At 57.9% G+C, this 57,480-nt stretch carries 52 protein-coding genes and 4 pseudogenes (2 of these 56 cut by a window edge); 20 read left to right on the top strand and 36 right to left on the bottom strand.

All coding sequences use genetic code 11. From position 1 onward, the window contains the following. Window positions 1-622, bottom strand: the 5' portion of a protein-coding gene (locus AMK05_RS14480; protein ID WP_143535837.1) for a hypothetical protein. Its footprint begins 1,406 nt before the window's first position; the window shows 622 of its 2,028 coding nt (coding positions 1-622); it begins with the start codon at window positions 620-622; the stop codon falls past the left edge of the window. Between the two features lie 3 nt (window positions 623-625). Then, the gene (locus tag AMK05_RS14485) at window positions 626-3,910 is read right to left on the bottom strand and encodes a hypothetical protein (RefSeq protein ID WP_064839497.1); all 3,285 of its coding nucleotides are present in this window, start codon (window positions 3,908-3,910) and stop codon (window positions 626-628) included. Window positions 3,911-4,219: 309 nt separating this feature from the next. On the opposite strand from AMK05_RS14485, the gene AMK05_RS14490 reads away from it, so the two are divergent. Next, entirely contained in the window at window positions 4,220-4,699 is a 480-nt protein-coding gene (locus AMK05_RS14490; RefSeq protein WP_145924764.1) for a hypothetical protein, read from the top strand. 605 nt (window positions 4,700-5,304) lie between these two features. Here the strand turns inward: AMK05_RS14490 and AMK05_RS14495 are convergent. Together AMK05_RS14495 and AMK05_RS14500 are read right to left on the bottom strand one after the other, a co-directional pair. After that, window positions 5,305-5,955, bottom strand: a complete 651-nt coding sequence (locus tag AMK05_RS14495; protein WP_064839501.1) for a hypothetical protein — start codon at window positions 5,953-5,955, stop codon at window positions 5,305-5,307. Continuing rightward, window positions 5,934-6,704 (bottom strand): hypothetical protein, encoded by a 771-nt coding sequence (locus tag AMK05_RS14500; protein WP_064839503.1) that lies wholly within the window; start codon window positions 6,702-6,704, stop codon window positions 5,934-5,936. The genes AMK05_RS14495 and AMK05_RS14500 overlap by 22 nt, the downstream gene beginning before the upstream one ends. Window positions 6,705-7,008: 304 nt before the next feature. Between AMK05_RS14500 and AMK05_RS14505 the strand changes: the two genes are divergently transcribed. Next, the gene (locus AMK05_RS14505; RefSeq protein WP_064839505.1) at window positions 7,009-8,109 is read left to right on the top strand and encodes a flagellin; all 1,101 of its coding nucleotides are present in this window, start codon (window positions 7,009-7,011) and stop codon (window positions 8,107-8,109) included. Here AMK05_RS14505 and AMK05_RS14510 read toward each other — a convergent pair. Continuing rightward, window positions 8,106-8,663: a recombinase family protein gene (locus AMK05_RS14510; RefSeq protein ID WP_064839507.1), complete on the bottom strand. Its 558-nt coding sequence runs from the start codon at window positions 8,661-8,663 to the stop codon at window positions 8,106-8,108. The two genes, AMK05_RS14505 and AMK05_RS14510, sit on opposite strands and share 4 nt — an antisense overlap. A 189-nt stretch (window positions 8,664-8,852) precedes the next feature. Between AMK05_RS14510 and AMK05_RS14515 the strand changes: the two genes are divergently transcribed. Next, complete coding sequence (locus AMK05_RS14515; protein WP_064839509.1) at window positions 8,853-9,482, top strand: winged helix-turn-helix transcriptional regulator; 630 nt, start codon at window positions 8,853-8,855, stop codon at window positions 9,480-9,482. Between the two features lie 196 nt (window positions 9,483-9,678). Further along, window positions 9,679-10,434 (top strand): hypothetical protein, encoded by a 756-nt coding sequence (locus AMK05_RS14520; RefSeq protein ID WP_064839511.1) that lies wholly within the window; start codon window positions 9,679-9,681, stop codon window positions 10,432-10,434. Between the two features lie 144 nt (window positions 10,435-10,578). On the opposite strand, the gene AMK05_RS34575 is transcribed toward AMK05_RS14520, so the two are convergent. Then, the gene (locus AMK05_RS34575) at window positions 10,579-10,674 is read right to left on the bottom strand and encodes a DUF3606 domain-containing protein (protein WP_442966233.1); all 96 of its coding nucleotides are present in this window, start codon (window positions 10,672-10,674) and stop codon (window positions 10,579-10,581) included. Between the two features lie 242 nt (window positions 10,675-10,916). Here AMK05_RS34575 and AMK05_RS14525 point away from each other — a divergent pair, with 242 nt between their 5' ends. Further along, window positions 10,917-11,810: an alanine--tRNA ligase-related protein gene (locus AMK05_RS14525; protein ID WP_082935663.1), complete on the top strand. Its 894-nt coding sequence runs from the start codon at window positions 10,917-10,919 to the stop codon at window positions 11,808-11,810. 91 nt (window positions 11,811-11,901) lie between these two features. Here AMK05_RS14525 and AMK05_RS14530 read toward each other — a convergent pair whose 3' ends face one another. Both AMK05_RS14530 and AMK05_RS14535 read right to left on the bottom strand, forming a co-directional pair. Further along, entirely contained in the window at window positions 11,902-12,999 is a 1,098-nt protein-coding gene (locus AMK05_RS14530) for an alkene reductase (RefSeq protein ID WP_064841386.1), read from the bottom strand. Between the two features lie 34 nt (window positions 13,000-13,033). After that, a complete protein-coding gene (locus tag AMK05_RS14535; protein ID WP_064839516.1) occupies window positions 13,034-13,789 on the bottom strand; it encodes an SDR family oxidoreductase in 756 nt (251 codons plus the stop codon). A 104-nt stretch (window positions 13,790-13,893) separates the two neighbouring features. Between AMK05_RS14535 and AMK05_RS14540 the strand changes: the two genes are divergently transcribed. Then, window positions 13,894-14,853: a LysR family transcriptional regulator gene (locus AMK05_RS14540; protein ID WP_064839518.1), complete on the top strand. Its 960-nt coding sequence runs from the start codon at window positions 13,894-13,896 to the stop codon at window positions 14,851-14,853. A 191-nt stretch (window positions 14,854-15,044) separates the two neighbouring features. Here AMK05_RS14540 and AMK05_RS14545 read toward each other — a convergent pair whose 3' ends face one another. After that, on the bottom strand, window positions 15,045-15,626 hold the full coding sequence (locus AMK05_RS14545) for a competence protein CoiA (protein ID WP_237352108.1): 582 nt from the start codon (window positions 15,624-15,626) through the stop codon (window positions 15,045-15,047). Window positions 15,627-16,494: 868 nt separating this feature from the next. Between AMK05_RS14545 and AMK05_RS14550 the strand changes: the two genes are divergently transcribed. Continuing rightward, entirely contained in the window at window positions 16,495-18,177 is a 1,683-nt protein-coding gene (locus tag AMK05_RS14550; protein ID WP_064839520.1) for an adenylate/guanylate cyclase domain-containing protein, read from the top strand. Between the two features lie 44 nt (window positions 18,178-18,221). Here the strand turns inward: AMK05_RS14550 and AMK05_RS14555 are convergent, their stop codons facing one another. From AMK05_RS14555 to AMK05_RS14575, 5 genes and pseudogenes are all read right to left on the bottom strand, one after another. Next, on the bottom strand, window positions 18,222-18,995 hold the full coding sequence (locus tag AMK05_RS14555) for an SOS response-associated peptidase (protein ID WP_064839522.1): 774 nt from the start codon (window positions 18,993-18,995) through the stop codon (window positions 18,222-18,224). Between the two features lie 217 nt (window positions 18,996-19,212). Further along, window positions 19,213-19,680 (bottom strand): hypothetical protein, encoded by a 468-nt coding sequence (locus AMK05_RS14560; RefSeq protein ID WP_064839524.1) that lies wholly within the window; start codon window positions 19,678-19,680, stop codon window positions 19,213-19,215. Between the two features lie 53 nt (window positions 19,681-19,733). Then, complete coding sequence (locus AMK05_RS14565) at window positions 19,734-20,606, bottom strand: hypothetical protein (protein ID WP_064839526.1); 873 nt, start codon at window positions 20,604-20,606, stop codon at window positions 19,734-19,736. 2 nt (window positions 20,607-20,608) lie between these two features. After that, window positions 20,609-21,390: pseudogene (locus AMK05_RS36215) on the bottom strand (thermonuclease family protein). Window positions 21,391-21,483: 93 nt separating this feature from the next. After that, the gene (locus tag AMK05_RS14575) at window positions 21,484-22,455 is read right to left on the bottom strand and encodes a LysR family transcriptional regulator (protein ID WP_064839528.1); all 972 of its coding nucleotides are present in this window, start codon (window positions 22,453-22,455) and stop codon (window positions 21,484-21,486) included. Between the two features lie 180 nt (window positions 22,456-22,635). Here AMK05_RS14575 and AMK05_RS14580 point away from each other — a divergent pair, with 180 nt between their 5' ends. Beyond that, complete coding sequence (locus AMK05_RS14580; protein ID WP_064841387.1) at window positions 22,636-23,556, top strand: alpha/beta hydrolase; 921 nt, start codon at window positions 22,636-22,638, stop codon at window positions 23,554-23,556. Here the strand turns inward: AMK05_RS14580 and AMK05_RS33360 are convergent. From AMK05_RS33360 to AMK05_RS14595, 5 genes and pseudogenes are all read right to left on the bottom strand, one after another. Beyond that, window positions 23,553-23,786 (bottom strand): transposase domain-containing protein, encoded by a 234-nt coding sequence (locus tag AMK05_RS33360; RefSeq protein WP_082935665.1) that lies wholly within the window; start codon window positions 23,784-23,786, stop codon window positions 23,553-23,555. The two genes, AMK05_RS14580 and AMK05_RS33360, sit on opposite strands and share 4 nt — an antisense overlap. Next, window positions 23,725-23,909 (bottom strand): annotated as a pseudogene (locus AMK05_RS36220) (IS66 family transposase); the annotation flags it as partial. The pseudogene AMK05_RS36220 and the gene AMK05_RS33360, both read right to left, overlap by 62 nt. A 167-nt stretch (window positions 23,910-24,076) precedes the next feature. Beyond that, window positions 24,077-27,340: an error-prone DNA polymerase gene (locus AMK05_RS14585; RefSeq protein ID WP_064839530.1), complete on the bottom strand. Its 3,264-nt coding sequence runs from the start codon at window positions 27,338-27,340 to the stop codon at window positions 24,077-24,079. Next, window positions 27,337-28,851: a Y-family DNA polymerase gene (locus AMK05_RS14590; protein ID WP_064839532.1), complete on the bottom strand. Its 1,515-nt coding sequence runs from the start codon at window positions 28,849-28,851 to the stop codon at window positions 27,337-27,339. The genes AMK05_RS14585 and AMK05_RS14590 overlap by 4 nt, the downstream gene beginning before the upstream one ends. Then, on the bottom strand, window positions 28,772-29,527 hold the full coding sequence (locus tag AMK05_RS14595; protein WP_064839534.1) for an ImuA family protein: 756 nt from the start codon (window positions 29,525-29,527) through the stop codon (window positions 28,772-28,774). The genes AMK05_RS14590 and AMK05_RS14595 overlap by 80 nt, the downstream gene beginning before the upstream one ends. A 288-nt stretch (window positions 29,528-29,815) precedes the next feature. On the opposite strand from AMK05_RS14595, the gene AMK05_RS14600 reads away from it, so the two are divergent. From AMK05_RS14600 to AMK05_RS14630, 7 genes and pseudogenes are all read left to right on the top strand, one after another. Continuing rightward, complete coding sequence (locus tag AMK05_RS14600) at window positions 29,816-30,172, top strand: hypothetical protein (RefSeq protein WP_064835232.1); 357 nt, start codon at window positions 29,816-29,818, stop codon at window positions 30,170-30,172. Window positions 30,173-30,191: 19 nt separating this feature from the next. Next, window positions 30,192-31,292: pseudogene (dinB, locus tag AMK05_RS14605) on the top strand (DNA polymerase IV). Between the two features lie 213 nt (window positions 31,293-31,505). Next, entirely contained in the window at window positions 31,506-32,411 is a 906-nt protein-coding gene (ku, locus tag AMK05_RS14610; RefSeq protein WP_064839536.1) for a non-homologous end joining protein Ku, read from the top strand. 11 nt (window positions 32,412-32,422) lie between these two features. After that, a complete protein-coding gene (gene ku, locus AMK05_RS14615) occupies window positions 32,423-33,235 on the top strand; it encodes a non-homologous end joining protein Ku (protein ID WP_064839538.1) in 813 nt (270 codons plus the stop codon). Between the two features lie 152 nt (window positions 33,236-33,387). After that, the gene (locus AMK05_RS14620; protein ID WP_064839541.1) at window positions 33,388-33,999 is read left to right on the top strand and encodes a L,D-transpeptidase; all 612 of its coding nucleotides are present in this window, start codon (window positions 33,388-33,390) and stop codon (window positions 33,997-33,999) included. 172 nt (window positions 34,000-34,171) lie between these two features. Beyond that, complete coding sequence (locus AMK05_RS14625; RefSeq protein ID WP_064839543.1) at window positions 34,172-34,414, top strand: hypothetical protein; 243 nt, start codon at window positions 34,172-34,174, stop codon at window positions 34,412-34,414. Between the two features lie 631 nt (window positions 34,415-35,045). Further along, entirely contained in the window at window positions 35,046-35,306 is a 261-nt protein-coding gene (locus tag AMK05_RS14630) for a BON domain-containing protein (protein ID WP_064839545.1), read from the top strand. A gap of 40 nt (window positions 35,307-35,346) precedes the next feature. Here the strand turns inward: AMK05_RS14630 and AMK05_RS34580 are convergent, their stop codons facing one another. Then, the gene (locus AMK05_RS34580; RefSeq protein ID WP_143535839.1) at window positions 35,347-35,550 is read right to left on the bottom strand and encodes a hypothetical protein; all 204 of its coding nucleotides are present in this window, start codon (window positions 35,548-35,550) and stop codon (window positions 35,347-35,349) included. A 701-nt stretch (window positions 35,551-36,251) separates the two neighbouring features. Here AMK05_RS34580 and AMK05_RS14645 point away from each other — a divergent pair. Next, window positions 36,252-37,190: a sialate O-acetylesterase gene (locus AMK05_RS14645; protein ID WP_064841388.1), complete on the top strand. Its 939-nt coding sequence runs from the start codon at window positions 36,252-36,254 to the stop codon at window positions 37,188-37,190. A 201-nt stretch (window positions 37,191-37,391) separates the two neighbouring features. Here AMK05_RS14645 and AMK05_RS14650 read toward each other — a convergent pair whose 3' ends face one another. Further along, on the bottom strand, window positions 37,392-38,108 hold the full coding sequence (locus tag AMK05_RS14650) for an SOS response-associated peptidase (protein ID WP_064839552.1): 717 nt from the start codon (window positions 38,106-38,108) through the stop codon (window positions 37,392-37,394). Between the two features lie 237 nt (window positions 38,109-38,345). Between AMK05_RS14650 and AMK05_RS14655 the strand changes: the two genes are divergently transcribed. From AMK05_RS14655 to AMK05_RS14665, 3 genes are all read left to right on the top strand, one after another. Then, on the top strand, window positions 38,346-38,612 hold the full coding sequence (locus AMK05_RS14655; protein WP_064839554.1) for a BON domain-containing protein: 267 nt from the start codon (window positions 38,346-38,348) through the stop codon (window positions 38,610-38,612). Window positions 38,613-38,754: 142 nt separating this feature from the next. Beyond that, a complete protein-coding gene (locus tag AMK05_RS14660; RefSeq protein ID WP_064839556.1) occupies window positions 38,755-39,054 on the top strand; it encodes a DUF1236 domain-containing protein in 300 nt (99 codons plus the stop codon). 99 nt (window positions 39,055-39,153) lie between these two features. After that, entirely contained in the window at window positions 39,154-40,032 is an 879-nt protein-coding gene (locus AMK05_RS14665; RefSeq protein ID WP_064839558.1) for a DUF1236 domain-containing protein, read from the top strand. Between the two features lie 483 nt (window positions 40,033-40,515). Here AMK05_RS14665 and AMK05_RS14670 read toward each other — a convergent pair. From AMK05_RS14670 to AMK05_RS14725, 13 genes and pseudogenes are all read right to left on the bottom strand, one after another. Beyond that, window positions 40,516-41,359: pseudogene (locus tag AMK05_RS14670) on the bottom strand (isocitrate lyase/PEP mutase family protein). Window positions 41,360-41,520: 161 nt separating this feature from the next. Continuing rightward, window positions 41,521-42,105, bottom strand: coding sequence for a DUF4304 domain-containing protein (locus AMK05_RS14675; protein ID WP_064839559.1), 585 nt, complete (start codon window positions 42,103-42,105; stop codon window positions 41,521-41,523). A gap of 391 nt (window positions 42,106-42,496) precedes the next feature. Beyond that, a complete protein-coding gene (locus AMK05_RS14680) occupies window positions 42,497-43,552 on the bottom strand; it encodes a hypothetical protein (RefSeq protein ID WP_145924766.1) in 1,056 nt (351 codons plus the stop codon). Then, entirely contained in the window at window positions 43,549-45,612 is a 2,064-nt protein-coding gene (locus AMK05_RS14685) for an ORC-CDC6 family AAA ATPase (protein WP_145924767.1), read from the bottom strand. The genes AMK05_RS14680 and AMK05_RS14685 overlap by 4 nt, the downstream gene beginning before the upstream one ends. Window position 45,613: 1 nt before the next feature. After that, entirely contained in the window at window positions 45,614-46,945 is a 1,332-nt protein-coding gene (locus tag AMK05_RS14690) for a metallophosphoesterase family protein (RefSeq protein WP_190237323.1), read from the bottom strand. A gap of 260 nt (window positions 46,946-47,205) precedes the next feature. Beyond that, entirely contained in the window at window positions 47,206-48,615 is a 1,410-nt protein-coding gene (locus AMK05_RS14695) for an anti-phage deoxyguanosine triphosphatase (RefSeq protein ID WP_064841389.1), read from the bottom strand. Between the two features lie 14 nt (window positions 48,616-48,629). Continuing rightward, window positions 48,630-48,785 (bottom strand): hypothetical protein, encoded by a 156-nt coding sequence (locus AMK05_RS35245; protein WP_190237324.1) that lies wholly within the window; start codon window positions 48,783-48,785, stop codon window positions 48,630-48,632. Between the two features lie 91 nt (window positions 48,786-48,876). Beyond that, window positions 48,877-50,289 carry a hypothetical protein gene (locus AMK05_RS14700; protein WP_237352110.1) on the bottom strand — a complete coding sequence of 471 codons (1,413 nt, stop codon included), beginning with the start codon at window positions 50,287-50,289 and terminating at the stop codon, window positions 48,877-48,879. A 225-nt stretch (window positions 50,290-50,514) separates the two neighbouring features. Next, a complete protein-coding gene (locus AMK05_RS14705; protein WP_064839567.1) occupies window positions 50,515-51,240 on the bottom strand; it encodes a restriction endonuclease in 726 nt (241 codons plus the stop codon). After that, window positions 51,240-51,842, bottom strand: coding sequence for a 7-cyano-7-deazaguanine synthase (locus AMK05_RS14710; protein WP_335725710.1), 603 nt, complete (start codon window positions 51,840-51,842; stop codon window positions 51,240-51,242). The genes AMK05_RS14705 and AMK05_RS14710 overlap by 1 nt, the downstream gene beginning before the upstream one ends. After that, window positions 51,830-53,020 (bottom strand): PfkB family carbohydrate kinase, encoded by a 1,191-nt coding sequence (locus AMK05_RS14715; RefSeq protein WP_064839570.1) that lies wholly within the window; start codon window positions 53,018-53,020, stop codon window positions 51,830-51,832. The genes AMK05_RS14710 and AMK05_RS14715 overlap by 13 nt, the downstream gene beginning before the upstream one ends. Beyond that, window positions 53,017-53,412, bottom strand: coding sequence for a hypothetical protein (locus tag AMK05_RS14720; RefSeq protein ID WP_143535841.1), 396 nt, complete (start codon window positions 53,410-53,412; stop codon window positions 53,017-53,019). The genes AMK05_RS14715 and AMK05_RS14720 overlap by 4 nt, the downstream gene beginning before the upstream one ends. A 55-nt stretch (window positions 53,413-53,467) precedes the next feature. Continuing rightward, on the bottom strand, window positions 53,468-54,157 hold the full coding sequence (locus tag AMK05_RS14725; protein WP_064839574.1) for an 8-oxoguanine DNA glycosylase: 690 nt from the start codon (window positions 54,155-54,157) through the stop codon (window positions 53,468-53,470). A 117-nt stretch (window positions 54,158-54,274) separates the two neighbouring features. On the opposite strand from AMK05_RS14725, the gene AMK05_RS14730 reads away from it, so the two are divergent. Beyond that, the gene (locus tag AMK05_RS14730) at window positions 54,275-54,538 is read left to right on the top strand and encodes a helix-turn-helix domain-containing protein (RefSeq protein WP_190237325.1); all 264 of its coding nucleotides are present in this window, start codon (window positions 54,275-54,277) and stop codon (window positions 54,536-54,538) included. 55 nt (window positions 54,539-54,593) lie between these two features. On the opposite strand, the gene AMK05_RS35575 is transcribed toward AMK05_RS14730, so the two are convergent. Beyond that, a complete protein-coding gene (locus AMK05_RS35575) occupies window positions 54,594-56,873 on the bottom strand; it encodes a restriction endonuclease (RefSeq protein WP_237352111.1) in 2,280 nt (759 codons plus the stop codon). Window positions 56,874-57,005: 132 nt separating this feature from the next. Then, window positions 57,006-57,480 carry the 3' portion of a DEAD/DEAH box helicase gene (locus tag AMK05_RS14745; protein WP_064839578.1) on the bottom strand. The gene runs 3,107 nt beyond the window's last position, so the window shows 475 of its 3,582 coding nt (coding positions 3,108-3,582); its start codon lies off the right edge, out of view — the gene reads right to left on this strand; the stop codon is at window positions 57,006-57,008.

Here is a 57,480-nt window from a genome sequence, read left to right on the forward strand (position 1 = left end):
CTTTGGGGACCGCCTCTTCATTTGCCCACCTGCGGGTGTGTTGCAAAAACGTCTGTTTTACAGATTTGTTTCTCCAGCCATCTTTCAAGTTCAGCTCTCTGCAAATCAACCTCAGGCTTGCATGGCCATCTACATCAAGCCAATTAGCCGGCAACTCGGCGAGCTGAGCGTATTCGCTCAACTTCGCGTCCAGATAAGCTGCGAATCCGAGCAGCCCCTCCGCCCCTTCGATGGCCTTCCGCAATACTGCATGGAGGTCCCTGGGCAGTAGACGCGAAAGGTCATAGATCCCGATTCGAGCGACAGCCGACAGAATGTGGAGCATGTTGTCGATCCATTTTTTGTGGCTCAATGGCCCCAGATCGGCAATGTCGGACTGCCGGACCCAAAAGGCGGCTTCCTTCGCGGTGCGGTAAAGGCTGGGCGTGTCTTTCAGCTTGCGATTCGGCGTGAGCATGTAGTCGAAATCGGCGAAGACTGCTTTTCCCGTGGCCCGGTCTACGCCCAAAGGCCATTGGTCCATCGAGTACGGGGTTTCGCCAAGCCATTCGGCCTTTCGTTCCGCGTCGCGCGGCCCGTTGGGCGACAGAATTGAACTCCCGGAACCGGATATCTTGTCCATGAGTCACCATGGCCTGAGAGCGGGAACGGAAGGATCGGCCCAGATTTGTTTCCGGAGGATCGTGGCTTCGTCCCAGATGTCGATGTTTTGCCCGCGCGTCATGAGCTCTTCGATGCTCTCGATCAACTTGAGTCTTGGCAGCCAAACTTCCATCCATCGCTCTGGTCGAGTTCGAGAGAACTCGTCTTCGGCGCTCCTCAGGCCGATCCCCCAGGCTTGCACCAGCGCCGTTTGGACCGGGTCAGCTACGAACATCAATTGTGGACAATTGCGCTCGCAGTCTTGCTGGGTGCACAAGGTGCCGGCCGAACCTGGCCTGCCAAGCCTGTCGCCGCACAGGGTGCCGAAACCCGTACGCCTCATCCTCCCGCTTCGACGGCGCTCGGCCAGAGCTTCGTCGGAAATCCCCAAGGCGTTGGCCAATTCGTTATCGTCATGGACGATGATCGTCTGTGCGTCCGTTAGGTACGACCGTGTCACTTTATCGCGGATAAGAGTCTCCGGAGGTCGGGAATGGTAGTCCCTCCAAGATACGTCCTCGGTGTGTTGACCGAGCGCACGGCTGACGTTGATGATACCCTTGTCCAACAAACCTTGAAGCAGCAAGCGAGAGGTTCGGAACATAGATGGGACGATGTTCATTCCGGCGAGTATCGGTTTCGTCTGACAAATCTCTCGGATGTGGTCGCGTGCAGCCCATTCGGAAAGAGCTCTAATGCGCCCATGGTGGCACATGAGGAAGAGACGATTAGACCACGATGAGGAGCCGCGGAGATGGTGGGTCGCCGCCTTCATCCAGTCGAGCATCTGGATCTCGCGACCGTTCGCCGGAAGGTCGATGTGGATCACTTTGGGCGCGCCACCCTTCCTCTTGACGCCTACAATCTCGGCTATTTGATCGTCTACCGACCGGGTGAAATCGGTCGGAAGCTCGCGACCTACCGCGGTGTTCGGCCCCTTAGAGGCGAGACAAGCCAGCACCGCGGCAGACGAACAATCGACGTGCGGCACGAGGTATGCCTGCAACTGCGACCGGGGGCCATAAAGCTTGGCCAATTGCTTCGCGACGCGCCGGTTCTTCCAGTCAGATGCGATCGATCCGTTGTATTTCTTCATGATAAAAAGGTATCGGGCCAGTCCGGTTTCCGAGAACTCCTCCGGGAGTATAGTATCCAGATGTGGCGAGGCGTGCCCCCTCAAGAATATGTCTTCCAACCGTTCGTCTTCCCCCTCCTGACGTTCGATATTCGCAATCAGCCGCTGTCCGTAATCGAAATGGTCGCGCCACTTGCAAAAGCTCTCCCAGCCTGCCTCGGATGCCGCGTCCAAGCGCTGGCGAAGCACGACTTTTACAGCTTCGTCCGGATCGTTTCTCAGACTTTCATCAGCCTGTACCTGGCGAGCGATAGCCGACACGAACTCCGGTACTTCTTTCGCCCCCAGACCGACGTCGACGCTGAGTACGACGGACTCCAAAAGCTCGATATAGCGTTCGACGGAGTTCGTTGTGACGGGGGCTGCGCTTTTTCCCAACTTCGGCGCTTCGACGACGGTTCGCAATTGGGTCGTCTCTACCCTTGCAAGCTTTTTGAGTGGCCGCACACCGGACGGCATGAGATCGCATGATTTCAGCAACTTGATCAGATGGTTGGCCAAGCCCACGAATGAGTTGGTCATGACACGCGTTTTTTCCGCCACCGACGTTGCGCGCAATGACGCCAGTAGCCTTGTCCAAGCGTATTCGCTGCCTCTCGCTAGCGAGCCATCCGACTGGTACAGGCTATGTGCGATCGGTGACGCAGTCTCGAATACAGAGAGGGCGACGCCATAAACCTCGAACGCCCGCCTGAACGACATTTCGGCTAGCGTCTCAAGGAAAGTCTCGCTTAAAGAAATAGATACGGCTTCCGGAAACCCGAGGGCTGTGATTCGCGCGAATTCGAACGGCGTACCCTCATGGACAAAGTTGCCCGGCTTCGAAAGAAACTCCCCCATTATCCTCTTGTCTGCAGTCTCCAGGATGGTCTTGAGGGCGGTCCTGCCAAGAGAGGATCCGGCGATACCGGCCGCAGCAGCAGCCGCTCTCCTGCTGATTTTGCCGCGAAAGAGCTTTACGCACTCGCCGTTTACGTAGTCCCGCAGGCGGGCCTCTTCTTCCGCGTTCGGCACTTCTCTCTCTGCGGTCCGACGCGAGTTCGGCAACCCTTGAATGCCTTTGGCCTTCTTACCGTACTCGAGGAGCAGTTCTGATATCTCCTTCGACGTTTTGATGTCTCTCAAGCTCACCCCAAACGCGGAGGCGAGCTGCTGTCGGCAAACTTCTCCGTTGACGACCTGGAGCGTCCGGTTGGCAAGGCTTTCCTTCAACCACTCCCGTACCTCCTCCGTCTTCGTGCCGATGGTGCCCCGAAGTTTGCTGAGCTCCACATCGAACTTGGCTAGGATATCCTTCTGAGCCCTCACCGACGAGACTGCGCAGTTCAGCTCGCCCGCGTAGTGTCGCCGAGAAACCTGGTTTTTGTTCTTCATCGAAACGAGCGTACCAGAGTTAAGGTCTCGAAGAAGTCGCTCGGAAAGGCGCGCTCGCAATCGAACCGTCTCCTCCGTCTTTATGCGGTTTTCCTCATAAGAACGGCCCGCATTTGCAAGGTGTTGCCGAACCTTGAGAGGATCGGGCTTGTAACCGTCAACAGAGATGCGGTCCGACCAGCGCTGAAGCGGTGCTTCAAGCTCTGGCATCCTTTTGTGCGTGGGGATGCCGAACGCATTGTAAACCTGCCGCCTACTCGCTTTTCCCCGAAAGACGTCCAGACTGCGCTCGGCGAACCGTTGGGAAAACCACGCCTCGATCTCGTCCGCCCTTTGTGCAAGAGGTGGAGATTGTGCGGGTTGAGACAGATGGCGCTCGAGACTCGTGAACACCAGACCATATCGATCGGACGACCTGCGCGCACTGCGAAACAAACACAGGTATCGGCTGCGAAGGATGCCTCCGTTTGCGTTTCGCGCCAGCTTTCCATCCGCCATATCGCAGTGAAGGAACGCCGCTAGGACAACCCGCTCAGACCAAAAGCGGTCTTGCAGGTTGGATTGGCTTGGATCAATGACCTGGTGATCCTCTAGCAGCTTGCGAAGGTCGCCCGGTTCGAGACCCAATAGACTGGAGTAATGATCCCGGTCCACGACTGGCGCAATCGCAGGGATGCTTCCGTCAAGGTAATTCCGACAGAATCTGGCGACGGCTTTCTCGGCGCGTGATGCGTCTTCGGACCGCGTGTGCGATGTCATTCGAACAAGTCTCCTCAACACGCGCGCTCCATCGCTCCCCCGCCACCTTCAACGGCGACGACGGTCGGTTCGGCTGCGTTTCTTAGGACGTGCGGGCGATCTCAGCCCACGCCGATAGGTGAAACAACTGGAATTGCGGACGGATTCGTGGTACCTGTTCTAACGTTTCGGCTCCATTTCAGGCCGAAGCTCTGCAGCAGGGGCCGATATCGATTAAGCGTTCAAGGACCATAACTGACACCAGGCTATCCGGAATCCGAGCGCATGAAAAGCCCCCTCCCCGAAATATCAGTTAAGGACTGCCCAACGATGGAAACTGAGCTTGCTGTTCCAACCCTGGATATCGATTCGGATGGGCTGGACGAGTTGCACGCTCGCGTAAGTGCAGATATCGCCGCCCTAGAGCATTCGATGGCAGCCTGGGGACAGGCGATCACCCAACGCAGAAAGATGCTCGCGCTTATCGATGAAATGAGGGGGCGGACGAACCCTCACGCTGAGAGCGTCTGGATCGGTACGAACAGGCCGACGCGCCACCGCCGCAAATCCGACGGCGAGGCAAGTGCTAGCGAAAAGGTTAGAAAAGCCGCCATAAGAGTGCTCAAACAAGCACAAAGGCCGCTCGGCAGGACTGAATTGCTTCAGTTCATCACCGCAATGGGTGTCGCGGTGCCTGGTAAAGACCCGGCAAAATTCGTCGGTCGCGTACTTTGGCGAGACAGTCAGTTCGTCAACGAGGGCGATGGATATAAACTTGTCGACCCGTCCATCCCGCTCCCCGAAAACTAGCGTCATCCATCTGCGGGAGTCGAACCCACCTTCGGAAAGAAAGGCGACGCATGGGCGTTCAAGCCCGCGCGTGCGATCATCCCGTCCCCTACGGGGACGGCAGTCGTCGGTGGCCTGCTCTGCTCAGCAATAAAAGACCCCGAGGTACCATTCGTATTTTTAAATGAAGACTCCACTTCTCGCACGGAGATGCCGAATTAAAGGCACCATATTTAATTGGAGTCTTCCTTTTGGCATCTGCAGAGTGCCATTGGGGTCTTTGTTTAGCTGTGGCGAAATCGAACGTTTGTGATACCCCGGTTGACGGGACCGCAACGACGACCGGTGAAATGGCGTTGCGTGAAGTCTTGCTTTACGGGCGACTAAGAGGCCGCGCCCCCCTGGGGAAGCACCGAGCGGCCAATTCGTAGACGCCGATTGTCATGATGATAGGCAGACGAATCCGTCGGTGCCAATGCCTCGGAACACGCCATTCCCGTGTTTTTTGTATTCGCGACCAGCTCAGGTCACATTTTTTGCGCGTCAGCGAGCATCATCAATCGTGCACGAGGTGGGATTATTCACTTCAAAGCGAATTCGGCCAGCGCCTCCTCGATCTCGGTCAGTTAACCGAAATCCATCTCCAGCACGCGCGCAAACGTTGCCTTAGCGGAATCCGTGAAATGGACGACCGCTGCTCGGTCCTGGAGCTTCTCAAGGAGTGTATCGACTTGAAACGAGCGGATTTTCCCATCAGCGACGACTGCGGGGGTTCCGGCCTCTATCTCATCCCTGGTCGGCCACGGATGGTCATACCACACGTGGTTGTACCAATTCGAATTCTTGGGAAACGTCTCTACGCACTTCCATGCCATAAGCGACAAAGCCGACTGTGCATCCGCCACATCTCCGAGGTCGGCAATCGAGGGCTCGATGCTGCCGCCCCAAAATTCCTCATGTCCGCTGTCAGTTCCGAGTTTCACCTCGAGGAGCCAATCGCCTTTCTGGGGATGGTTGGATGCGTCGCCGCCCTTCGTAAACAGGAAGGACGTGTTGTAGATCGGCATGAAATCCCAGGTCCACCGTCCGAATGGCGACGCTCCCCTCCCAGGCGGCATCGCGCACAATAAATTCGCCCATTGATAGAAGGTCCGGTCTGGGAATTGGTCGATGACCAGACTGATCGTGTCGAGCGTTCGTCGTTGATATGCGTAGAGAAGCCGGTAGGCGGCGCGGACGTCCTCAAGCGCTTGTGTCAGATTATTTTCGCCAGGCATTGGTTCCCCTGAAAATCGTATGCGGAAATCTCGTCGATCGCCGACTGGGTGAAGCGTCGCGCCGAATGCAAATCGCGGAGAAGGTCGACGTGGCGGTAGTTGGCGAGCGCGAGCGCGCCTATGACGTCATTCAGCACGCGCCGTTCGCTTGACCTCGCGGAGTTTTCCAGCTGCTGTTGGACAGCATCGGCTATTTCTCCCCAAGTCGCCGCAACAACGTTGAGCGGTGTTCCCGTCGACGTAAGATCAGAGACAATTCTCTCCACGGTAAGGGCCTTATTGGTGCCCAGCCCACCGAGCGCCAGCAGGTAAACACTTGTGGCAGCGTCACCTTCCTCTGTCCTCAATTTTTCGAATGCGGTCCACTGACGTCGCCATTGCTCCGCATATTGCGACGCGCCGGTTCCGAGCTTCGCCTCGACGATGAAGTCGATCCGCACTGTTGGATCGCCGACTTCAAAACGAAGGATAACGTCGGGTTCCACGGTATAGCCGCGATCATCCGCTTCGGCGAAGCGTGGCCAGAAGTCGGCGCTAATGAGTTCCACAACCTTGTAGTCAGGCAGCGTGCTTCCAATCGCACGACGGAGTATCTGCCAAAGAACTGGCCCCTCAAGATATGTCAGTCGACCAAAGGCAGACGCAGTCAGAAGGTCTTCCGAGGCGCGAAAAACCTCGCGCCAACTCGATCCAGGTTCGATGTCAGTTCCAATTGTTCCTGCCTTGCCACTGGTCAGGGCTATCAGCATCCGCAGAACTCCAGCAATTTTACAGTCCGTGACCGCGTGGCCGCGTGGGCGTGGGCGTGGGCGGGCTTCAGTACCACGACCCCCTGAGTCGCGAAACAGAACGCGCTTGGGAGGATGCTTTCGCCGACGGTGAAACGTCTCATACCCATGCTTTGCCGTCATGACCCGACATGATCACTTTAATTGTGTGGTAGGGTAGTTTCCCCTTGCTCTCTTCGGTTCGTCGTTAACCGCCCTCGCCGATTTTCGGTTTTCAGGACTTTGGCATTGGCTCATGACGAGCCCGGCGACGCGACGGGGAACCATGAGCAGCATCATTACCAACAACGGCGCGACAACGGCCCTTGCGACCTTGCGCGCGATCGGTGCGCGGCTTACCGACACCTCGCAGCAGATGTCGTCGGGCTTGAGGGTCAAGACGGCCGCCGACAATGCGGCTTACTGGTCCATCTCCACCTCGATGCGATCGGACGTGAAGGCCATGAATGTCGTCAATGACAGCGTGGGCCTGGCTCAGGGTGTGGTGGATACCGCCTACGCGGGGATGGAAAGTGTACTCGAGAGTTTCGTTGAAATCAGGAACCTCGTGATCACCGCGAGCGACATGCCGCAGCCGGGTATGAAGGACGCGGTCAAGCCGACATTCAGCCTCGATCCGGAATACGCGAAATCCGACGTCTCCAAGATCGATCAACGGATACAGACCCTCCAGGACCAGGCGAAAGCCGCCATGTTGTCCGCTTCGTTCTCGGGTGTGAACCTGCTCTATCACGGCAAGAACGAAGACGAAAAGGCGAGCGCGCAGGTGTTCAACTTCACCATCGGCTACGCCGACGGCAAGGTTCAGACATTGAACGTCAAGGCCATGGACACGCTGCTTCTCAACGACGACTTCGGTAGCTTTCCGACGACCTTTCCGGGAGAGTTCAACCCGGAGCAAACGCTGTTCGACGGCAGCGACACCATCAACGCTCCTGGGTCGTTCACGCCCTTGGGGGTGTATTGGTACAACATCCCGGTTTCCAACCCGACGACGGGCGATCCGGAGGCCTATCCTGTCGAGCCGACCTATGTTCTACAGGCGCTCGAAAACCACGTCGTACGCTTCGGATCGGATAGACAGGGACTCTACAGCAACTTCGTGGCGAACCTGGACCAGAAGATTCAGGCGATCACTTCGAAAATGGCGTATGTCGGCACGGTGCAGAAATCGCTGGAGATGTACGACGAGATCAACAACAAGATGATCGATTCCGCGACCAGCGGCATCGGCCGCCTCGTGGACGCCGACATGGAAACGACGGCAAGCAAGCTGCGCGCGCTGCAAACCCAACAGCAGCTCGCCACGCAGAGCTTGGGGATCGCCAATGCAGCGCCAGGAAACCTGATGCAGTTGTTCAGCTAATCACGCCGTCCTATAAGTCTGGCTAGTGTTCTCGGGTGCACCCGGTATCGTCGGGCAACCTCCTGAGCATCCTCCCCGTCTACGACGACCGCATTATAGGCCAGCGTGCACTCGTCTTCCGTTAGAGAAGGTCGCCGGCCGAGCCGTTGGCCTCGAGCACGCGCGGCTTCAAGCCCCGCCCGGGTTCGCTCCCTTACAAGCGAGCGCTCGAATTCGGCCATGGCAGCCATCAAATGGAATACGAGCCGTCCGCTTGCGGAGCTGGTATCTATGTTTTCTGTCAGACTGAGGAATTCCACTTTTCGTTTCGTAAGGCGTTCGATGATTCCAATCAGGTCTTGAATTGATCGGCCAAGGCGATCGAGTCTCCAGACCACTAGGGTATCGCCCGGCTTCAGTGACCGAAGTGCCGCTGCCAAACCAGGTCTCCTTAATTTTGCTCCCGAGATGCCCTGATCTTCGAAAATCCGGTCGCAAACCTCCCGCAGAGCCGCCATCTGGAGGTCGAGGCGCTGATCGTGTGTTGAGACCCGGGCGTACCCCACCTTTGCCATGTTTTATTCCATCCTCCGCGCCGCTTGACAGAATGCAGCGTTTTCGACGTGCGAGTGCGCGGGGTTGCATGATTTCAATCCGGGAATGGTTGCAATGACTTAGGCAAGTGACAAAACATTTCCCGAGCGATGACAAAAACGCTCGTATCTAGTCGCCGGCGGTAACGAATTACGCTCTGTCCTCCACCGATGAAGCTGGCGACTTTCGGTGATCTCGCCCAGCAGCTCATTGACGTCTGGATTTCCCGCAATGACGTCGAGCATTCTACCGTGCTATCGAACCTGATTAGCGATCGGCTTTCCGCGAATATGGTGCTTGCCATCATCGAAATGACTAACGGCAGCCCTACCGAGTTTGAAGTGAATCTCGTCCGCGACTACAGCGTTCCAACCAGCTACACAGACGTCCCTGAAGTCTTGAAATCGCGACTCCCAATGCTTCCTGCAGGACGTCTTCACCCTTCCATCCTGAAGGCGATCACCGGCCGCCGGCCTTCGCTCATCTCTGAAACCGTCCGCCACGACAACATGCAAACCAACTTCGAGATGCTGGCGCTTCCTCGCAAAGCCGCGAAGCCGAGAGGCGACTGGTGCCTCGTCCTCGGTGTCGTGAATTATATCCTGATGTCTTCGGCAATACCGAAAGACCTCGACGACGTCGATTTGGCCATCCTCCAATTGCTTCGGGAAGGACTGCAGATGCGAGAGATCGGCCACCGGGTTCAGCTCTCTCCACGCACGGTCGAGCATCGTGTGGAGCGTCTCAAGGCGATGACCGGAGCAAAAACGCTCCATGATCTAGTCGCGCGCTCCCTGTAAAAATCGGCATCGTTAAACGGTCGCTAACGCTAACCGCTGTTCTCGAAGTCTCGATTTCTCTGGGAGGGTGGAATCCCCCTCGGAAATTGCCGAAATCACAATTCCGACGCGGCAACTTCCAGTGGCTGCTCCTGTTGGAGAAGCTCATTGTCCGGTCGTTGTCCGGCAATGACCATCCGAGGTATCCGAGGGATTCATGAGAGCCGCTATCCTACATCTCGTCACCGCGCTCACGCTGAGCGCGGCGTCCGCGTCTACTTCGCTGGCAGCCGAACTTGACATCAATGGAATTGCACTTGGGACGAGTGCCGACCAAGTCATCGCGAGATTCCAGGAGGCCCGCCCGGAAGCTCAGTACGAGTTCGTGCGCTGGAAACTCCCGGAAGGCAGCGAATGGGTCGCCAACGGCAGGACCCTGTACAACGACCTCGCAAATCCGGACGATATGGAACACGAGCGTATGCAATTCGCGTTCACGGGCCTCGGGTCTGGCAACAAACTGTTTGCGGCCAGCCGCGAGTTGAAGTTCAGGCCGTCGCAACGACCGACGACTGAGTCGGTCTATGCGGCGGCCGTCCAGAAATTCGGGGAGCCTTCGGTAACCGGGAAGAGCACCACCGGCATCTGGGCAGCATGGAAATTCAGTTCAGCGGACGCAAAGGCCGAAAAACTCGAGTCACCGATGGCCTGCATTGGTACGAGCGATTTCCCCGTAGGCCTTGACGAATTCACCGCAAAGAGAATGAAGCAGTCCGCGAGCATGTGCGGCATCTATATCGACGTTGACGTCCGGGGAGACGAGACGGGCCTAGCGACCGAACTCAACATGAAGATGACGGACCAGTTGCATCTCGAGCAGGATTTCGATGCGGACAATGCCGACGCCCGAAAACGGATCGATGCGGCAAAAGCCAAGAACGTTGGAAATGCGGCACCCCCTCCAAAACTTTAGCTATATCGGAGCGGCAAGAACTGGGCAGGGCTACCAAATGAAATGGTAGCCCTGCCCAAATTATGAAGCAAATCTCCTGGTTTGGAGTGCCACCCCGCAACAGTGAATTACTCGTCGAGGCGGTTTTCAACTTTTTTTCTGCTGTTACCGACGGCCTTTGGCCTCGTAGCGGACTTCGTGATCCTGGCCTGCGGCCACACGGGCGCGGTCCTGGTTGCGGCTACGCGTGCTCTTCGACATTCTATTACCTCCGACTGGTTGCCCTGCTTCTAACCCAGTTGGATTCCACAAAGTTCCGGCGGCACCGTCGGCTCAATTGAATTTCAAATTAAATGCGGGCACGTTGGTGAGAAGCGGCCGTGAGATTGCCCGGAGTTCCCTGCTAGAGCCCGTCTGGGCAACACGAGATGACGGTCGACGCTGCGATCGCCGCCGCGATCGGATGTTGATCTTCGGGATTGTGAGTTAACCCCACGGATCATATATTCGGCACAGGCACACAAAAGCTAAAGGAGGTTGCCTATGACACCGCGGGACGCCTGATCCAGAATTATCGTGACTTCTGCCTTTCCAAAGGCATCGACTACGCATGCATTCAGTCCGTACAGCCGCACGACGACTCCACGCTCTTCTGCAGCGCTGGGATGCAGCAGTACAAGCCCCTCTTCTCCGATCCATCCTGTAAAGGAACCGTCGCGAACAGCCAGGCCTGCCTGCGCATGGGCGACCTCGACGACATCGGCGACGGCACGCATTTCCTGCACTTCACCATGCTCGGATTGTTCTCCTTCCGTCAAATGACGGTCGGTGAAGCAATCGATTTCTGGCTGGATTTTCTTGGGACGCTCGGGCTCATGCCCGACCATGCCACTATCCATCCAGACAAGCTGGGGGAGTGGACGCCTCTGTATCGCGGTCGTGTGCCCATCAAGCCCGATCCTGAATGCACATGGAGCGACGGCAATATCAGCGGATACTGCACGGAGTTCTACAAAGAGGGGATTGAGATCGGCAATATCGTCAATCCGCTGGGGACCTGTATTGACGTGGGGTTCGGGCTCGAGCGGCTCGACATGCTGATCAACGGAACGCCACCGGCTACCGTACTTGATACGCTAGCTTCCACGGCAATGACGGTTATCCGGTCCGGTTACGTCCCGGGCAACAAGGAACAAGGATACGTCCTCCGCAAGCTGCTCAGGCGCATTTACCTGATGGGCGGACAGGTAGAACATCCCTTCTTCATTGAAGAGGTCGAACGGCAGAAACGCCTAGTCCTCAGGTACGAACGTCTTCGCCACCAACACCCTGGAAAGTCGAAGGACTGGTGGTTCGATACCCACGGGATCGACCTCAATCTCCTAAAGGATGCCTAATCAAAATACGTGAGGGCTCAACAGAGCCCTCTCCTTCAAAGCCTTAGGCAACGGCACGACACCCTTTGGCTGCCGTGCTCGTCGAAGCCTCCTATGCAGACTTCGCCACTACTCGGGTGGCAGCGGGATAGTCGATGTAGCCTTCGGGGCCCTGGGTGAACCACGTCGACGCATCGTCCGGGGCGCACGGAATGCCTTCCGCCAGACGGTAAGGCAGGTCGGGGTTAGAAATGAACGGACGTCCGAACGCGACCGCATCACCGATACCCGCACTCAACTCGGCCTGCGCACGAACCATATCGAAGTCGGAGTTCAGGATGAGTGGCCCCTTGAAGGCGCTCCGCAGCTGTGACGCGAGCGGGTCCATGTCGCCGACACCGAACGTGCCGGTCAACGGAGGCTCACGCAGTTCAAGATGGGCGATACCGATGCTCGACAGGGCCTCGGCCGCAGCAATGAACACGGGTAGCGGGTTGCTGTCCTTGACGCCCTGCGTCTCGCCGTTTGGCGACAAACGGACGCCGGTTCGGTCGCCGCCGATGGTATCGACGACCGCTTGGGTGGTCTCGCGCAGGAACCTAACACGGTTTTCGATCGATCCGCCGTAATGGTCGTCCCGGAAGTTCGAGCTGTCGCGCAGGAACTGGTCGATCAGATAACCATTCGCAGCATGCAACTGGACGCCGTCGAACCCCGCTTCCATTGCGTTCTTGGCACCGTCACGGAAGTGCTGGACTATCTCTGCGATCTCGTCGACGCTGAGCGCACGCGCCTCCTCGTATGGCTTCTTGCCGTCGTAGGTGTGGGCTTGGCTTGGCGCGATCGTCGCCGAGGCGGACACAGGCTGGCCGCCGTCGAGGAAGCTCGAGTGAACGACGCGACCCATTTGCCACAGCTGGGCGATGATCCGGCCGCCGTTTTCGTGGACCGCGTCGGTGACTTTTCGCCAGCCAGCGATCTGCTCGGGCAGCCACAGTCCCGTGGCGTACGGCCAGCCAAGCCCGAGCTGGTTGATCCCGATGGCTTCGCTGATGATGAGGCCGGCAGAGGCGCGCTGGGCGTAGTAGTCGACCATAATCGGTGTTGGAATATGACTACGTGTGCCGCGCGCGCGGGTCATTGGAGCCATCAGAATACGGTTGGGAGCCTTGATAGCGCCAAGTTGAATTGGATCAAACAAGCTGGTCATGGGGAATTCCTTGGGAGAAAGTGGAATGCGCGCCTCAAACGAGGCGCGATCCCCCGTCAACATTGAGAACGGCACCGTTCATCCAGCCGTTGGCCATCAGGAAGACGACCGCCGCACCCGCTTCTTCCGCGGTGCCGAGGCGGTGCAGCGGGAGCGCCTGCTTGAGGGAGGCGACGTATGCGTCGCGGCCTTCGCCCAGTGCCTTGGAAAGGATCGGAGTGTCGATCGGGCCGGGAGAAAGAGTGTTCACGCGGCGCGGCGCGAGTTCGAGTGCAAGTCCACGTCCTAAGGCTTCCATCGCGGCGGAAGCCGATGCGAGGATGGCGGTGCCGTAGGCGTTCGGGCGATCTGCAAGAGCGCCGGAAATCAGGGTGATGGATGCGTCTTCGGCAAGCTTGTCGCCGAGAGCGCGGAGCGTGTGGACTGCCGCCCAGATGCGCTCGTCGAAGGCGCGCTTCAAATACGACACATCGGCTTCCAGCACCTTTCCGGCGACGAAAGTGCCCGCAAGCAAAACAAGGTGGTCGACACGGTCGATAGTAGCCACAGCTTCGGCGATCGAAGCCGCGTTGGTTACGTCGGCTGCGCGCCAATCGTCGAGGCCGTTCTCGGAGGCAGCCTGCTGGGCGCGCTGGCGGTCGTTGCCGATAACGGTGACCTTTGCGCCGGCGGCCTTGGCCTGGATGGCAGCGGCGAGGCCGATACCGGATGTGCCCCCGAAAATAAGGACCCTTTTGCCTTCGAGCGAGGAAGTAAAGTTACCCGTGGGAACCGTAACTGTCTGGTTCATTTCGTCTCTCCTTTGTTAGCGGGCTGGTGTCCAGCGCCGATGAGTAAGAATTAAATCCAATCCGCGCGCTTGATAATCGGGCCGTATTTCGTTTTAATAGTTCCATGGTGGAACAAATCGGAATTGACAGGCTGACCGGGATCATCGCTTTCGCCCGCTCGGCCTCCTTAGGAAGCTACACGGCGGCTGCCCGTTCGCTGTCGATCTCGCCCTCAGCGGTAAGCAAAAGCGTCCAACGACTTGAGGAGAACCTCGGGATCAGTCTCTTCAGCCGAACCACGCGATCGCTCACGCTGACTGCCGAGGGTCGTGATCTGCACGAACGCGCGTTGCGCCTGCTCCGCGAGGCCGAAGAAATCGAGCAGGCGGCAGTCGCGGCTCGCGGCGAACCTTCCGGGACGCTCAAGGTGACGGCACCGTTACCGATCGGCGCGAACCTGATCGCTCCCGCCCTGCCCCGTTTCAGGGAGCGTTTTCCGAAAGTCTCGGTGGACCTCCGGCTCGGCGACACGTTCACGGATATCATCGAGGAAGGCATCGACGTCGCGATCCGCGTCGGCGAGCCAGCGGACTCGCGCTTGATCGCCAGAAAGCTTGCTCCGAACCGCGTCTGCGCATTCGCATCGCCGGATTACATCAAACGACGTGGAGTTCCCGCGCGGCCGGAGGACCTTGTCCACCACGACTGCGTCAACTTCCGGCTCCAGAGCACGGGCCAAACGTTGCGCTGGCCGTTCAAGGTCGGGGATCGAGTCCTTGAAATCGTTCCTAACGCCACGATCGTCGTCGACAACAGTGACGCCGTGCGAGCTATTGTTGTTGCGGGCGGTGGTATCGGCATGTCTCCGACGTACATCGCGGCTCCGTACCTCGAGAGCGGCGAGTTGGTGCCCGTTCTCAAGGAATACGCGGTCGACCGCTTCAACATTACCGCCCTCTGGCCAGAGAGCCGCCGAGGAAACCCCACCGTAAAGGCGTTCGTCGCTTTTCTCGGAGAAGTTTTCCCTGCCGAGGCGGCATGGGATCGCATCTTCGCAGCCAGCGAAGCTGCCCCACCGTCGTGAAGTACGTCGATAAGACCATAGTTCATGAACGCGCAATTAGGCTGCAGTTCAAAATCTCGGCCGTCCTGATCGACGTGACATAGGTGGCATTGGTCTACCAAACCCGCGTATGGACGTGCCAGACAGCATGTGGTCCACCACGCTCTGGCGGTCCACGGGCGTCGCGATCACACGCCCGCCGAGAGCGTAGCTCAACCACCAAAGTACTCCTGTCGATGACATCCGGGCCAGTGGAAACTCGGCGTCACCAAAATCGAGGAAAACGGGACGCTTGCCTCCTCTCCAGCGCTCGATGAGCGCTGCGACGCGATCAAATAGCAGCCATGAGCGGGCATCGGTCTCGGCTCCGACCGGCGGAGCATTGAGCAACGCTTCGCGGACGAGAGGTCTCGTTTGAGACGAGTACCATCGACAATCCAGATCATGGAACCGTAGAACGCCTCGCGAGAAGCCCTCTCCTGCGGCGAGATCGTCGAGTGTTGGAATTCGACTACGGTGCCGCTCGCTGTTTTCACATCGGCAATGTGGACCTCGCCGTCCGCAGCCCGATGATGAACCTCCTGCCATTCCGACGGAAACAGGTTCTTCCACGCCCGATGCCATTCCGTCTCGGGTTCCCACCATCGATCACAAGCAGCGGTGCTGACGTGCGCCCAGTGATGCAGCCGCTTGAGACCGCACTTGGCGAGCGTCGGCGATCCGCATCCGGGGCAACTCCCGCGGACGCCGGTCGTCGCTTCTTGGCGGATTCCGTCTACGAATGCGAATTTCATTGTTATCTCCAAACAGCCGTGAGCAACGCCCGAAACGACGCAAGCTCGGTTCACAGGGGAAAATGGCGGGCGGCTTGAGTACCGCTTGGAGGTTCTTCGGGCAGTTTCGACTGCCTCATGTTCTTCTTCGTCTGGTCCGCCTGACGAATAAGCTGAGGCTATTAGCCGACACGCCAGAATCAACTACATCGACGGCGTTATGCACTGATTAGTACCGGTTGCCGCCGTTCTTATGTATAGGGGCTAAATTGTATATTCGCCTTGTTCGAACCGGGGGCGATGATGGGCAGGAAGCTTACAATCATCTTCGCAGCAGGTGTCCCCATTAGGAACAACAGCAAGCTCCGGGAGTTAATGCTTCAGTCGGGCGTAAGTGTAATCGGAGCGCGGCGCTCTCCTCATTCCTCGGGTATCCGAGGTTGCTTCCAGCTTGCGAGCTGTGACGCAGGGTTCGAATCCCTGCCCCGACAACCATGTTCGATACAATCGAAAAAGCCTGCGATTTCTCGTCGGGCTACCTCATCCTGACCTCGACACGGCACCCCTTCGCCGAGGGATGGCCTAATCACCTCGCCATCGAACTGCGCCACGCCATCAGCGCGATGAGTTTCGATCAGTTTGCATCGCCAAGGTCCCACCCCGCCACGCTGTCTGCCACGGTGATGAGGATGTCCGCTCCTTCCAAGGTCAGGGTGATTTCCACGCTCCCTCCATCGTCATTAGGGAGGCATACTTGAAGGCATGCGACGTCCGCTTTCGGAATGGTGATCAGATGCGGCAGCCCGCGGCTAGGAAGACGGAGAACCGGTTCTGTGTTAGCCTGGCTAAACTTTGCGCATGCGATCTGTGGGAACTTCTCGGAGGGCGAATGGCGAGCGTTCCTGTCAAGCGACGGCTGGCTGCGATCATGGCCACGGATGTGGTTGGCTTTGCCCGCCTCATGGAGAGTGACGAAGAGGCGACCCTTGCTCTGATCAAGGCGTTGCAGGCTGAGGTCCTCGCGCCGAACATCGAGCGCAATGGCGGCACGATATTCAAGCTGATTGGCGACGGAACCTTGTCTGTGTTCGATTCCGTCTCAGGAGCGGTCGAATGCGCGATGGCTATCCAACGCGAACTCGTGCGCCGCGAGCCGGAAAGCGCCCGCGCGGTTCTCAGAATCGGGATCAACCTCGCCGACGTGTTGGTTGACGGATCGGATATGTTTGGCGACGGCGTGAACGTCGCTTCCCGGATTGAGGCGCGTGCCGCACCCGGCGGCATCTGTATCAGCGATGGTGTCTACCACCAGATCGTCGCGCGGCTCGGCGACGAGTTCGTGGAGGGCGGCGAAAAACGTCTGAAGAATATCGAGCGGCCCGTTCGCGTCTGGTACTGGCACCCGCGTCATGCGGGAACCGTGAATGCGGAGCCCTCGCGCCTTGTTGAACCACCGTCATTGGACACGGAAAAAGTCCTGGTCAGGGTTGGGGTCATCTTATCACCCCTTCCGCATCAGCAGGAAGTCGTGGGACTGATCACCTCCTGCCTTGAACAGTTTCTTTCCGACAGACATTGGATCGACGTCGCGTCCCTATCGGCGGCTGATATGGGCAGCCGTACCCACGACTACACGGTCAGCATCGGCGTCCATGGGGCTGGTCCGTTCCGATTGAACGTCAGATTCTTGCGCAGCACGGCCACGTCCATCCTCTGGTCAAGGACCTTCGATCTGCCTGCGGATTACGATATCGACGCCATTGAATCAGTAGCGGCGGACATCGTCTCGCTGGTGGTAGACAAGGTGCTTTTCACCGCATCACATACCATTGCGAAGAAGCCGGAGGCTTCCTGGTCGGCATATGAGAATTTTCTCTACGGAAGGATGCTCGACGCGAAACATCTGCTGCCCGAAGCAGAACCCTTCTACCGCAAAGCGACGGAACTCGATCCAGCCCTGATTGACGCGAACGCAGCGTATGCCATCGCATTGGCTTTTCGCTTCTCTATGGAAGGGGTGATCGAGCGGCTGCATCATGCCGACGAAATTTCTCGCACTGCCTTACGGCTGGACAATAATCACGCCTTCTCCCACTATGCGGCGGCGTTGGTTCAACTGACGATGCGAAACTATGACGGAGCGGAATCCCATTACGTCAAAGCACGCGACCTAGCGCCAGGTGACATTGAAATTCGGGCCGATCATGCCGAGTTTCTTCACTATGTCGGCGATCTGGACAAAGCCGCAAACGAAATCGACGAATGCTTCAGGAAGTCGAAGTATCCGCCAGTGTGGTTTTGGACAGTCAGGGGGATTATCCGATTTCAGCAAGGCCGGCCGGATGCAGCCGTTCAGGATTTCGAGAACCTTCCGAACAAGTCGTGGCGGACCCTTTTTTTGCTTGCCGCAGCTCATGCATCGTGTGGTGACGAAGCGCGACGGGAGTCCCGTGAGGTCGAGGCGCGCAGCCTCCAGCCAGCGCTGAGCCCAGAGTTGATCCGAAGAACATTTCCATATCGCGACGAAGATGCGATTGCGAAGCTCCTTGGCGCTTTCGGAACCGCAACGTAGGTGTTAACAGTGCCCAATCAACGGCACCGTCCATCGCGCTCCTATTAAAGCATTCCCAGCTGCAACACCGGCTCCCCCGACGCGGAGACAATGGTCGAACCATATGGCTCCCGCGACGTCACCATGATCTCGTCATTCGCGAGCGGTCGGGCCAGCGCCTTCGCTTCCTCCCATGGTGCACGCATCCAAACATCGGTTTCTTCTTTCGTCAGGAGCAGAACCGGCATCGCCTTCCCGTGGATCGGTTTGACGACGTCGTTGGGATCGGTCGTCAAGAAGGCATAGAGGTCGTCCATCGTCAGGCCATCCTTGACCTTCCGAACGCTTTGCCATTGCGGAACGTGAATACCCGCAAAGAACATCAGTGGCTTGCTTTCATCTCGGGCGAACCAGGCGTTCGGCGTGCTGCCACCCTCTTCCTTGCTGGCGGGGTCCGGCTCCGCGAAACTGGTCACCGGAACGATGCAACGGCTCTGGACACCGAACCATTTTTTCCAATGCGGGAGATTGAGATTTCGGACGTTGGTGGTGCCCTTATCGGGCTCCATCCGGATGAGCATTTCCATGTCGACGGGCTTGCCCTTTTGCCGCAGTTTCTCGGCTCGGGCTTCAGCCGCCTGCTTGATCGCGAAAAACGGCGACGGCAATCCCCACCGCGCATGCACAAGCTGCTTGCGGCCGTCGGCGGTGTTGCGAACGACGGGTCCCATCTGGTCTGGGTTCATTTGATAGGCTGGCATTAGGTTGATCAGGCTCTCGACGTCCTGCGCCCATTTGCTGACCCAATCCTTGTCCTCCATGCGGTAGAGATTGCACATCGAGCAACGTCCTCCCCTTCCTGTTCGGACAGCCTATGCATTCCTGACGAGACGTCAAACGCTGACCCGTGGGCTTACAATGCCAGATCGAATTGCTTGGGGGGCGGCCTTCTCGCCCTCGCCGCCATCCCTCCAGGTGTGCCGAAGCCTCCGCGCAGAATGTCATTGAAGGCATCAAGATTTCGTCTTGAATAGCCCGAAAATGGCGCAAGCGACTTCAAAGCCGACTTCTCCGTCTCATCTCGTGGCGAGCGAGGTCAGCTTCTTTGAAATGCTCATCATTTGGATTGAAGAAGTAGCTGAGGATGTTTTCCAAAACATCGTCCAGCGACGTCAGTTTCTTTGTGAAATCGCCTGGGCCTGGCCCCGGCGTCCATGCCCATACGCAAATGTTCCAGTCGCCTGTCTCTCCCCAAAGCGTCAACGTAGGCATCCATGTCTTGTCATTGCCCTCCTCGTCGAGCCAACAGAGTTCGTCGCCGGGAAGCCTATTGCCGCCGCTGGTTTCCGGCAGAGAGATTGGATAGCCAGACGGATAGCCGGCATGCGTACTTATGAAAAATGGGAAATCTCCGACAAATAGCCCGTTCCTTCGCAGCTTTTCGATAAATTCTGGAGGCAGAAGACGCTCCTTGGGATGCCGCAAGTTCTCGAGGCGCTGTGCCTCAAGGCTGTCCTGCAGCATTTTTTCCCGGTTCCGTTTCGAGTTTCTGCCCATTCCTGTAAGCCCTTTCTTGATCAGTCTGATGCTCGCCAACGAGACAGCAGGGTTCGAAGTCCGTCGACAATGACTTGGTGCTGAGGAATGGCGTCCTTATCGAAGCTCAGCCGCGCGTACATTCGCAAGTCCTTCAAGTCGACATTTCCCTCGCATCTCTGGAATGGGGCATAACATTCGATCACGATGTCCTCACTGGGACCGAATTTATACCAATAGGTCATCTGCAAGCTGCCTGTCGGAACCACGGTATGCCAAAGGCCGTGCTCCTCGACACTACCTGGGGAACGACCGTCGAGCTGCCTCGCTTCCTTCAGCCATTCAATCGATCTTCGCCCGTGCGAACGATCGTCATCGTATCCGACGACCCATAAAGCTTCCACAACCGACTCGTCAGGTCTCGGGTTTGGCCTCGCGCGCTCCTTTGGTCGGTTGGTCGCTCCGCTATAGACGATCTCTCCCTCGGGCATATCGAGGCTGGGTATCCAAAATTGCAGAGAGGCTTGTTTTCGTGGCGGGCAGTTGAAGCTCGTCGGATTCGGGCGACTAGCATAGTAGCCCCACGGGATATCATAAGGCTGCGAGGCAAGGGCGACACGGATTGGATGGCTCAGCTCGACGAGCCTACGCCTTCGCCATATCAACTCGCGTTCAGCAAGCGATCCGCTGGAAAGTCCCTTGCTGCACGCCAGATTGTAGATTTCTTCTCTGGTCTCGTTCATCGGCAGCACGAGGGCTGGAGCCCTGGTGGCCAGCAGCAACATGGGCACGAGGATGATAGCCGCGAGTATAAGAAGGATCGCCCAAAGGGCAAAGGTCAGGACGAGACGGGTAAATGCGTAGGCAGGCGTCAATAAACCATTCAAAACGCGAAAAGGTCCGCCCGAATTCATCGTTATCCCCTGCACCATGGCCGAGGCGTCGGCGGACAGTTCCTTGTGCCGCAGACGAATGGTACCGCAAGGCCCTCACTGATTAGGATGCTCCCGACATCCTTTCCGTCAACCAGCAGCGTCCCACAGGACCGGCCGTGGTTGCACTTGCTGGTGCCCTCGGTGCCAGCCGCGCACGCGCATGCGACTTTGTCAGCTGGGTGCTGCCGCGGGCGACGAGTTCTCGAAGCCGTGCCGACGCCCGCTCGCCCTGTTGGCGCTCGTATTCGCACTTGGGCGAGAACTTCTCCGGCGTGTTGAAGCCCACTAACCTGGTCCCTGCTGCCTCGCCAACGACATGGACCGTGTCTCCGTCAGTCACCGTGAATTCCTGGTTCAGCGGGGTTCTAGCCGTCGCGGGAGCAGACTGAAACTGGCCTTGTCCGAATTCGAATACGTGCTGGGCGATCGCAACAGCGGCGATGAACAGGAACCCAATGACCAGATTTCGGAAACGCCACTTCAACCGTCTGCCCACGCGACCAAAGCGAGGCCGGAACAATTTCATTGGCTGATGGCGAGACCTACTGCGGACGACAGGTCGAGGAGGCAATGCAATCACATTGTTCGGCCGCCCGAGAATTTCGAAAATCTTCCGCCACTGTTTATCGGAAAGGCGAGCCTGTCCGCCTGATCGTTGGAGACGCGCGTGAATGTCGGTAAGGAAGGCTCGCTGCCAAGCTGGCAAATTCTGACGGAGCAGTGCTGCTTCGATGTCGTTTCGCAGGTTTCCAGCCGGGTCCATGGCTCTGTCGCTTTGTAGGGATAGCCACACCTAAGCAGGAAGCTCAGAAGAAATTGTAAATTAACGGTAACCGATGTTCCACTAACACGTAAATCAGGTTGCGCCGGACTCCGATTTCGCCTTTTGTTCGCCAATCTGAGCTTTAGACGACGTGGCTTGAGAGGGATGATAATTGTGCCAATAATCTACAAACGCCCGCAATTTGGGTAGCGCTTGTTTTCGGTCCGGAAAATAGATGAAAAAACCAGGACTCGGGGGCATGAACGTTTCGAGGCAGGTTTCAAGGAGACCCTGGCGGATCAGCGGCTCGACAACAACCTCGATATTGTAGGCTAGACCTACTCCTGCTTGCGCTGCCGAGAGGGAAGTTGCAGGTCCATTCACTGTTAGAGGTCCCTCCACGTCCATCACGAAAGCTCGGGTTCCATTCTCCTCGGTATGCTCTACAAAATCCCAGCGGTAGACCGCGCCTCCAGCCAGCCGAATATTGATGCAGGCATGATGCTCAAGTTCTTCCGGCCGCAGAGGCTGGCCGCGCTCTGCAAAGTAAGCAGGTGACCCCACGACAACCCTCGGAGAAGCTGGGGTGAGCCGTACGGCGACCATATCCTGTGCGATCATCTCCCCGATCCTGATGCCGGCGTCGTAGCCTTCGCCGGCGACATCGACAAAACGGTCCTCAAAGACCAGTTCAAGTTCGATGTCCGGGTAGGCGTCGGCAAATCCCTTGAGCATGGGTTCGACAAGCGTCTGTGCCACGTAAGGGACGCTCAACCGCAACAGCCCTCTGGGGTTATCACTGAGGCGCTGAGCCGCCTCATATGCAGCTTCAACGTATGCGATGCCCGCTGAAGCCTGCTCCAAAAAGAGTTGTCCCGCTTGGGTAAGGCCAACAGAACGAGTTGTGCGCGTGAACAGCGGCGCGCCCACTCGCGCTTCCAATTGCTTGATAGTCCAACTGATCGCAGCAGGTGTCACCCCGAGTTCGAGCGCAGCAGCAGTAAAGCTGCGTCGTTCAGCGACACGGGTGAAAACGACTATTCCATCCAGTAGGTCCGCTCGCATTATCAAATCTACCTTATAAACTCATTTAGTTTTTTGCAGATTATCAAATCGAATTCCACCAAATATCTTCAGAAGCTTAGTGAGGAGATGCCGCCAATGCCCATTACATCGATCACACGCCGGAGCCTCGGTCTCGTTATTGGGGCGACCGCCGTTCTCTTCAGCACAGGAAAAAATACCATGGCACAGACACTGACCGAACGAAGCCAACCAGTGCCGCAGAAACTCAGCTTTGAAAGCGGTGACGGGTTCGTCGTAGCCAATCTTTATCTTCCGGAGGGATATGATCCATCGCGCCGCTATCCAGCCGTCGCGATCGGCGGATCGCTAACCTCGGTGAAGGAGCAGATGGGGGGAAACTATGCTGGCGAGCTTGCCCGGCGCGGCATCATTGCGCTCGCAATTGACTATCGCAATTACGGTGAGAGTAGCGGTGCGATGCGGCAGTTCGAGGACCAAGCTTCAAAGGCAGAGGACTTGTCGGCCGCCTTGCGGTACCTGAAGAAACGTAGCGACGTCGCCGGGACCGGTGTCCTCGGAATTTGCACGTCCGGCGGCACGGCACTTTACACGGCTGCGAAGGACCCCAACGTGGGCGCGTTGGCCGCTGTCGCAGGTTTTTTCTCCGACCCGGAGCTGGTGTCGAAGATGTTCGGCGGCAAAGAGGGTATCGACAGCCGGATCGCGGCAGGTCGAGAGGCGCGTAAGCGCTATGACGATGAAGGGGTAATCCAAACGGTCTTCGCCTATATGCCGAACGACAAAACTGCGGTGAGCTCCGGCCCCAACGAATACTATATGGATCAGTCACGCGGCGGGAGCGTTCGTGCCTGGCGCAACGAGTTTGCGGTTATGGCCTGGGAGCCTTGGCTTGCGTTTGACCCTTTGGCGCAGGCTCCCCATGTTACGGCACCAGCACTCGTCGTTCACTCAGATGGTGCGGCGTTCCCTGATCAGGCTCGCAAAGTGTATGACCTTTTGGCAGGCCCGAAAGAATTACATTGGACAGAGGGAAAACACTACGACTTTTACGACCAAGCTGAGACAGTGCGTCAAGCTGCTGACCGTGTTGCGTCACACTTCCACAGCAAGCTCAGTTAAGGCGACGCCGAGGAGACGGTTGTCCAGGTGAAGCGATGAAGGTTTGGGGTGGCAGAAGCGTTCAAGGGTGTCTTGCCGTTCCACGGCAGGAGCGCTTCAATTTGGCTCTGCTTGTGTCCGTTGATGATGGCGGTGAGCGTATTGGTCAGGTAAGCCTGCGGATCAACAGCCGCGCAGTTCGGCCTCGATCCGATACAGGTCTCCGATCCGTTTGATGCCGTACTCGGCAATAGGTGCTGTTCCGTTACGGGTGATCTCCACCAGCTTGCGGCGAGCGTGTGCCCAACAATAGGCAAGCCGAATGTCCGGGCCAATCCGATCTGGTGCATCAGCCTGTTGTATCCGGCATAGCCCCTTGACCTTGTCGGGCCATTGGCCGATGAGCCTCACGTCCGCTCCGCTGCGTCGTGAGAACCTCCAATGTAGTATCCATGGAGAAACTCGTTGTCGCTCGTCCATGGAAACTCGATCACAGATCAGGCGACAGCGGGCAATGTGGGAACAGAACACCGGTTACGTTCTAATGAAAATTCCGGCTTTTCACCTTCAGCTGATCGATGTGGAGGTCAGGAATGAAGATATCCCGCGACTTCATTCCTTGCCCCGCCGGCTCCCGCGAATCCGGCCTGCCTGGGGTGCCATGGCCGAATTCGTCACCCCTTCCCGTCGGCAATCGGAATTCCAGATCGCGATCGGCAAGACCCGTTAGGCTTCCCGACAGATCAAACAGCTGCTGGGCAACCAGGTGAACGACATCGCCTTCGCGTTGGATGCGGCCGTTGATCGCCATCATGGAAGCCCCGAGTGCAATACGCCTCGACCGCTCGAACAGCTTCGGCCAGATGACTACGTTGGCGACGCCGGTCTCGTCCTCAATCGTCATGAAGATCACGCCCTTCGCGGAGCCGGGCCGTTGGCGAACCAGCACCAGTCCGGCTGCCATGCGCCATCGGCCATCGCGAGCCGACATTGCCTCCGCACAGGTAACGACACGACGCTCGACCAATTTCCTGCGCAGGAAGCTGACAGGATGCTCCCGCAAGGTCAGCCCGGTATGCCCATAGTCGAGGACGACATTGTGCCCTAGCGTCATCTGCCGAAGTTCGACCGCCGGCTCCTGCTGCTCGGTAATCGTTCTCGCCTCGCGTTCGGCCGCGGCCGCAAAGAGAGGCAGCGGCTCGTCACGGAGCGCCTTGATCGCCCAAAGCGCATCACGACGTTCCAGCCCGAGAGATGGCAGGAAGGCATCCGCTTCGGCAAGCTTCACCAGCGACGCGGCCGGCACACCGGACCGTCGCCACATATCGTCGACGTTGTCGAAGGGCTGATCGGCACGGGCGGCAACAATGCGGGCGGCATCCGCGGTGGCGAGGCCCCGCACCATTCGCATGCCAAGGCGGACGGCATGTCGATCCGAGCCGTCGATGGTCTCGAGCGTGCAGTCCCATCGTGACTGGTTGATGCAGACCGGCCGAACCTCGACACCGTGCTCCCGCCCATCCCGAACGATTTGGGCCGGCGCATAGAAGCCCATCGGCTGGGAGTTCAAAAGCGCCGCGCAGAAGACGTCAGGAAAGTGGCATTTGATATAGCTCGACGCATAGGCGATCAACGCAAAGCTTGCCGCGTGGCTCTCGGGAAAGCCGTAGCTACCGAAGCCTTCCAGCTGGCCGAATGTCCGTTTCGCAAATTCTGGCGAATAACCGTTGCGGATCATGCCGGAGACGAGCTTGTCCTCGAATTTGCTGACGCCCCCGGTGAACTTGAAGGTCGCCATTGCCCGACGCAACTGGTCCGCCTCCCCGCCTGAGAACCCGGCGCAGACCATCGCCACTTTCATCGCCGATTCCTGGAATAGCGGCACGCCCAGCGTCTTGTGGAGGACCGCCTCCAGCTCGGGCGTCGGGTATTCGACCTTCTCCTTGCCTTCCCGGCGGCGAAGGTAGGGATGCACCATGTCACCCTGGATTGGTCCCGGCCGCACGATGGCCACCTGGATGACGAGATCGTAAAAGGTCCTTGGTTTCATGCGGGGCAGCATGCTCATCTGCGCCCGACTCTCGATCTGGAACGTGCCCAGCGTGTCGGCCTTGCGGATCATGGCGTAGGTGGCCTGGTCCTCCTGAGGAATGGTCGCGAGATCGAGATTGATCCCCTTCTCCTCGCGTAGGAACGCAAAGCTCTTGGCCATGCAGGTGAGCATGCCGAGCGCCAACACGTCGACCTTCATGAATTTCAGCGCTTCGACGTCGTCCTTGTCCCATTCGATCACCTGACGATCCACCATGGATGCGGGTTCGATCGGAACCAGGTCGTCCAGACGATCATGCGTCAGGACGAAACCGCCGGGATGCTGCCCGAGATGGCGAGGCGCTCCCATCAGCTGCTGGGCAAGCTGAAGCGTCAGAGCGAGCCGCCGGTCTTCCGGATTGAGGTTGAGGTCTCTGACCTGCTTCTCGTCAACCGCTTCCGACCAGGCCCAACCGCCCGACGACAGTGCCTTGATCAGGTCCTCCGGCAGGCCGAGCGCCTTGCCGACATCCCGGATCGCACCCTTTGTCCGGTATCGGGTGACCGTCGCGCAGAGCGCCGCCTTGTGATGCCCATAGGTCTTGTAAATCCACTGGATGACCTCCTCGCGGCGCTCGTGCTCGAAATCCACATCGATGTCGGGTGGTTCGTCGCGTTCCTGCGAAACGAAGCGCTCGAACAGGAGGTCGTTGGTATCCGGATCGATGGAGGTGATGCCGAGCACGAAACAGACGGCCGAGTTAGCGGCAGAACCACGCCCCTGACAGAGGATGTCCTGAGATCGAGCGAACCGGACGATGGAGAAAACCGTCAAAAAATAGGGGGCATAGCGCATGGTTTCGATCAGCGCGAGTTCATGGCGGATGATCTTTTCCACGTGGGAAGGCAGCCCTTCTGGATAGCGGTTGGGCACGCATTCCCAGACATAATGCTCCAGCGACTGCTGGGCAGTCATTTCTGGGACGATGGCTTCCTCCGGATACTGGTAGGTCAACTCTTCCATGCTGAAGCGACAGCGCTCGACGATCTCCATCGTCCGGGCGAGCGCTTCCGGATAGCGACCGAACAGACGCTCCATCTCTCCCGGCGGCTTGAGGAACCTGTCGGCGTGCCGCTCACGCTCGAAGCCCACGTCGTCGATTGTGCTTCCCGTGCGGATACAGGTCACCACGTCCTGGAGCTGACGGCGGTTGGGCTCGTGAAACAGGACGTCATTAGTGACGACGGTCTTCACCCGGTATCGAGCTGCCATGTTCGAGATTTCGTGTAGCCGCATCTGGTCGTTCGGTCGCCGGCGCAGGCAGAGCGAAACATAGGCGCGGTCGCCGAAAACCTCAGCCATCTTTCGAAGCTGGATCGCGCAGGTCTCGTCGGGCAGGTCGGGCACGAGGACGCCGATAAGGCCGTCGGAATAGATGGCGACGTCGTCGAGAGTGAGGATGCAGTTGGCTTTGCCGCCTCTGCCTTTGCCGAGCGTCAGCAGCCGGGTTAGCCTCGAATAGGCGGCCCGGTCCGTAGGGTAGACCAGGATCGACATGCCGTCCGCCAAATCGAGCCGGCAGCCGACGACCAGCCGTAGGCCTGTGGCACGAGACGCCTCGAGCGCCCGCACGGTGCCAGCGAGCGAATTGCGGTCGACTATGCCAAGCGCCTCGATTCCCAGTTCCTTTGCCGTCGCAAACAGCTCTTCCGCCGAGGATGCACCTCTGAGGAAGCTGAAATGGGTCGTGACATGGAGTTCGGCGTATCTCATGCGAAGATTCCATGGATGAACCAGCGATGCGAGCCGGTATCGAGATCGACGCCGTCGCCGGAGCGGTAAATCCAGTAGCGCTCGCCGCTCTCGTCCTCGACTGTGAAATAGTCGCGGACGGCAGCCCATTCCGACGTTCGTTGCCACCACTCTCCGAAGATGCGCTCCGGTCCGTCCGCCCGCTTCACACGCCGCCGTTTGCCGCGCCACGTAAACCAGACGGGCGGATGATCAGGTAGCAGAGCCATGACTTCGATTAGTTCAGGACGGTCCATCAGGCGGACCGGACGTGGCCAGGTCATCGGCCAGTTTTGTCCAATTTCGGCGGCCACGGGCGATACGCGTTGGATCGATCGCTCCGGGACATCGCTGGCGACCGGTGCCACGCGATAGATGCGATAGGTTCCTCGGTTGCCCAGGACATCGACGAAAGCACCGACATCGACCGCGGCATCTTCTACCAGGCTGGAAGCGATTTGCTTGTCCTCGAGTGGCTCGACCATGGTTGCGGCGAGACTGAGTTTCTCGATGCCGAACCCGGGATCGATCTTCTCGATGCGATCACGCAGCAGCTTGGTCAGCCAGCCAACGTCGCGCACGGGCTTTGCTGTCCCTGCCCGTAGTGCCTGGATCGTATTGTCGACGCGGTGGACGATCAGGTCGGCGCGGCGGACACCCAGTCCTTTTGCCTGGAGTTCCAGACAGAGCTTCGTCACGAGCCGCGCGATGTATTTTCCGATGGTCTCTGCTGCGCCAATCGGCTCGGCGAAAGCACGGTGGACTTCGATGATCTCGGGACCACGGATCGGATCAATCGGCTCGGCAATACGGCCCATCATCTGGTCGACACGACGGCCGATCTCAGGACCAAAGCGAAGGGCCAACGGCGCACGCGGTGTCGCGGCCAGCTCGCCAACGGTTTGGAAGCCGAGAGTGCGCAGACTGATCACGGTCTCGGAACTGAGCCGCAGCGACGAGAGCGGAAGCCGCGCAACTGCGTCAGCAGTCCTCCCTGCGGAAATGACCTTGGTCTCGGCCATCATGGACCGCGCCAAACCGTATGCAGCTCCCCAGGTATCGGCGACGACCGCACGAGCCGGCAGACCCCGTGCACGAAACCGGTTCACGAGACCGGACAGCATCAGCTCCTCGCCGCCCTGGAGATGATCGGCTCCTTCAGTGTCCATCACGATGCCATCCGGCGGATCGGCTGCCACGACCGGCGAATATTGAGACAGCGCCCAGAGCGTCAGCCGTTCGAGCGCCGCACGATCTGCGGCGGGATCGGCATGGACCATATGAAGACCATGGACCAATGCCTGGGCCTTCGCAGCGGCCATGCCAACGTGCAAGCCATGCCTGCCGGCGTTTGCGTCGACAGCGGATAGCCATCGTTTCGAGCCGCTCCTGGCGACAACGACCAGCGGACCGTCACCCGGGATGGACGGATCGGCGCGTCTGATCCGATCTGTCGCCAGCGTCGGAAAGAAGACTGATACGACCCTTGGCATCGCATGCACCTATTTCGAAATCTGCGCTTTCACCTGCCTTGACCCTGATCAGCTCGGCCAACCATCGGGCTCGCCCAACGCCCGGAACTGGAAGTGGCTCGGAGGGCAGAACCGATATCCTCCATCGCGTTGCCGCTGCCGTCGGATGTCCGAAATCCCCCGCCTCGGTCTGCCGTCGCCATCGTCGGATGATCAGACCGATAGTGCCGGAACCCTCCGCCGCCAGCTGGAGACGGCGCGAAATCACCATCGGCAAACGCACAGTTTCGGCGACGACCGCGCCTAGTCCCCGGAACCGCAAGGCCTCTTCGAAGGCTTCAAGGACATATTCCTCTTTGATCGCTTCGACATAGATGACGCGATCAGGGTGGAGACCGACCTGGGCCAATGCGGGAGCGAACAGGTCCGGCCGAGCCAGGCACCAGACGACCATGCCCTTCGTCCGGGCCGCGATCCCAGCAACAAAGAGCGCGGCCGCGGCCCCGTCAACGGCCCCTGCTCCGCCTCCGGCGAACTCATGGACAGCGCCATGGGCCAACCCGCCGCCCGGAAGGCGTTCGTCGATGTCGGCCACACCGAATGGAATGACCGACTTGGATCGCGCGACCGCCCCTTCGAGGTGCTGAATACGACCTCGAAGGTCGGAGATAATTGGGTTCGCGGCGATCTGCGCCATTCGGAGCCTTTACCAAAATCGGGTTTCCATCTCGTTCAAAAGCGAGTACGTTCTCTATTTGTTCCCTATCGGAATGTGAGTCAATGTGCATATGCGGGCGAGCAGCTTTCGAACTGCAACCCAGCGGCATGATCGGAAGCCGAAGATCGAATGGATTCAAACGAGTATGGATGAACTGTCCACAGGCGCTAAAATGTCATCGATAAGAAAAAATTCCTGTCCAAAACTCCCGGCGCTACTCGTTCCTGACGTCTTGTCGATACGGTGCAAAGCACAGGAGAAAAGTAGATGACGGAGAACGTGATCTCATTTGACGAGAGCCAGCAGAGATTGGAGGGCACGCCCTTCGGCGTCACTGCCGACGAACTGCGCATAACCGCCATTGCGGCCAAAATCGAATTCGCGAGAAGCGAACTGCAGACGGTCCAAGCCTATATTGACGTCGTCTACGCGGGAAGGGTCGCTGTGACGGCGGATGACGGCAGCGAGCTACCTGTCGACACGCTTGCGCATCTCGGCAGCATCCTTTCTAACTACGAGCAGTCGTTGTTCGATCAGATCGCGAAGCTTGAATATGAGCAGGAGATGCTGCTCTTCCCGCCAGACGAAGACGAGGACTCGCCGGATGGCGACCGCCTTTCGTAAGCAAATCGCCCCAACAACCATGAGCGACGCGCCACACGACACAGCCAATCGACAGCGCAAGGTTATCCATATCGACATGGATGCATTCTACGCATCCGTCGAGCAACGGGATGATCCCGATCTTCGCGGCAAGCCCGTTGCCGTCGGCGGCTCGGAGGCACGCGGCGTCGTCGCTGCGGCAAGCTACGAGGCTCGCAAATTTGGTGTTCACTCGGCCATGCCATCAATAACGGCCAAGCGGAAGTGTCCCGACTTGATCTTCGTCAGACCGCGTTTCGACGTTTACAAAGCCGTCTCCCACCAAATTCGAGAAATCTTTGCCGAGTACACGCCGTTGATTGAACCTCTCTCGCTCGACGAAGCCTACCTCGACGTTACCGAAAACCTTAAAGGCATGGACATCGCGACCGAGATCGCACTGGAGATACGCGCCAAGATCAAGGCGGCTACCGGACTGAACGCGTCTGCAGGGATTTCCTACAATAAGTTCCTGGCGAAGATGGCGAGCGACCTCAACAAGCCGAACGGCCAAGCGGTCATCACGCCGAAAAAAGGCCCGGGCTTTGTGGAGGTCCTGCCCGTCAAGAAATTCCACGGCGTCGGCCCAGCGAAAGCCGAGAAGATGAACCGGCTTGGCATCGAGACCGGCGCTGACCTCAAAGCGCGCAGCCTCGAATTCCTGATCGACCATTTCGGAAAGTCAGGCCCCTACTTCCATGGTATCGCACGCGGCATTGACGACCGGCAGGTTAAACCCAACCGCGTCAGAAAATCCTTTGGCGCGGAAGATACGTTCAAGGTGGACATTCATTCGTTCGATCCGGCCTGGGAAGGCATCCGGCCGTTGATTGAGAAGGTGTGGACCTATTGCGATGCCAATTAAATCAGCGCCAAAACGGTGACGCTCAAGGTGAAGTACGACAACTTCACTCAGATCACTCGGAGCAAGACGACTGCGATGCCCTGCGGCTCATACGCCGTTTTGGAGGATGCTGTGAACTCGCTGCTGCGGGCGGTTTTTCCAGTCAGCCGAGGCATCAGACTGCTCGGCGTGACATTGTCGTCATTGGAACGCAAGGCTGCGGACCGCGAACCGCCGCAGTTGCTACTGTTCACGTAGCTGTGCTGGCCTTTCCTGTTTCAGGCGCTTGCTTAGCGACAGCCGATATAGGCTGAGTAGGCCGACGATACGCTAATCTACCCGGCTAAGGCGTCCCCGATTCAGAGCCTCAACATCAGGTCGTAAGCCATTGAAAAATGATTCGTTTCGAGTCGGAACGAATCACCGTCGCACGACTTTGAGTCGCGAATCACTGATTCGGAGCGTCGCGTCATGGCGTCAGGACACCGTGCCCAGTGGAAGGGCTTTCTGAAAGTTGGAGAAGTCAGCTGCGGGGTGGCCCTCTACACGGCTGCCTCCACGGCTGAACGCATCACCTTCAACACCGTCAACAAAGCAACGGGCAACCGGGTGAACCGCATTTTCGTCGACGGCGAGACCGAAGAGCCGGTCCCGAAAGAGGAGCAGACCAAGGGTTTCGAGGTCGACGACGGTCGTTACATCATGATCGATCCAGAAGAGATCGCCGCAGCGATCCCCCAGAGCGACAAGACGCTGGAGATTGAGGCGTTTGTCCCCTGCTCCGAGATAGACGACGTCTATTTTGACAAGCCTTACTACCTGACCCCGAGCGACCGTGCCGGATCGGACGCGTTCACGCTTCTCCGGGATGGAATGAAAAAAGCGAAGGTCGCCGCCATTGCGAAAGCAGTCCTGTTCCGGCGAATGCGTACGGTACTCATTCGCCCGCACGGCAACGGGATGATCGCCACGACCCTGCAATACAATTACGAGGTACGATCTTCGAAGGCCGCATTCGAGGAGATACCGAAGTTGAAGATCGAAGGTGAGATGCTCGATCTCGCCAAGCACATCATCTCGACGAAGCTCGGGGAGTTCGATCCGGCCACCTTCGACGACCGTTACGAACAGGCGGTCGCGGAACTCGTGAAAGCCAAGATCGAAGGCAAGTCGCTTCCCAAGCCGAAAAAGGTACAGGTCTCAAAACCCAATGAGCTTCTTGCGGCCCTTCGCGAAAGCGCGGGCCTTGCAGGCAAATCCTCTGGACAACCGAAACGCACGGCCGCCAATGCCAACAAGGGCGCTCAACGGCAGCGCGCGACGCGCGGAGCGGCCAAGTCCGCCGCACCAGCCTCCCCGCAGCGTAAAGCTGGATAGGACAGTGAACAATGGCACCCCGCCCCTACTGGAAAGGCTACCTCAAGCTATCCCTCGTCACCTGCCCGGTGGCGATGTCGCCGGCGACATCGGACTCCGAGAAAGTTCGCTTCCATACGCTCAATCGCGCTACTGGCAATCGCGTCGTCTCCAGATACATGGACTCCGTCACGGGGAAACCAGTCAAGGACGAAAACGAGGCCAAGGGCTACGCCCGCGGCGAGAACGACTATGTCATCCTGACGGACGAAGACTTGGACGCTGTGGCGCTCGACACCGTGCGAACGATTGACATCGAAAAGTTCGTTCCTGCCGAATCCATCGGCTGGACCTATCTGGAGAAAGCCCACTACCTAACGCCTGACGATCCGGTCGGCCATGAGGCCTTCTCCGTGATCCGCGACGCCATGAAGGCCTCGAAGGTTGTTGGGGTTTCCAGACTGGTCATCGGTCGCCGGGAACGAGCGGTCATTCTCGAGTCCCGCGACGAAGGCATCGTGCTTTGGACCCTTCGCTTCGGCGACGAGGTGCGTCCGGAAGAATCCTACTTCGAAGGGATCGACAGCGACTCCGAGAAGGATGCCCTCCCCTTGGTGGAGAAGCTGATCAAACAGCGGACGAAACATTGGTCACCGACCATGGTCACCGATCCCATACAGGAAGCCTTACTGGCCCTCATCGAGGAGAAGAAGAAGGCACTGAAACCGAGGAAGACCACGAAAGGCAAGAAACCTGAAACCGCTCCGGCCTCCAATGTCGTCAACATCATGGATGCCCTTCGCAAGTCCGTCGAGAACGACTTGAAATCGCGTAAGGCCGGTTGAGCAGGTCTCATGAGCGAAATCGCGAATGCACCGAAGGAAGTCGCAGTCGCCTCCTGGACGCCGACCCATTCAAACCCCATCGGTCACGGTCCGCCATAGTCACGCCACGGGTTGGGACCAACACCGCTTTTATAACAACCGAGTGGCGAAGAATGAGATTGCTGGTTCTCCTTGCTGCGGCCCTTTTCCTGACAGCGGCGCATGCCCAAGCCCAAGTTTACGCGCCGTATGATGGATACGAGGAATACGACCCCTATGGGTATGATGACCCTTACAGCCGGTATCCCCCGCCTCCCTACTACGAGCCAGAACCTGGTTATCGGGAACCGTTGCAAGAACGAAGGGAGCCATCGACGCGAGTTGGAAGGGGAGCCATCGTCATCGCCACGCGTGAGCACACCCTTATCTACACGACAGCGAGCGGAGAGCAGTTCGCGTACCCCATTGCCGTCGGTCGCGAAGGCAAACAGTGGTACGGCTCAACCCGGGTGGTATCCAAGCGAATGCATCCCGAGTGGCGGCCAACGGCGGGCATGCGGCAGAAGAACCCGAGGCTTCCCGCGGTTGTGAAAGCCGGCCCTGCCAATCCGCTTGGAACCCGCGCGATTTACCTGGCCGACGGGCTGCTGCGCATACATGGAACCAACGATCCTTCCTCAATCGGAACCAATGCTTCGAGCGGTTGCTTTCGGATGTACCGCGAGGACGTCGAGGAACTCTACGATATGGTCCGGCCGGGGACCCAAGTGATCGTCCGGCGCTGATCCCTTCAAAATGCTAAGGAGTCTGCTCGTCGCCAACGCCGGTGCTCGTGTTCTGCTGGGGTAACCCGAGGTTCACCATCTCACCAAAGTATGCGTGCAGTGATGCACCGCTCCAGTTGATTTCAAAGGGATTACGGGCTGGTATGGGACGTGCAAATCTATGGCTCCAGTCATGCAGCGCTACGAGATACAAGCACTCGAAAACGGAATGTGGTCGGTCGTCGATCATCAGACCGGCAGCCCGCTCGTCGACCGGGAAGGTTCGACCGAAAAATCGAGGCTGGAAGCCCAGGCCTGGGCCGATTTCCGCAACGGCATGTTGGTCCCTCCGGCAAAGGAGCGGATGTCCTCGCGGCTCCAAAAGATGCGTCGCGCCTGGCAACTGCTGTCTGGGAAGCGTAACCCATCGGTGTAGTCCTTGCCATCGGGCATACCCGTCTGAGCGACAGGCTTAATCTTTTGGCCATCTCTGCTGGCCAGAACGCCGACAAACCTAAGCTCACAGGCGACGACGTCAGCCTGACGTCGACACGGCACTCCTTCTCCGATGGAAGCCTGATCACCTTGCCGTCGAATTGCGCCGCCATAAGCTGAACGAGTTTCGGTTCCCCCGCCGGCCCCGAGGTCGGGGGACGCCCGAACCGTTGTCGTCCACGGTGAGGAAGAGGTAGTCCGCCTCCGTGACCACGATTCCCGTCCCGTCACTTAGAAGACTTTCAACCGCCCCGAAACGCAGGGTGCTTCCGGGAAAGGAAGGCTCAGAAGGAGACCGATAACATACACCAACTGCGCCTTCCTTCCGTCGTCCATCAGGGGTTGGACACCAAACGCTAGGCCAGTTGGTGGGCGCGTGGAAGCCCGGACTTAGGTCCCGTGCGCTATCGCACCAAAGAGCGTCTATTGCCGACCCAGTTCATGATCACTACGCGCGCCGCAGAGCGTGCCCCTCTCCCCTGCTGACGCCGATCCGTCGCTAGGACCTAAGTCCCGGCCATGAACCAAATTGACTTCCCGCTGTTTCTTTCACAGCACGAAGGAGGACTGCCATGAGTTTCGAGCCCGAAAGCCTCGCCCACGATCAGCTTGCGAATGTGCAAGCGGCGGTGTCCATGGAACCGGAATTGGAAAGCTCGTCGATCTCTGTGAGTATGGTCGGCAGAAGCGTGCTGCTGGAGGGCAATGTGGCGGACTACGGTGATCGGGAGAAAGCGACGGCGATCGCCGCGTTGATCGCGGGCCCGGAAAACGTGAGCGACAGAATGCGAGACCGGGATGAGATGGCATCTACCTCGCCTACTCAGGAGTAATCGTCGCCCCTGTCCGTTTTTCGATCCGATAATGCGGATTTCAATGAAGAGTGATCGCTCGCTCCGGCACCGCGATCTCCTCCGCGACGAGGCCATTGAGCGCGACGGCCACCTCATCGAGAGACCAGCCAACACTGAGAGCGTGATCAATCATCAGATGAAATTCGGTTCCAAGAGATTCCTTGCAGTCGTGAATACGATCAGACGAGACAACAATTTGACGCGCATTTAGGATTCTGGGCATGGCCTTGTCCACTTCTCCGAAGATAACAGGCCTAACATGCCATTGTTCCCAACATGACCTTGGGCAGGCGATTCTCAGGCTTCGGGATCGACACGAAAGCGCATGCTTCCAACGGTGGCAGAGTACTATCAGCCCTCCGCCTATTGTGGCGATGTGTCCGGGTCCAAAATTCCACGCGCTGCGTCTACGAGCGGCCTCAGTTGATGAAGTTCATGGACGCCCTGCTGGTATAGCTCGATGATGATGGCGGCTACACGTTCGGCTTCGTCAGAGGGAGACGGGACGTTGTTGGCAGAGCAGAATTCCTCGAGGACTATCTGGCACTTCGATAAGTCTTCCGATGTCAGCGGCTGGTCATGCCGGTGATAGCTCATCGCTCTTTCTCTCATTCTTCACCATCCGTGTCGTGCCCTGAGATGGTTTCGGGTCGGTCGCGGTTCAAGAGCAGCTGGCAGCTGGTGCTCCAAGCGCAGACCAAGGCCGAGCTATCCTATCAGTGAGCGACCGCGAAAACGGGAATTCCGGCTTCTGACGCCCGGTGGTATCCCGGACTTAGGTCGGGGTGGCAGCCAGACGATCTCTTTCTTAGGATGTCCGAGCAAGCAGATGTTGCTGAGCTAAAAGTAACCTTCATGGCGTGAGCAGCTTTGACAGGGTCAAACCAGGCTAAACGTCATCGGATGATCTTTAAAGGTAACGACATGCGCAAAACAATAGTGTTCGGTCTGGCGGCTTTGATCGCCGTGTACTTTGTCGGCGGCGAGAGCGCGAGACATGAGATATTTCCTTGGCCGCAACTTTCCGCGCTGAAGAAAACGGTTGGCGGAGAGAAGCCGGCGGCTCCAAGCCGTTACACCTTCGACGACAAGGAGCGACTCATCGGCGATGAAACAAAATCGGCTGTGCCCTGCCCGGTTCAAACCGATCGAACTGCCGTCCTACTCATTCTAGGCCAATCGAACGCCGCCAACGACGGTGGGCAACGGTACCGGTCAAATTATGGCGCTCGCGTTGTAAACGCCTTTGACAAGCGGTGCTTCGTCGCGGCGTCGCCACTTCTTGGATCGACCGATACCAAGGGAGAGTACTGGACGCGTCTTGGCAACGAACTGATCGCCTCGGGCCAAAATGACAACGTCATCCTCGCACCGCTCGCCTATTCCGGCTCTGAGGTCGCACGATGGGCGAAAGGCGGTGACCTCAATCCGGTGCTGATCGACACAATGAAGCAGCTTCAGGACTCCGGCCATCGGGTAACGAGCGTCCTTTGGGTACAAGGAGAGAAGGACCTTGTTTTGGGCACCACCACGGAGGCCTATCAGGAGCGGTTCATGTCGATGGTCGATACATTGCGCCAGCACGGCGTCGAGGCACCCGTTTACATTTCGATCGCATCGAAGTGCCTCGAACCGAGCAACGGCGGCTTCAAGGAGCATATTCCAGACAACGTGATCGTACGGGCGCAAATGGCCCTGGCGAAAAGCGGCCACGGCATCCGAGAGGGCGTGGATTCTGACGCGCTGCTCGATGGAGACGACCGCTACGACGATTGCCACATCGGGGGCTCAGGCGCTGAGAAAGTCTCGCTGGCCTGGCTGGACCTTCTGAGCGGCGACCGCCGCCTGGAAAGCTCGCGATAGTCTTGTCGGCGATTTCATTCTTTTGGTCCGTGCGAAATCTTCCTGAATTACCGGGGGCCCGAAACAGAAAGATGCCCCGCAGAACGGAGCATCTTGTATCAGGCTGATGCCGCCTTATTAGCGATGCGGCACCGAGGGGGCGGATTAAGTAGCAGGATGACACAGTTCAAAAAATCGTCAATTTACCTGAACTCAGTAATCCTACTGCGGAACCTGGTCGGCGCTCAGATCAACGGGGCTTATGACCTCCGGCCCTACGTTTCTGACGGTCAATATGCGACGGGTAATGGGCCACATCGTCATCGCGTCGTCATCGAAGGGCCTCATCAGGCCGCGTGGGTCTGGGTCTGCTGACAGCCAACGCTGGTAATCCTCGGGACGAAGCACGACCGGCATCCGATCATGGATTGTCGCCATCATCTCATTCGCGGGACAGGTGACGACAGCGAAGCTACGGATGTCGATGCCGACCGGGTGACGCCATACTTCCCAGATGCCTGCCAGCGCAAACATCGACCGGTCCCTCATGGCGATCGCGTAAGGCTGCTTCTTGGCCGACCCGGTAATGTCCAGCCACTCGAAGAAGCCGCTAATCGGGATCAGGCAGCGGCGCGATCGGTAAGCGTCCCGGAATAACTCATTCGAAGCTATGTCCTCACGGCGCGCGTGGACGGGCGGCTGACGATGCGGCCGATCCATCCAAGACGGAACAAGGCCCCAGCAAGCGACGGCAATGGAAGGCTTAGGACGATCGCGCTGGCGTTCCGCGTCTTGAGTGATGATATGGTACACCTCGGTGGGGGCACCGTTGTATCTGGGGAGGCGGCCGCCCAAATCGTCGACGTTGCCCCGCTCAGCGAAGCTAAAACTTTCGGCCAGCTCCTTAAATGAATGATTGATGTAGATGCGGCGGCACATGCGAAAATCTCATACATATTCCTGAGCGGCCGATATGGGCGGTCAGAGCATCACGTCAATACATAGCGGTCTTGAGCATTTTCCGATCTCCCTGCGTCATTCAGGCAGTCGTAACAAACTATCGTCTCCCGATTGGGGGACCTAAGTCGGGCTGGCGACCTCAGGGCTCGCTACACATATTGTTTTTGAGGCAATATGAGGTCCATGGGAGGGGCAGGACGGAACGGGAACAAGAAAATGAAGTTTGGCCCCAACAATCATGGGGAGCACTGTCCAGAAGGCCACAGCACGGCGGCGACCATCGCGACCATCTCGGCAGCTCTTGCCGCCGATCCGGACGTTGACAGCAGCGCCGTCGAAATCAGAATGCTCGGTCCGGTCGTTCTGCTCGAAGGCTACATAACAAAGGCCTCAGATCGCGACAAAATCATCTCGCTCGCAGCATCCATCGTCGGCTGGGACAACGTCCAAGACCGGATGCTGAGCCGCATTCCGCCACAGTAGTGGATGTCAGTTGGCGGCACCCAATTTGATTTAGGACCAAAGTCGGACCAAACCTCGGCACTAAGTCCTACCCCCGGAACCCATCCTCGTTTTTCCGGTTTGGCCCCGAGCGGACCTAACCGCATCAAGGAGGAAGATCAGAATGAAAATCAAAGCACTAGGAATTGCCGCCGGCATCCTGGCGGCATCGGCATCCGCCTTTGCGCAGTCTACGACAGTCATTGCGTCACCGCCGGAGAAGGTGGTGACCTTTGTCCAAAAGGCTCCCGCCCCGACTGAACGCGTCGTGGTGAAGGAGAAGGTTGTCGTCGGGCAGCCGCTGCCGGAAACGGTGGTCGTGACGCCAATTCCCGATGACCCGACATATGCATACGCGATCGTCAACGATGAGCGTGTGATCGTCGAGCCTTCCACGCGGAAGGTGATCCAGGTCGTCAAGTGACCGACCGGCGGCTCGAGCCGCCCCTTCCAACAACAAGGGCACGCATGCACCGCACGAGAATGCGGATTGCATCGCGTGTCCAAATCTCGGAGATCGATCATGAAAAGCAGCCATCTCGCCATTCTGGCCGCGGCGCTCTCGCTCGGCGTGTCGCCGCTCGCAGCGCTGCCAGCCGCAGCCCAGCAGGACACGCAGAAGAGCGGCCAGACCCAGTCCGGGTCGCAGTCTGACTCACAGTCCGGCTCTAGCGCCAGCGGCAAGAGCACCGGCACCGACTGTACGCCAGACGCTTCGGGAGCCTGCCCGCAGGGCAAGGGGCAGTCGTCACAGCAGAAGCCCGCTCAAGGTTCGGACACCCAAAAGAGCGCGCAGCAACCTTCGAACGACAACACTTCGACGAGCGGAAGCGCGTCGGGAAAGACTTCGACTGAAACCAAGCCTGGTTCGACGGACGCCAGTGGAGGCACGACCACCGAACAGAAGGCCACCACCAAGTCTGGCACTACTGACGCAGGCGGCTCGGCCACCACAGGCTCGAAGAGCAGCACGCAGACTACCAAGCCCGCAGAGGGAACCGGCAGCGGCAGCACCACGCAAAGCGGTGATGCGTCGAAGCAGTCGACCGATCAGAACGCTACGACGACGAACAAAACCTCTTCCGAAACCAACGTCAACAACAACACCACGACTAATAACCAGACATCGAACACCAAAACCAACGTCAACATCTCGGTCGAGCAGCAGACCGAAATTCGAACCGTGGTGAAGGAGGTTCATGTTGCGCCGGTGAAGGAAGTGGACTTCACGGTCTCCGTCGGAACGAAAATTCCGAAGAAGGTCCGGCTTGAAAAGCTGCCGACGCGCATCGTGAAGATCGTCCCGCAATACGAAGGCTATCGGTTCTTCATCCTTGCAGACGGCCGGATCGTCATTGTCGATCCCGATGCTCTGACGATCGTCTACATCATCGAGGCATAACCAGGCATTCCCCGGCGGCGCGTCTTTCCGCCGCCGGGGACAGGAGTATTCAATGATATATCGTCAAGAAAAACGGTCTGGCATCGCCTTTCCGATCGTCGTCATCTTGATCGCGATGGTGACCATCGTGGGCAGTCTCGCACTTTCTTCAGGTTCCCGTTCGCCCGCACGGGTTTGGGTTCCCCAGAGTTCGGCGGGACAGTTATCCTATCGTGGCGGCGTCAACGCTTTGAGTGTGGACGCTATGACTGGGGCTTTGCCGGTGAACCACCGAGGAACTCTCGTTGCTCGTCCATGAAGTTGATTGCCGTTCAGACGGCGACGTGACTGCTCACCAGTCCATCGCGAGTGAGACGATTCCGTACATCTCTCTTTCATGGTCGTACCCTACGGCCGAACATGCGGTTTCCGAAATGGCGGCAATGGCTCCTTCCCGGAGCGGTCGCCCTACCAGCTTATTGCGACCAAGCGCAGTTGCCTGACTCATCGCCTGTCGTCGCGCTTCTCCTGTGACATCAACTGGCCGATCGCAGTCGCGGAAAGCGCCTCGGCGGCGTACCCGAATGTGCCGGCAGACTTCACCTCCTCCGCAGCCCGTAGTAACGCTCCAAGTGCAGTCCGCGCAAATGATCCGCCGACACTCACCCGTCGCACTCCGGCCGCCGAGAGTTCGGCAACGAAATAACTTTGTCCGCGCAACCCCATGACGACGTTGACCGGCTTATCCACGCCGGCACAGACCGTTCGGATCGCTTCGATATCCGGCAAGCCTGGGCCGTAAAGCACATCCGCCCCAGCGGCCGAAAATGCCTGTAATCGTCGGATGGTATCGTCTAGATCAGGCCGTTCCCAAAGATAGTTCTCTGCTCGCGCTGTTAGGAGGAAAGGCCGGCCACGCGCCGCCTCGGCCGCAGCCTGAACGCGCTCGGTGGCATGGGACAGATCATAGATTGGCCTGGCGCGATCGCCGGTCGCGTCTTCGATCGATCCGCCCACAAGTCCGACCTCGTTCGCCAGGAGGATTGTCTTCGGCACAGGGTTCCGGCGCGGCACCGAAGCCATCTTCCAGGTCGGCTACAACAGGCAAATCGGTGGCTTGGACGATTTCGGCAGCGTTCTCCAAGATTTCGCCTCGTCCAAGACTTGCGAACGAGTCCAGCTTGCCTTTCGAAAAAGCGTACCCCGCGCTGGTCGTCGCAAGTGCTTCAAATCCGAGGCTCGACAGGAGACGTGCCGAACCAGCGTCCCACGGGTTGGGGATCACGAAAGCACTATCCCGCTGATGGAGCGCCTTTAGTAGCTTGTACTTCCCCTCTTGGTCCAGCATCGCTCCCCTCCCCAGTTGGTTGCGGCGAGCCTAGCAGGCGCGCACGGTATGTGAACACTGCTTAGGTCATACGATGCAGAGGATTCTTCCAGGGGCTGTTGCGCCATCCCCTTCCCGCCCCCACGCAGCCATCCCCATTAAAAAGATCGCATCCAGCCGCCTCAGAGCGCAACGCCATTGTTGATCGCCCAGGCACTGAAACGCTCTCTGGCGGCAGGCCTGCGCTCTATCGCCCCTCGCAATCGCCGACTTGCCTCGTCTTTGTCGCCTGCGAGCCATGCCGCGCTGACTGACAACAGAGACGGGCTATTCCGAAGGGCAGCAGCGAGATGCGATATGTCGCGATGAGTTTCGAGCCATGGGAAGCCGACGGACAGCATTTTTTCCACGAGATCAGCGGAGATCAAATCCAGGTTTGAGCCCGACTCAATCGCCCACCAATGATCCTCGCCATAGGCGAGGCTCCCTAGTCGTTCCCGAATTGTCGACTCGTATTCCTTGGGTTTTCCATGCATTTCGACCTTTCCTGCAAGAGCTGCAACCGCGGCCACGTAGACTCCAAGGTTGACGACAAACTTTCCATTTTTACCGGAATTCGAACTGCTCGCTTGGACGTTCACGATCAGCCAGTTCTCGCCATCGGCCCGGTGCCAATTGCGTCCCGTCTTTTTGAAGCCACGCACTTTCAGCAGGTCCGCGAATCCGAGCTTGATTACCTGATCGATACTACGCGCAATCTCGCCCATGTAATTCCTCTCCAGTACCTGTAGCCATTGCCCAGCATGTATCCGCAGTCACCGTGTCGCCAGGTGCAGTTCGCTATATAGATTGAAATGACGAGAAACGCTGGGGAGCTGCTTTCGACTCTCTGATCCGCTGAAAGTGTTCGCTCGAACAGAAGTTCGTTGTCCTTCTCGCCGACGTGTTTCCACCCAGCCGCTCGATAAAACCGTTCCGCTCTGGTGCTTCGATCAGTGGTCAGCCATGCGCATTCAAATCCCGCTGACTGGAGGCAGAAGCGGGCTTCTGCGAGAAGACGTGAGAAGCTTGCAGATGTTTCGAAATTTTGCGGATCGGTCGTTAGCGATCAAGCCTGTGCCGAATTATGGGTGATTGGCCCCAGTTAGGACAGGCTGGCTACCACGTATCGAGCAAACTACAAGCTGGCGACGTCAAGTCGACCAAGCGAAACAAGTGGTAGCTTCCATTTTGCTGCACATCCCTTCGTGCATAACCCTTTGGGATTCGAGCTTTGACCTGTACCCGGCGGTCGGCGCACGCAAACAGGGCAGCAGCAATAGCCTGCACTTTGGGACCACCTGCGAAGACGCTGATCACAGCCCGCTCCCCAACCTTCATCGCATATTCCTCGAAGGTTTTGAGATACACGTCGATCGAGAAGGACCCAATTCTCCGAACCTCCTCGTCACCCAGTCGGTACATTTCCGTGATCTTGGCAACCTGCTGGTTGAGAAGAGTGTCGAGGTATGTATGACGTTCGCTCTGCGGAACAAGAACCGCCACCCTTTCGGGGCTGAATTCGTCCACTAGGCCGTAGAACATGTCGGCGTCGCCGCCGATGCCCACGATAAGAAATTTCTCCTCTCCCATGCCCCCACTACCATTGAGCAGTGGCACTGTTTCGTATCGGTCAACAGCGCTCGAAAACTCCGCCAATCCAGACGGAGGTGCATAGGAGCCCTCCGCATATCCGAAATCCACCGCCGGAAATGCGCCGATGCTGCCAAATCCGAATGCCACCAACCACTGGATATAAACGCGCGGCATTGTAGAGCAATCGACAAACACCCGTCGCAGACTTCCATGGTAGGTTCCGATCTGCCGGGCGAGTTCGGTGAGGGTGTGTCCGAGCGTATTGATGTTCTTGAGGAATTCCGTCGACGGAGCCAGCTTTATCTCGGTAATTGCGACGTCCCATTCCCTCGCAAGGTCGACAAGCTTTTTACGGTTGCCTTCAATAGCTTGATCGCCTGTATCCGCGAGTTCAAAATCCAGAACCAAGATGCGCTTGATATTCAGCGCGACGTGGGATTCCAGCGCCAGAAATCGCGACTCCCACCCCAGCGCGAATATCGCGATGTCGGCTGTGATGTTTTCCAGCTCATCGCCGCCCTTCAGCAGTTTGTGACCGACCGCTATGTTGCCGCAGACGCTATACTGCTCGGTCATCATCGGTCTCGTACCTCAAACAGCGAACCTTGGCGCAGACCCACGTCATCTGCGGGCGGGAAGAGCTCATCGAGAACGCTGTCGGCCCATTCTTCCGCGGTCTGGCTCCGATTGAGCAACAGCTCGACGACCCTCCCAGCCGGCAGAACGTTCACCACATAGGGACCTCGATAGGAAAACTGGAAGTGTGGTGCGAACCGACGGTGAAGGCGTACGGTGATTTCGTTTGCTTCGGGATTGTGCTCGGCGGCCTCGAGCTTCCCTTTTTCAGAGACCTCTCGAATGAAGCCGTCCTTCTCCGCACGCCTCAGGATTTCATCAATCTTCGTTCCGATCGGGTCAAGACCCGCGGCCAGCGCGCGCATTTCCGCACGATTAATACGGAAGAGCCCGCGCTCGGTCGTAGTTGCCGCCTGTCGCTCAATGACATCTGTTTGTAGACGAGATGTCAGTCGGCCTAGAGCGCGAACCATCCTCACGCTCTCTTCTTCAAAGGGCTGGGAAAGCGACGCCAGACCCTGAAGCTTTTTCTCGGAGGCCGCGGTTACCGCGCTTCGCTGTTTCTCCAGGTTCACCGGATGGTCCGAATTGATGAATTCCAGGAGACGCTTGGGTGACGTGCCGGACACCTCCTCCGAATAAATTGCACCCATTATGTCGAGAAAATCGCGGATGCAGAGATCGCTGAGCTGGATGATCATCTGGTAGCCGACATATGGATATTCGTGGAGGCGAAGTATCCTGCAGGCCTCCAAGAAAGCCCACCCCTGCTTTCGCGCAATTACGCGTTTCAACAGCACCGTATCAACGCGACGCTCTGGCTTTGGCCGGACGTCTTCCGACAGCTGAGCGAGCGCCAGTCCTTCGACGTACAGTCCAGCCTTGGAGTTGAGCGGGAACTGCCCCCTCTCGGCTTTGGTGACATGCATTTCGAAGAAATGACGGGCGTCTTCGGCGATCCTGACCAGTCGTTGCCTGCCTTCCGACGATCCAGATTCGATCACCCGCTCGATGATCTGATTGACCGACATCTTTCCAAGGCGGTTCCTTAGCGAGAACGCGGTCAATGGATCGTTACGACGGAGTTCGTCTTTTAGGGGCTCGGGAAGCGCATAGAAGAGCCTGAGCGACGCGACGTTTTGGCAAAGGGTGGCGAACTCGCTGTCCGTAGCGGAGTCCAGGTTTTCGACATCCCGATCAGCGCTCGACAGCGACTGCCCCGGAATTACTGTCCTGATCGTGTCGTATATGCCGCCGATAAAGGCGAGGACCCATTTGACCTCGCCCCTTGTCTTCCGAACGATCGTGTTCAGGAACTGTTGTTGTAGTGGCGTCAATGCCTCGCAGTCGTCAATCATGATCTTAAACTGCAGGGGCTGGTCGGTTGCGAAAGCCGGGCCGGATATAAGTGGTGAAATCGCTTTCACGACCTTGTTGATCAAGGATCCCGGGTCGGTGGCGAAGAACATCTCGCGCGCCTTCTCGCTGCCGACGAAGAAGGCATTGAAGCAGTTGTCGATATAACGGGAGACCAACCTCCTAAGCTCGCCTAGCCCAAAGAAATCTTGACGGCCGCCGATCTCTAGGAAGTGCAGCACTTCGCGATGTATCGCCAACGCGGCGTCGCGATCCTCCGTCCCGGTGTAACCGAGGTTCCCCTCCTCTCTTAGTGCGGAGATTGTTTCCAGCAGCCGCTCGATGATTTTCAGTTCGAGATAGTGCGAGAAAATTACGAACTGCCGATTTTTGACCGCCTCGGGATCAAGCCTGATCGGACCGGGGATGAGAGTGAGCGCAGCGTTGTCTATTAGGGGTGAAAAGGTCTCGTTAAGCTGAAAGAACACCCCATACCACGGCAAAATGCCGACCTGCTTGGCGAGGTTGGCATCTTCCAGGATGTGGAAGGTGGACAACGACCGGAGGATGCTCGTCTTCCCGCTGCCTCGCGTGCCGGAGACAAATATCGGCTTTTTCGCCTTCGATATTTCGCGCGATTTCTGACTGAACCACAAAACCGGGCGGCTCTCGTACTCAATTCGATTAGGGCCGAATGGATTTTGCATTTTAATTGCCCTTCACCCGGATACGCCAACTTTTGTTCGGCCTGTTGAGGTCATCGATCTCGATCCAGTGCGACGCATGAAGCATAATGAGGGCGTCTTCTAGGGCCTCTCCCTGGAAGTCGAAACCAGCCAAATCCTGGACTTCGTTCCAGAAAAGCAAATCTCCGCTTCGCTCTTCCTTATACTGTTTCAGCCGGCGAAACAGTTCGTAGATTTTGCTGTCGATATTCGCGCGTGAGGGCGAAATTGTCGAAATAAAACAATGTGCGGCCTCAACCAGAGTGCCATCTTCAGACCTGGCACGATGGGGTATCAGCCGTATCCCCACGAGATCGTCATGTTCGCTTATGTAGAATACGATCTCGTTGAAGCCATCCTTGATCTCCGGGGCCGAAATGAGAACCAGTTTGCTGTCTGGAAGGCGAGGATCGCTGACGACTTCAACTGGATCCTGATGAATGTGCCCGTGAAGATAGACGATCGGCCGATTGAGACCGAGAATTTGGCTTCGAACAAAACCAGCGTTCAGCATTTCCCCGTAAGGCGAAATACGCGGTATCTTTTGCGGAAGCAGATTATGGTGTCCAACAAGCACGCCAAATGTGGCGTCACCCTCATCCAGCGTTCTTTGCACGGCGTCCAGCATCTGCGGCATTACATATGGTGTGTCGAGCTGACCGTAGTACTGCTCCACGAGCTTGGCAGGGGGGATGGTGGGAGCCGCCGAAGGGTCGACTTCCGCCCCTGGCAAACTGCCAAGGTCGAGTGCTGCCGTGTGCGTGTCGGCGGCCTGAAGTTTGTCGCGTAAAAACTCCGGCAGGTTATGCAATTCCCAACTCCCGACGGCGGTGTTCAGAAGGATCAGATTGAGCGAGCAGTCCTTGCCAGTCAGTTTGACCTGGACGGGTTGCTCGGAGGGGACCTTCTCCCAGTGATATTTTGCTGCCAGCTGGGCCATGGCGCGAAATTTCTCCAAGCGTCCCAGGTCCCGAGCGTCCGCTCGATTGACGTCATGATTTCCCGGGACAAATAGAAGCGGTGTCTCGATTTCTTTGCCATTGCGCCGACATAGCAACGTGAAATGTCGAAAAACCCCTTCGAGATACTCCGATCGCCCAGCCGTCGTGAAATCGCCGACGAAGACGACACCATGACAGCTTGGCCCTGTCGACAATTGGCCGATCTTTCGGAGAATTGCCGGGAACGATGAACGACGAAGACCGTCCGTAATTCCGGGGGCGAACTGGCGATCCTTTGCGTCGAGATTGCTTTGGTGGAGCCGCCAGTCCGGATAGTGGATGTCACCAATTTGAAGAATTCGAACTCGCCGCATCAAGCACCCCCCCATGATGCAACGATTACAACGACCCGTTGAGGTTTGCGAGACGTCACCGACGATTTTAACGAGATAAGTTGTACGCCGATGCCCGGAGATGCCACCGACGACGAGGCTTGCGCCGTCCTCCGTGACGCCGCGAAGGCGAAGAGGCCTCCTGATGCAAGGCCCCTAATCTGAACGCTGGGCCGCTTGGTAGCTGTCAGCGGTACACACCCGGAGCTTTGGCGCAGGCCTCCGGGTGACTCGATGAAAGCCTAAATGGGCTTAAACATGCTCTCAGCGGCATCCGACCGGAGGCGGGCCCAGAATTCCACCGCATATCTGTCGGTCATGCCCGCAACGAAATCGCATATGTGGCGAGCCTTCAGCGCTTCATCTTTACCAGCGTCCTGCACCTGCTTGCGCACGTCATCAGGCATAAGGAGATGTCCGTTCTCCTTCTGGAGCGCGTCGAAAATATCTTCGACAAGCTCTGTTCCGCGGTATTCACCGAGCTTCACGCGGTTTGAATAGATCGTCGAGAGGTACGTGTATTGTTTGAGAATCTCGACCTTGATCCGCGTTTCCTTGACGAGGCTAACCTTCGACAGCGCCGGGCACTCTTCATTGACCTTGAGTTCAACGTCGTTGATGAATTCTTTCACCAGTTCCGAGCTGAGTTCCATCCTCTTCCCGGCGTCCATATTTAGATCGCGAGATGCTCTCATTGCACCGATGAAGTTCGCCATATCGTCCTGCTTGCGAGCTTCGCCATCGTCCGACGTCTTCGGTTCTCCTGTCGCGAAAATATCGCTGAAAATCGCCACAAACGTTGCCTGCACCTTCGAAACCGTCACGGTCTCTCCGATATCGTCCTCAATCTGCTCGGTCACCACTTCCGCAACGCGCTTCAGCAAGTCGTCATCCGTTGCCAGGATCGACGCGGGCGTGAGGAAGCCCGCCTTTAGGCTGTCTTCCAAGTCATAGACCGAGTACGCGATGTCGTCTGCGATATCCATAATCGCGCATTCTACGGTCTTTAGCTTTTCGCCTTCCGGAAGCGATTTACCGCCTAATACCTTACGCTTAATCTCGGCGACAATCTTGGCCTCGGATGCGTAGTAACCCTTTTTGGGCTTCTTGGCGTCGGGACGTTTGACAGGAATTTCAGTGTCGTACTTCAAAATGGCGGCAAGCGTCCTGAAGCACAAATTCAGACCGGCCCTGAAGTCGCCCTCGACGGGCGCGTCGTACTTCGCCTTCTTTTCCAGCCTGCTCAATATCCGCAGTGTCTGAGCGTTCCCCTCGAAGCCGCCGTAAAGCCTCATTTTGCCGTCAAGCGCCCGCTCACCGTTGTGGCCGAACGGCGGGTGCCCAATGTCGTGCACGAGGCCAGCTGCTGCGCAAAGTCGGCTGTCGATTTTCTTGTCGCCGAGCGCCAATTTGAAAACATCGTTCAGGCGGTCGGCGATACCCTCCGCAATCTGCGCCACTTCAAGCGAATGGGTCAGACGATTGCGGAAGAAATCCGATTCATGTCCAGGGAAGACCTGCGTCTTTCCCTGCAACCTTCTAAAGCTCGCACTGTGAATTATCCGACCGAAGTCCCTAACAAAAGGAGGTCGCCAGCTCTCCGACTTATCGACCTCGCCATTTTGACGCTGCCGATCGTCGTCGGTGTACATCTCAGTGGTCACTATTAACGAGCCTGAGCCTGGAGCCGCGCCGCTTCCTGCGCAGCCTTCTTTGCTTCCTGCTCGCGCTTCAGTTCGAAGCCAAGGCGAACAGCTTCACGAACTCTGTCCTGGTTAACTTCTGCTGCCTTACGGGCTTCTAGTACTGCTGCATATGCCATGATCTTCCTCCTGGTGAAGCGCTATGTCCGGGTACAACGAGCATGCGCCTTATTGGTTTACGACGGGTTTCAAGTTCCCGCATTTAAAAGCCTACCGGGCCCACACGCGTGCCGGAACCCCGGCTTTGCGCAGAACATCTGCCAGATGGCTGGTTAAGCCGATTCTACGGTCAAGCGTAATACCCGTGTCTGGCGTAAGGCCGGCGGTCAGAGACCTCAGTTGCTCCAGCCCTCTCGATACGTCGAATTCGATCCAGACCGCTGCATTGCCCGGGACGATAGTGTCACCGTCGGAAACGCTCGCTCCGCTGTGCAGTTGGACAACCCAGACGTCTTCGCCATCGAAGACCCATTCGAACCTCGTCGCGCCAAGGACAAGGTGGAGCGTTTCGTGCAGCTCCCTTACCTTGCCAACGACGGTTTCTGGTACGCGTTCGGGATCAGCCAAACCTACCATCATCCGGTCGCCCGTCCCTTTCACGCCCTCGACCACAAGGCCGCCACTAGCGGTCTCGATCGCGGCACCCGACCACTGCGCGGCAACACCCTTTTGCGACAGCACCGATGATATGGCCGTGCCTTCCGGGTCTTCGGCTTGCAATAGGGCAAAAGGGTCTTGCCAGCCACGGGCAGTTGTAAACTTGCCTGGAACCTGCTCCGTTGGGCTGGTGCGGATCCAAACCTCTTCGACACCGGTCGACCGCCCAAACGAGAACGGAGCGATGCGCCGACCAATCACCGTTGTCCGCGGCACCGGAAAGCCGTTGATATCTGCGATCAACAGACCGTACGCTTTGTCGCCGATCATCCGGCTGAAATCGTTGGGCCACTCGGCTTTGATTGGGACCGGAGGGAAAAAGTCTTGGGAATGCTCCCAGAAAATGACGTTTTCCTTCTTCCAGCCACGCGGTCGCGGATGAAGACTAAATTCAAGCCTCCCTCGCCGGCTCTTCGTGAAGTCGACACTTACACCGTAAACCGTCTGAAACAAGCGAACCGCCCATTCCGTCGGAAGCCGGGCGAACCCGGGCTTCTCGACGCCTCGCGGGGTCATGTCGGGCCGGAATTCCACAAGCTCGCCCATGGCGACACCGGACACTCCCCCGTCGGAAACATCGATCGTTTCGTTGACGATCGTGTAAGCGCCCTCGCCGGCCATTCGCTGCACCGCGGCGACAGCAGCGTCAACCGTATCGACACCGTATATGAATTCGCGACTTTGCGCTTGGTGCGCACTGAAGCTGCGAACGTTCACGGTCCCTTCTGTACTTTCTCCGAAGAGCGCCGCTATCGCGTCGCGAACCGTTTCGAACCGGTAATTTGCCTGGTAGCCTGCTATCCTGGAGAACTGTTGCGCTGGTCCGTGCTCCTTGGGGGCGAAACTTACAAACTGCGCGACATTGAACGTTTGCGCCAGCCGATCCAACGTTTCGTCTTTTCTGAAAAACGCTCCGTCAGGTTGATGAGGTTTGCTTTGCGGACCGACCAACGTAACTTCCTTCACTCTACACGCCTCAGCGCAATTCCCTGCGCTCGTGCCGAGCATCCTATCTGCTAGTTTTGCGATGGCCAAATGACGTTCGCTCACAGCAGCACGATCTCCCCAGTTTTGCGGCTAACCTTCCGCATGAGAACAAATAGAGAACAAAGCCGCGGCTGTCAAGAATCTTGGGCGGCGCGGGTCGTTTGCCAAGGAAGTGATAACGACGGTTTGATCGAGAGCCGGCCCTCACCGAGCGCTGTGGATTGTCTCCACCAGACCTTGATAATCCGCCTCAACCCTCGCTACGCGGTCCGTGACCTCGGCCATGTCAGTTGACATCAGCTGTGCAAGTTCGACTTCGCTCATCACGGTCACCTTTTGGCTTCCGGTAAAGTGAGCGTTGTATCGAAAGGGATAGACGTTGCCGACTGCCCGGTCCAATGTCATCTCCGTCTCCAAGCAAGCAGCAAGCAAATTGACGACGATGGCGTAGGTACCCCCCAGTTGATCGGACGGCTTGTCCTGTATTGCCCAAAGGATCGGGTAGAGCCGTTCGCGAGCTGTGAAAATATCGCGTCTCAAGCGCCCGATAATCAATTTCGTCAGAGCCTGCTGGCTAAGCTCGTTCAACTCTTCCAAGCTCGCCAGTGTGACGTTGGTGTTGATAACGTGCCGCACTGCCCCAGCCTGAAAACCGCTCTCCGACATCAGGAACGCTCTGTCCGCACCCACGTCCTGAGCGATCTGGAACAGGGAGAGCACGTTCTCTTTTTCGACAGGGCGGTTCCAGAGCTTGCATTCGACGATCCAGCAGACCAAAACGCCGAACATTTCGATCCTGGCGACGACATCGACGACATGGCTTCCGCGGGCTCCGTCGATTTTTTCTTCGACAGCGACTGAGAAACCGAGCCGCTGGAAGTGGTCGGCAACATCCCTTTGGTATTGTCGCCATGGGACAACTGAACTCATCAACGGGCGGCCTCACCGGCCAGCTCGCGCATTGTATCTGCGTGCTTTTCACATCCGCGGCAACGCCCGCAAGTGTATTCGGCAACGTGGCAGGAGAAAGTTGCCCCCAGCAACGACTTCGGAACACCAGAGTCTCTGATAAGGTCGACCGGGTCGGTGTCGATCGCCGGCGCAGTGATCCGCACGCCGCCTTCCTGTATCGAGACCAGCGCATTGATAGCATCGACGAACGGCTTTTTGCCGTCCGCATGGACGTCAGTCGCGACGGCACCGAACATGATTTCCTGGAGCCCCTGCCCCACGAACTTCATCGCGGTCAACGTGATCAGCATTTGATTTCTGTACGGCCACCACTCGGGAGCTGATCCAACGGTCGCTGCTTCCGAGCCTGCCAGCGATCCCGACCCGAGGTGAGCCAGATCAACTGTCAGGACCTCGTGGCGAAGTTTCATCAAACCCGAAAGCCCGGAAGCCGCCCTGATTTCTCCCTTCGCCGGCCTTTGCCCATAGTCGATCGTAAGACATAGGTCAGGTCGCTGCGACCATGCCAACGCCGTTGAGTCCAGACCACCCGAGTAGAGTAGCAGTCTCATGCTGACCATGCCTCCATCGCGGCCTTATAGACGGCCGTGGTGTAATCGCTTTCCATTACGCAGCCTGTCCCCTCGAACATCGTGAGGTGAAGCGCGTCAAGTTGTTCGCAATATCCGACCACGGAAATTCCGGCCTTCCGGGCGTAGCCGACTTCGAAAATCGTCCCCGGGTCGGCTCCGTCTAGCAGCGCGAGCACCACCGCACTCTCGTTCAGACCAGCGAGATCGCCCAAAGCCAGGTCGCGGGCCGATTTGGCGGTACCGACATCGTGAAGCGGAGAGAAGACCGGTACGCCCATCGATGTCAGGATGTCACGCGTTTCCTCGATGAGCCAACGCTGACCCAACGCGAAGAAGGGTCCAGCGAGATAGAGCTGCCTCGGCGATTCCCGAGGCGTATAGGCGTCGCCATGGTGAAGGGCCTCGATACCCGGAAGCGGCAACTGGTGCCCGTCCACGAAATGCGCGACCGACCGAGAAGCCGCGTCGGCCGCCTCGTCGGGTCGCAGCCCGGCCTCGGCCCAGTAGTAGGCAAAAGCCGCGCTGAAGACATCGCCTGACCCGATCTTGAAAACGGTGTCGGATCGATAAGGAGGAACGAGCACGGAGCTGCTGCCCCTCGAGTGAACGATCGCTCCCCGTGGTCCGAGTTTAATGATGACTACATCGGCATTTTCGCGGGCGAGGATGAGAGCACCGGCCTCTTCCGGAGGAAGGCCTGTCGTCTGGCTTGCTTCCCAGCCATTCAAAACGATGGCCAAGTGCTCCGCTACAGAGCCGTTGGAATGGAAGGACTCAGGGTCAGCTCCTGTCTGCGGGTCGAAAACGGCATACTTAGCTCTTACGATCGCACTTCCCGCGACCATGCCGAAACGCAGCACGGCATCGCCTTCTACGCGCAGGGGCTCGATGTCCACCTCGCCGTCGTATTCGAGCTCCGCCGTGGATAGCTGATGGAAGTATCGAAAAGTCGCCGGCATCAGGTTTTCGGTGATCAGCGCCTTCACGCCGAACGATGCTGCAGACATGGCGATGTCTTCCGCCCATTCCGGCGGCGCGTATGTCGCGAGTGTCACATCCTTGGAGAGCTCGCTGATTGCCGCGGCCGCTCGAAGACCTGACCCGAAGAAGCGGTCCCAAGGTGGGTTGTCGCAAATCTCCCGATATGTGCCACCCGCCACTATCACGGCGCTAGCTCCACGTGGACAGTGACGATCGTACCGTTGAGGGCCGTCACCTGCGCGATGTACCGTCGACCGCTGCGCAGGCAGCCGACTAAAGTCGCCAAGCCCGGGAAAGCCGCCAATGAGCCGACGACGAGCCCGGCGGCAGTCTGGCAAACCACGACATCGAAACCATTGCTTACCGTGAGGACGACATGGAGCGTTGTCCCCACCGAAATGCCGGCCGCTACCGTAACATTGACGCCGCTGAGATTGACGTCGAACACAATCGCACAAGGATCAGAAGACTCGAAGCCGTCGCCTGCGCCTGTCGAAGCGCCCTTTTTGCCCGCCTGAGGCACTGCCTGTTGAGGTTGAGAAGAACCCCGTGATTTCCGTCTGCCACTGCCCGACATTTTTTCACCTTCGAGTCGTACAACTCGAAAATAGAAACTCTAGCGCTGGTGGAAGTCAAACGTCGACGCGGCCGAGTTTACGCATTTCCCCCCAAATTATCGCATCGAGCAACGAAGCCTTGATTTCCATGATTTTACAGAGGTCGAGGAAACGACGCTCCATGTCGAAATAGTCTCGCGGGAGCTTGGTTTCGCCGTGGAAGAGCCCCATTAGTTTTCCGGCTCGGATTACGTGGATGTCGAGTATTGCCACCTCGTCTGTCCCGAGCAAATTCCGCGCAATCCATGACGCGGTTTTGGGGCCGATCCCCGGTATCGAAAGAAGCGCATTCCGGAATGCCACTGGATCGTCCACCGAAGGCGGGTCACTCTCGATCTTTCGCAAGGCCACTTCGATTCTGGCGGCCTTCTGTTTTGGAAACCTGTATCGCCTTGGTCTGCCGTCCACGATGGCGTTCGAGCGGAGCAAATCTTCGATAACCGCTGCGGGCACCCTCGCCCCCGGCACGAAAACGCCGGCGTCGCAGAGAACCTCGAAGAACGCGTGGTTCATTTCGGCGGTGACGCCGTAGCCGCCCAATAGACAGAAGCCGACCTCCTCGTGAAGCGTGGCCGACGGGCTTACGAAACCGTGCGACGCCTCCGTCACCTGGTTCGCCATGGCGGCCCAGTAGGCCGGGCTTGGGACCCATTCGGGTTTGCCCCACTTGACACCTGGAAGAATCTCCGAGTGCGGCTGGTACATTCGTGACCTCCGGTGCTAAAGCGTCGACGCGCCTATTGACGCGCTGATAGAATATTCGTTTATATTCGTTTTATGCAAGAGAAATCGAACGAGGCGGCGACGCGAGACTGGGGTAAGATGCTCAATGCCATCGCCGTGAGGGACCGCGTCACCCAGACCGAATTAGCCTTGGCGCTGCATACCAGCCAATCTACAATATCGAAAATCATGCATGGGATCAGTCAACCTCGACCGAAACTGAGACATCGGATCGAAGCGCTCGCCGCCCCGACGGAGGTGTCGAGCCACTGGCTTGAAAAAGTAGGCGACGCGGCCCGCAGTTCCCCGAAGTTCTTCAAGATCGTAGACGCCGCCCTCGCCTTAGTGAATGCTAACGAATAATTTGAACAATGACGATGTAGCTCACCCACTGCAGACGATCGCGAAAGATGGATCTCTAGTCGGACCTTCGGAGCGAGGAGAACATTGATTGAATGTCGGCGTTGGAAAACGAAGTAGACGAAGGCGTAACCGCACTTGGGGAATGCGAACGCATTGGGCTCACCGACTCCTCTCGCTCGCGTTGCTCCTGAGCCCATTGGATCGAGGCCACCCGCTCTTCGAAGTCTGTCTTCTTAAACGAGAACGTTGCCGCCGGCATCAGTTGCTCGATCTTGTCTATGTTCTCGAGCCAATCGCCGATTACCTGCTCAGGATCCTCGCTTTTGCCGATCGCGTCCATGTCCAACACATCCACGGCTTCCTCGGCCGCGGTCTCGAAGTTCTTATAGAACTCTTCGGACATCTCGACTTTCGACGCCGCGAGTGCCGTTGCGAGCGACGCAAGTTCCTCGATTTCCATTGCGTACTCACGATCAGATGACACATACCTGTGCAGATGGAGGCGGAGATATCGCGCGTATGCCCCCGCATGCGGCAAATTGCTGAATCGGCCACTGTCGAGCTCATCAATGAACGGTGGGAGATTTCCCTCGTCTATCCAGAAAAGATCATCGGACTTGTACCGTCTGATAACGTCGCAGTAGCCTGTTTGACCCGAAGCCAAAATAAGGTGACCGATCAGCCCGGCGAGTTCGTGCAACGGGCCTCTGCCATCGACCTTGCCACTTGTGATGATGTCAAGCAAAGCCGTAGCGACTTGCTTTTTGATCTCAGCCGAGGCCCGGGGATCAATCTTTTTCCAAAGGGACATTGCGCCGGCCACCGATGGGACGGCACTCGCAAGGGTGCCAAGTACCCGCGCATCCGCCGATTCTCTGGAAAGATAATCTTGTACGGAGGGATTGATGAAATTGGCGCGATCGCCGTCGATAACGACAAACGACGATTTCACCTCGCGTAGCGTTTCTTCAAATAATGACGAGCGTACTTCGTCCTTGGTAACAACTCCGAAATTCACGACGGCCCGGTCGAAGAATACACGAAGCTTGTTCAATCTCGCGCCCGGCTCGGAAAATCGCTCATTCTCTGCGAAGTACATGCAATACAGAAGGACTCGAGCGTTCTGGCTGATGTGCCGCCTGAACGCCTTGTCCCAGATTTTGTCCGGGTTCTCCAGCGTCTGGAGGAATGCTTTGGGATATTCCGAAGGAGATATTCCGCGCTGCCTAATCTCGTCTGTCATCCATTGGATTATTCGCGGCATGTAGTTTCGGTGGTCGACAATCTGGCGCACGGTGTCGCCGACCAGCAGCGCCTGAACGGATTCTTGATCGATATCCGAGTGGTAGAGATGATTGTAAAGAATGCGAGCCTTTAGTTCCCTTGTGTAGGTGCTCAGGTTCAGGACCATTTCCGACATCTCGATTTTACGGTCGTCAAGGGCTTCCGATATCGCTCGTGCCGCTTCTAGGATGTAGGCTCGCGTGGTCAACACGAAACGCTTTTTCTTGTCCCGCTGAATGTGGGAGATAAAACGGGCGATCTTGCCGTCATCACGAGAGAGAGAAGCTGGATCGAGCCTGATCTTTCCGAGGAAGTCGTCGAACACGAAGAACTGGCGAACATCGCGCTGATAGGCGCGGAATGCATCGTCGATCGACGTAATAGAAACAAGCTCCCAGCCATCGTCGCTGTATTCCGCGGCGAGAACCTGTGCAAGTGTCGTTTTGCCGACCCCTGGTGGGCCGGATACGATCAGACAATGCGTGACATTTAGGATATTTGCAGATTTCTTGAGGCTTGGATTGACGACGAAGACCTTTAATATCCTCTCGATCTCGTCGTAGGTGGCCTCGGTGAATACGGCGATGTCATTCTTCAGCAGCCTGTCTAAAACCGTGGCGCTTGAAAGCCAGAGCTTTATGTTGCGCTTCTCCACGGATGCATGCTTGGAGAGAAACGCATTGATTTCCGTACGCCCCCATATCCTGCTGACGTCTACCGATGAATGACAGAGATGTGACGCCAGCAGTGCTTTGCGTGAGGGTGTCAGAGGCTGGGATGTCAGCAGATAGTATTCCGCAGGCTGCAGCCGGGCGATGTTCTTTGCCTCGGCTTTGACGGCTTTTTGCAGATCTGACCACGTGCTGTTTTTGTAGTGCTTGGCCTGGAGAATGATACCACCGTCAGCGTGCCCGTGACGGCCGTCTATGCCGCCATCTGCCCCCTCGGCGAACCGCTCAAATCGATACCCTGTTTCGGCCTCCACAAGGTCGACGCACAAGCCCTCGAATTCGATCGGCGACAGGTTGGCGAAATCGTAACGGTCGGACATCAGCAGGCGACTCCAAGGTACAAGCCCGTGATATTACTGAATAAGATGTTGCAGTCTACACGGTTCCCCGATCCATTTGGGGACTGCCGACTAGATGAGATAAGGCAAACCAAAAGAGGAAGACTTGCAGCATCATAACAACCTGTCGAGAACTTGGAAAACGCCCGCCTCCTTCCAAAGCTTGCGATTGCCGACCACGTATACCGACTCCTTCGCCCGCGTTATGGCAACGTTCAATAGGTTGGGCCTGCCTCCGGCCCACCCACGCGCGCCACGTTGGGCCGCTTCGGGCGCTCCCAGCACGAAGATCACGGCCTCCGCTTCTCTGCCCTGGACAGTATGGACGGTACCGACCCGCTCGCGGACCCAGCTGTAGGGATCATCGCCCCAGCCTTCCAACAGGCCGTCGCGTCGCAGAAGCTCGCGCAGGCGATCTTGAACCACGACGAACGGCGTCACGATGTAGAGGTTGGGAACGCATCCCGATGCCCTCAAGCGCCTCAAGCAGTCGACGACGACATCTCCCTCATCTTGGCACCACTTGTCTTGCCCCCGGCCCTCGACGTCGATCCAACGTGATTGCCCGAGGCAATCACGGATAGCGGAC

Origin of the sequence: Rhizobium sp. N324, from assembly GCF_001664485.1 — a bacterium.
GTDB lineage: Bacteria > Pseudomonadota > Alphaproteobacteria > Rhizobiales > Rhizobiaceae > Rhizobium.

Bases quoted from the DNA above. Each gene is read 5' to 3' on its own strand.
- AMK05_RS14485 (WP_064839497.1), bottom strand. From the start codon at position 3,910: ATGACATCGCACACGCGGTCCGAAGACGCATCACGCGCCGAGAAAGCC.
- AMK05_RS14490 (WP_145924764.1), top strand. From the start codon at position 4,220: ATGGAAACTGAGCTTGCTGTTCCAACCCTGGATATCGATTCGGATGGG.
- AMK05_RS14495 (WP_064839501.1), bottom strand. From the start codon at position 5,955: ATGCCTGGCGAAAATAATCTGACACAAGCGCTTGAGGACGTCCGCGCC.
- AMK05_RS14500 (WP_064839503.1), bottom strand. From the start codon at position 6,704: ATGCTGATAGCCCTGACCAGTGGCAAGGCAGGAACAATTGGAACTGAC.
- AMK05_RS14505 (WP_064839505.1), top strand. From the start codon at position 7,009: ATGAGCAGCATCATTACCAACAACGGCGCGACAACGGCCCTTGCGACC.
- AMK05_RS14510 (WP_064839507.1), bottom strand. From the start codon at position 8,663: ATGGCAAAGGTGGGGTACGCCCGGGTCTCAACACACGATCAGCGCCTC.
- AMK05_RS14515 (WP_064839509.1), top strand. From the start codon at position 8,853: ATGAAGCTGGCGACTTTCGGTGATCTCGCCCAGCAGCTCATTGACGTC.
- AMK05_RS14520 (WP_064839511.1), top strand. From the start codon at position 9,679: ATGAGAGCCGCTATCCTACATCTCGTCACCGCGCTCACGCTGAGCGCG.
- AMK05_RS34575 (WP_442966233.1), bottom strand. From the start codon at position 10,674: ATGTCGAAGAGCACGCGTAGCCGCAACCAGGACCGCGCCCGTGTGGCC.
- AMK05_RS14530 (WP_064841386.1), bottom strand. From the start codon at position 12,999: ATGACCAGCTTGTTTGATCCAATTCAACTTGGCGCTATCAAGGCTCCC.
- AMK05_RS14535 (WP_064839516.1), bottom strand. From the start codon at position 13,789: ATGAACCAGACAGTTACGGTTCCCACGGGTAACTTTACTTCCTCGCTC.
- AMK05_RS14540 (WP_064839518.1), top strand. From the start codon at position 13,894: ATGGTGGAACAAATCGGAATTGACAGGCTGACCGGGATCATCGCTTTC.
- AMK05_RS14545 (WP_237352108.1), bottom strand. From the start codon at position 15,626: ATGAAATTCGCATTCGTAGACGGAATCCGCCAAGAAGCGACGACCGGC.
- AMK05_RS14550 (WP_064839520.1), top strand. From the start codon at position 16,495: ATGGCGAGCGTTCCTGTCAAGCGACGGCTGGCTGCGATCATGGCCACG.
- AMK05_RS14555 (WP_064839522.1), bottom strand. From the start codon at position 18,995: ATGTGCAATCTCTACCGCATGGAGGACAAGGATTGGGTCAGCAAATGG.
- AMK05_RS14560 (WP_064839524.1), bottom strand. From the start codon at position 19,680: ATGCTGCAGGACAGCCTTGAGGCACAGCGCCTCGAGAACTTGCGGCAT.
- AMK05_RS14565 (WP_064839526.1), bottom strand. From the start codon at position 20,606: ATGAATTCGGGCGGACCTTTTCGCGTTTTGAATGGTTTATTGACGCCT.
- AMK05_RS14575 (WP_064839528.1), bottom strand. From the start codon at position 22,455: ATGCGAGCGGACCTACTGGATGGAATAGTCGTTTTCACCCGTGTCGCT.
- AMK05_RS14580 (WP_064841387.1), top strand. From the start codon at position 22,636: ATGGCACAGACACTGACCGAACGAAGCCAACCAGTGCCGCAGAAACTC.
- AMK05_RS14585 (WP_064839530.1), bottom strand. From the start codon at position 27,340: ATGAGATACGCCGAACTCCATGTCACGACCCATTTCAGCTTCCTCAGA.
- AMK05_RS14590 (WP_064839532.1), bottom strand. From the start codon at position 28,851: ATGCCAAGGGTCGTATCAGTCTTCTTTCCGACGCTGGCGACAGATCGG.
- AMK05_RS14595 (WP_064839534.1), bottom strand. From the start codon at position 29,527: ATGGCGCAGATCGCCGCGAACCCAATTATCTCCGACCTTCGAGGTCGT.
- AMK05_RS14600 (WP_064835232.1), top strand. From the start codon at position 29,816: ATGACGGAGAACGTGATCTCATTTGACGAGAGCCAGCAGAGATTGGAG.
- ku (WP_064839536.1), top strand. From the start codon at position 31,506: ATGGCGTCAGGACACCGTGCCCAGTGGAAGGGCTTTCTGAAAGTTGGA.
- ku (WP_064839538.1), top strand. From the start codon at position 32,423: ATGGCACCCCGCCCCTACTGGAAAGGCTACCTCAAGCTATCCCTCGTC.
- AMK05_RS14620 (WP_064839541.1), top strand. From the start codon at position 33,388: ATGAGATTGCTGGTTCTCCTTGCTGCGGCCCTTTTCCTGACAGCGGCG.
- AMK05_RS14625 (WP_064839543.1), top strand. From the start codon at position 34,172: ATGCAGCGCTACGAGATACAAGCACTCGAAAACGGAATGTGGTCGGTC.
- AMK05_RS14630 (WP_064839545.1), top strand. From the start codon at position 35,046: ATGAGTTTCGAGCCCGAAAGCCTCGCCCACGATCAGCTTGCGAATGTG.
- AMK05_RS34580 (WP_143535839.1), bottom strand. From the start codon at position 35,550: ATGCCCAGAATCCTAAATGCGCGTCAAATTGTTGTCTCGTCTGATCGT.
- AMK05_RS14645 (WP_064841388.1), top strand. From the start codon at position 36,252: ATGCGCAAAACAATAGTGTTCGGTCTGGCGGCTTTGATCGCCGTGTAC.
- AMK05_RS14650 (WP_064839552.1), bottom strand. From the start codon at position 38,108: ATGTGCCGCCGCATCTACATCAATCATTCATTTAAGGAGCTGGCCGAA.
- AMK05_RS14655 (WP_064839554.1), top strand. From the start codon at position 38,346: ATGAAGTTTGGCCCCAACAATCATGGGGAGCACTGTCCAGAAGGCCAC.
- AMK05_RS14660 (WP_064839556.1), top strand. From the start codon at position 38,755: ATGAAAATCAAAGCACTAGGAATTGCCGCCGGCATCCTGGCGGCATCG.
- AMK05_RS14665 (WP_064839558.1), top strand. From the start codon at position 39,154: ATGAAAAGCAGCCATCTCGCCATTCTGGCCGCGGCGCTCTCGCTCGGC.
- AMK05_RS14675 (WP_064839559.1), bottom strand. From the start codon at position 42,105: ATGGGCGAGATTGCGCGTAGTATCGATCAGGTAATCAAGCTCGGATTC.
- AMK05_RS14680 (WP_145924766.1), bottom strand. From the start codon at position 43,552: ATGATGACCGAGCAGTATAGCGTCTGCGGCAACATAGCGGTCGGTCAC.
- AMK05_RS14685 (WP_145924767.1), bottom strand. From the start codon at position 45,612: ATGCAAAATCCATTCGGCCCTAATCGAATTGAGTACGAGAGCCGCCCG.
- AMK05_RS14690 (WP_190237323.1), bottom strand. From the start codon at position 46,945: ATGCGGCGAGTTCGAATTCTTCAAATTGGTGACATCCACTATCCGGAC.
- AMK05_RS14695 (WP_064841389.1), bottom strand. From the start codon at position 48,615: ATGTACACCGACGACGATCGGCAGCGTCAAAATGGCGAGGTCGATAAG.
- AMK05_RS35245 (WP_190237324.1), bottom strand. From the start codon at position 48,785: ATGGCATATGCAGCAGTACTAGAAGCCCGTAAGGCAGCAGAAGTTAAC.
- AMK05_RS14705 (WP_064839567.1), bottom strand. From the start codon at position 51,240: ATGAGTTCAGTTGTCCCATGGCGACAATACCAAAGGGATGTTGCCGAC.
- AMK05_RS14710 (WP_335725710.1), bottom strand. From the start codon at position 51,842: ATGGTCAGCATGAGACTGCTACTCTACTCGGGTGGTCTGGACTCAACG.
- AMK05_RS14720 (WP_143535841.1), bottom strand. From the start codon at position 53,412: ATGTCGGGCAGTGGCAGACGGAAATCACGGGGTTCTTCTCAACCTCAA.
- AMK05_RS14725 (WP_064839574.1), bottom strand. From the start codon at position 54,157: ATGTACCAGCCGCACTCGGAGATTCTTCCAGGTGTCAAGTGGGGCAAA.
- AMK05_RS14730 (WP_190237325.1), top strand. From the start codon at position 54,275: ATGCTCAATGCCATCGCCGTGAGGGACCGCGTCACCCAGACCGAATTA.
- AMK05_RS35575 (WP_237352111.1), bottom strand. From the start codon at position 56,873: ATGTCCGACCGTTACGATTTCGCCAACCTGTCGCCGATCGAATTCGAG.